Annotated in this window: 52 protein-coding genes and 1 other RNA gene (1 of these 53 running past the window's edge); 31 read left to right on the forward strand and 22 right to left on the reverse strand. The window is 63.0% G+C overall.

The genetic code is table 11. From position 1 onward, the window contains the following. Positions 1-5170 (forward strand): YadA-like family protein (locus HV796_RS29110; protein WP_425497101.1); only part of this gene is annotated, 5170 nt, incomplete at its 5' end. A 200-nt stretch (positions 5171-5370) separates the two neighbouring features. On the opposite strand, the gene HV796_RS29115 is transcribed toward HV796_RS29110, so the two are convergent. After that, positions 5371-6216 (reverse strand): MurR/RpiR family transcriptional regulator, encoded by an 846-nt coding sequence (locus tag HV796_RS29115; protein WP_175230420.1) that lies wholly within the window; start codon positions 6214-6216, stop codon positions 5371-5373. Positions 6217-6510: 294 nt separating this feature from the next. Here HV796_RS29115 and edd point away from each other — a divergent pair, with 294 nt between their 5' ends. From edd to HV796_RS29140, 5 genes are all read left to right on the forward strand, one after another. Continuing rightward, entirely contained in the window at positions 6511-8457 is a 1947-nt protein-coding gene (gene edd / locus HV796_RS29120; protein WP_175230423.1) for a phosphogluconate dehydratase, read from the forward strand. A gap of 11 nt (positions 8458-8468) precedes the next feature. Continuing rightward, positions 8469-9104 (forward strand): bifunctional 4-hydroxy-2-oxoglutarate aldolase/2-dehydro-3-deoxy-phosphogluconate aldolase, encoded by a 636-nt coding sequence (gene eda / locus HV796_RS29125; protein WP_175230426.1) that lies wholly within the window; start codon positions 8469-8471, stop codon positions 9102-9104. 248 nt (positions 9105-9352) lie between these two features. Further along, entirely contained in the window at positions 9353-10714 is a 1362-nt protein-coding gene (locus HV796_RS29130; protein WP_175230429.1) for a GntP family permease, read from the forward strand. A 10-nt stretch (positions 10715-10724) separates the two neighbouring features. Continuing rightward, complete coding sequence (locus HV796_RS29135; protein ID WP_175230432.1) at positions 10725-11219, forward strand: gluconokinase; 495 nt, start codon at positions 10725-10727, stop codon at positions 11217-11219. 238 nt (positions 11220-11457) lie between these two features. Beyond that, positions 11458-12324 (forward strand): hypothetical protein, encoded by an 867-nt coding sequence (locus tag HV796_RS29140; protein WP_175230434.1) that lies wholly within the window; start codon positions 11458-11460, stop codon positions 12322-12324. Positions 12325-12465: 141 nt separating this feature from the next. Here HV796_RS29140 and purB read toward each other — a convergent pair whose 3' ends face one another. Next, entirely contained in the window at positions 12466-13854 is a 1389-nt protein-coding gene (gene purB / locus HV796_RS29145; protein WP_175230437.1) for an adenylosuccinate lyase, read from the reverse strand. Positions 13855-14122: 268 nt separating this feature from the next. Between purB and HV796_RS29150 the strand changes: the two genes are divergently transcribed. From HV796_RS29150 to HV796_RS29175, 6 genes are all read left to right on the forward strand, one after another. Beyond that, positions 14123-15082 carry a LysR family transcriptional regulator gene (locus tag HV796_RS29150; RefSeq protein ID WP_175230439.1) on the forward strand — a complete coding sequence of 320 codons (960 nt, stop codon included), beginning with the start codon at positions 14123-14125 and terminating at the stop codon, positions 15080-15082. Between the two features lie 154 nt (positions 15083-15236). Next, complete coding sequence (locus HV796_RS29155; RefSeq protein WP_175230442.1) at positions 15237-16541, forward strand: Glu/Leu/Phe/Val family dehydrogenase; 1305 nt, start codon at positions 15237-15239, stop codon at positions 16539-16541. Positions 16542-16781: 240 nt separating this feature from the next. Next, positions 16782-17687, forward strand: a complete 906-nt coding sequence (locus tag HV796_RS29160; protein WP_175230445.1) for a glutamate/aspartate ABC transporter substrate-binding protein — start codon at positions 16782-16784, stop codon at positions 17685-17687. An 88-nt stretch (positions 17688-17775) separates the two neighbouring features. Continuing rightward, on the forward strand, positions 17776-18516 hold the full coding sequence (locus HV796_RS29165; protein ID WP_175230448.1) for an amino acid ABC transporter permease: 741 nt from the start codon (positions 17776-17778) through the stop codon (positions 18514-18516). Then, entirely contained in the window at positions 18516-19193 is a 678-nt protein-coding gene (gene gltK / locus HV796_RS29170) for a glutamate/aspartate ABC transporter permease GltK (RefSeq protein ID WP_175230451.1), read from the forward strand. Before HV796_RS29165 ends, gltK begins: the two co-directional genes overlap by 1 nt. After that, positions 19190-19915, forward strand: a complete 726-nt coding sequence (locus HV796_RS29175) for an amino acid ABC transporter ATP-binding protein (RefSeq protein ID WP_175230454.1) — start codon at positions 19190-19192, stop codon at positions 19913-19915. Before gltK ends, HV796_RS29175 begins: the two co-directional genes overlap by 4 nt. Positions 19916-20006: 91 nt before the next feature. Here HV796_RS29175 and HV796_RS29180 read toward each other — a convergent pair whose 3' ends face one another. Beyond that, positions 20007-20918, reverse strand: coding sequence for a LysR family transcriptional regulator (locus HV796_RS29180; protein WP_175230457.1), 912 nt, complete (start codon positions 20916-20918; stop codon positions 20007-20009). Positions 20919-21238: 320 nt separating this feature from the next. Here HV796_RS29180 and HV796_RS29185 point away from each other — a divergent pair, with 320 nt between their 5' ends. The 5 genes from HV796_RS29185 (at position 21239) to HV796_RS29205 (ending at position 25988) form a co-directional block, all read left to right on the forward strand. Next, complete coding sequence (locus HV796_RS29185) at positions 21239-22498, forward strand: 3-isopropylmalate dehydratase large subunit (protein ID WP_246356104.1); 1260 nt, start codon at positions 21239-21241, stop codon at positions 22496-22498. A gap of 14 nt (positions 22499-22512) precedes the next feature. Further along, positions 22513-23013 carry a LeuD/DmdB family oxidoreductase small subunit gene (locus HV796_RS29190; protein ID WP_175230463.1) on the forward strand — a complete coding sequence of 167 codons (501 nt, stop codon included), beginning with the start codon at positions 22513-22515 and terminating at the stop codon, positions 23011-23013. Between the two features lie 28 nt (positions 23014-23041). Beyond that, positions 23042-23722 (forward strand): RraA family protein, encoded by a 681-nt coding sequence (locus tag HV796_RS29195; protein WP_175230466.1) that lies wholly within the window; start codon positions 23042-23044, stop codon positions 23720-23722. Between the two features lie 57 nt (positions 23723-23779). Then, entirely contained in the window at positions 23780-24985 is a 1206-nt protein-coding gene (locus tag HV796_RS29200; RefSeq protein ID WP_175230469.1) for a pyridoxal phosphate-dependent aminotransferase, read from the forward strand. A 109-nt stretch (positions 24986-25094) separates the two neighbouring features. Beyond that, on the forward strand, positions 25095-25988 hold the full coding sequence (locus tag HV796_RS29205; protein ID WP_175230583.1) for a transporter substrate-binding domain-containing protein: 894 nt from the start codon (positions 25095-25097) through the stop codon (positions 25986-25988). 39 nt (positions 25989-26027) lie between these two features. Here HV796_RS29205 and HV796_RS29210 read toward each other — a convergent pair whose 3' ends face one another. Further along, positions 26028-26942 (reverse strand): class II glutamine amidotransferase, encoded by a 915-nt coding sequence (locus tag HV796_RS29210; protein ID WP_175230472.1) that lies wholly within the window; start codon positions 26940-26942, stop codon positions 26028-26030. Between the two features lie 270 nt (positions 26943-27212). Between HV796_RS29210 and pyrC the strand changes: the two genes are divergently transcribed. The 3 genes from pyrC to rnpB all read left to right on the forward strand — a co-directional run bounded on the left by pyrC (position 27213) and on the right by rnpB (position 29747). Then, on the forward strand, positions 27213-28307 hold the full coding sequence (gene pyrC, locus HV796_RS29215) for a dihydroorotase (protein WP_175230475.1): 1095 nt from the start codon (positions 27213-27215) through the stop codon (positions 28305-28307). A gap of 43 nt (positions 28308-28350) precedes the next feature. After that, positions 28351-29307, forward strand: a complete 957-nt coding sequence (locus HV796_RS29220; RefSeq protein WP_175230478.1) for a DUF3025 domain-containing protein — start codon at positions 28351-28353, stop codon at positions 29305-29307. A gap of 27 nt (positions 29308-29334) precedes the next feature. Continuing rightward, positions 29335-29747, forward strand: an RNA gene (gene rnpB / locus HV796_RS29225) — RNase P RNA component class A. Positions 29748-29841: 94 nt separating this feature from the next. Here rnpB and HV796_RS29230 read toward each other — a convergent pair. Next, the gene (locus tag HV796_RS29230) at positions 29842-30264 is read right to left on the reverse strand and encodes an OsmC family protein (RefSeq protein WP_175230480.1); all 423 of its coding nucleotides are present in this window, start codon (positions 30262-30264) and stop codon (positions 29842-29844) included. Positions 30265-30937: 673 nt separating this feature from the next. Here HV796_RS29230 and rplM point away from each other — a divergent pair. The 3 genes from rplM to erpA all read left to right on the forward strand — a co-directional run bounded on the left by rplM (position 30938) and on the right by erpA (position 32447). After that, positions 30938-31366, forward strand: a complete 429-nt coding sequence (gene rplM / locus HV796_RS29235) for a 50S ribosomal protein L13 (protein WP_175230482.1) — start codon at positions 30938-30940, stop codon at positions 31364-31366. Positions 31367-31377: 11 nt separating this feature from the next. Beyond that, complete coding sequence (gene rpsI, locus HV796_RS29240; RefSeq protein ID WP_175230485.1) at positions 31378-31770, forward strand: 30S ribosomal protein S9; 393 nt, start codon at positions 31378-31380, stop codon at positions 31768-31770. A 311-nt stretch (positions 31771-32081) separates the two neighbouring features. Further along, on the forward strand, positions 32082-32447 hold the full coding sequence (gene erpA / locus HV796_RS29245; protein WP_175230488.1) for an iron-sulfur cluster insertion protein ErpA: 366 nt from the start codon (positions 32082-32084) through the stop codon (positions 32445-32447). Between the two features lie 116 nt (positions 32448-32563). Here erpA and HV796_RS29250 read toward each other — a convergent pair whose 3' ends face one another. Further along, on the reverse strand, positions 32564-33700 hold the full coding sequence (locus tag HV796_RS29250) for an anhydro-N-acetylmuramic acid kinase (protein WP_175230492.1): 1137 nt from the start codon (positions 33698-33700) through the stop codon (positions 32564-32566). A 282-nt stretch (positions 33701-33982) separates the two neighbouring features. On the opposite strand from HV796_RS29250, the gene tyrS reads away from it, so the two are divergent. From tyrS to HV796_RS29265, 3 genes are read left to right on the forward strand one after another with little or no spacing between them, the layout of a single operon-like run. Further along, positions 33983-35224 (forward strand): tyrosine--tRNA ligase, encoded by a 1242-nt coding sequence (gene tyrS / locus HV796_RS29255; protein WP_175230496.1) that lies wholly within the window; start codon positions 33983-33985, stop codon positions 35222-35224. Between the two features lie 58 nt (positions 35225-35282). Then, positions 35283-35741 carry a D-aminoacyl-tRNA deacylase gene (dtd, locus tag HV796_RS29260; protein ID WP_175230499.1) on the forward strand — a complete coding sequence of 153 codons (459 nt, stop codon included), beginning with the start codon at positions 35283-35285 and terminating at the stop codon, positions 35739-35741. 29 nt (positions 35742-35770) lie between these two features. Next, complete coding sequence (locus tag HV796_RS29265; protein ID WP_175230502.1) at positions 35771-36442, forward strand: histidine phosphatase family protein; 672 nt, start codon at positions 35771-35773, stop codon at positions 36440-36442. A 6-nt stretch (positions 36443-36448) separates the two neighbouring features. Here HV796_RS29265 and ruvB read toward each other — a convergent pair whose 3' ends face one another. Together ruvB and ruvA are read right to left on the reverse strand one after the other, a co-directional pair. Next, the gene (gene ruvB / locus HV796_RS29270) at positions 36449-37513 is read right to left on the reverse strand and encodes a Holliday junction branch migration DNA helicase RuvB (protein ID WP_175230505.1); all 1065 of its coding nucleotides are present in this window, start codon (positions 37511-37513) and stop codon (positions 36449-36451) included. A gap of 147 nt (positions 37514-37660) precedes the next feature. Then, positions 37661-38242, reverse strand: a complete 582-nt coding sequence (gene ruvA / locus HV796_RS29275) for a Holliday junction branch migration protein RuvA (RefSeq protein ID WP_175230507.1) — start codon at positions 38240-38242, stop codon at positions 37661-37663. Here ruvA and HV796_RS29280 point away from each other — a divergent pair. Then, positions 38241-38393, forward strand: a complete 153-nt coding sequence (locus HV796_RS29280; protein ID WP_175230510.1) for a hypothetical protein — start codon at positions 38241-38243, stop codon at positions 38391-38393. The genes ruvA and HV796_RS29280 overlap by 2 nt on opposite strands. On the opposite strand, the gene ruvC is transcribed toward HV796_RS29280, so the two are convergent. The 6 genes from ruvC to HV796_RS29310 all read right to left on the reverse strand — a co-directional run bounded on the left by ruvC (position 38390) and on the right by HV796_RS29310 (position 45028). After that, positions 38390-38932 carry a crossover junction endodeoxyribonuclease RuvC gene (gene ruvC / locus HV796_RS29285; protein ID WP_175230513.1) on the reverse strand — a complete coding sequence of 181 codons (543 nt, stop codon included), beginning with the start codon at positions 38930-38932 and terminating at the stop codon, positions 38390-38392. The two genes, HV796_RS29280 and ruvC, sit on opposite strands and share 4 nt — an antisense overlap. Before the next feature lie 139 nt (positions 38933-39071). Then, on the reverse strand, positions 39072-40637 hold the full coding sequence (gene purH / locus HV796_RS29290) for a bifunctional phosphoribosylaminoimidazolecarboxamide formyltransferase/IMP cyclohydrolase (RefSeq protein ID WP_175230517.1): 1566 nt from the start codon (positions 40635-40637) through the stop codon (positions 39072-39074). Between the two features lie 45 nt (positions 40638-40682). Then, positions 40683-40916, reverse strand: a complete 234-nt coding sequence (locus HV796_RS29295; protein WP_075158126.1) for a Fis family transcriptional regulator — start codon at positions 40914-40916, stop codon at positions 40683-40685. Next, on the reverse strand, positions 40913-41977 hold the full coding sequence (gene dusB / locus HV796_RS29300; RefSeq protein ID WP_175230586.1) for a tRNA dihydrouridine synthase DusB: 1065 nt from the start codon (positions 41975-41977) through the stop codon (positions 40913-40915). The genes HV796_RS29295 and dusB overlap by 4 nt, the downstream gene beginning before the upstream one ends. 280 nt (positions 41978-42257) lie before the next feature. Beyond that, positions 42258-43499: a UbiH/UbiF/VisC/COQ6 family ubiquinone biosynthesis hydroxylase gene (locus HV796_RS29305; RefSeq protein WP_377693316.1), complete on the reverse strand. Its 1242-nt coding sequence runs from the start codon at positions 43497-43499 to the stop codon at positions 42258-42260. Positions 43500-43582: 83 nt separating this feature from the next. Further along, entirely contained in the window at positions 43583-45028 is a 1446-nt protein-coding gene (locus tag HV796_RS29310) for an aminopeptidase P N-terminal domain-containing protein (RefSeq protein WP_175230521.1), read from the reverse strand. A 181-nt stretch (positions 45029-45209) separates the two neighbouring features. Between HV796_RS29310 and HV796_RS29315 the strand changes: the two genes are divergently transcribed. Further along, positions 45210-45821, forward strand: a complete 612-nt coding sequence (locus HV796_RS29315) for a glutathione S-transferase C-terminal domain-containing protein (RefSeq protein WP_175230524.1) — start codon at positions 45210-45212, stop codon at positions 45819-45821. Positions 45822-45916: 95 nt separating this feature from the next. On the opposite strand, the gene HV796_RS29320 is transcribed toward HV796_RS29315, so the two are convergent. The 3 genes from HV796_RS29320 to HV796_RS29330 all read right to left on the reverse strand — a co-directional run bounded on the left by HV796_RS29320 (position 45917) and on the right by HV796_RS29330 (position 49322). Next, positions 45917-47527 carry an FMN-binding glutamate synthase family protein gene (locus HV796_RS29320; RefSeq protein ID WP_175230526.1) on the reverse strand — a complete coding sequence of 537 codons (1611 nt, stop codon included), beginning with the start codon at positions 47525-47527 and terminating at the stop codon, positions 45917-45919. Positions 47528-47680: 153 nt separating this feature from the next. Next, positions 47681-48823 carry a tRNA 2-thiouridine(34) synthase MnmA gene (gene mnmA, locus HV796_RS29325; protein ID WP_175230529.1) on the reverse strand — a complete coding sequence of 381 codons (1143 nt, stop codon included), beginning with the start codon at positions 48821-48823 and terminating at the stop codon, positions 47681-47683. A 22-nt stretch (positions 48824-48845) separates the two neighbouring features. Continuing rightward, positions 48846-49322 (reverse strand): NUDIX hydrolase, encoded by a 477-nt coding sequence (locus HV796_RS29330; protein ID WP_175230532.1) that lies wholly within the window; start codon positions 49320-49322, stop codon positions 48846-48848. A 239-nt stretch (positions 49323-49561) separates the two neighbouring features. On the opposite strand from HV796_RS29330, the gene HV796_RS29335 reads away from it, so the two are divergent. The 3 genes from HV796_RS29335 to HV796_RS29345 are packed head-to-tail and all read left to right on the forward strand — an operon-like array spanning position 49562 to position 52522. Further along, complete coding sequence (locus tag HV796_RS29335; protein ID WP_175230535.1) at positions 49562-50704, forward strand: Re/Si-specific NAD(P)(+) transhydrogenase subunit alpha; 1143 nt, start codon at positions 49562-49564, stop codon at positions 50702-50704. A gap of 40 nt (positions 50705-50744) precedes the next feature. After that, positions 50745-51071, forward strand: a complete 327-nt coding sequence (locus tag HV796_RS29340) for an NAD(P) transhydrogenase subunit alpha part 2 (protein WP_175230538.1) — start codon at positions 50745-50747, stop codon at positions 51069-51071. Next, the gene (locus HV796_RS29345) at positions 51068-52522 is read left to right on the forward strand and encodes an NAD(P)(+) transhydrogenase (Re/Si-specific) subunit beta (RefSeq protein ID WP_175230541.1); all 1455 of its coding nucleotides are present in this window, start codon (positions 51068-51070) and stop codon (positions 52520-52522) included. Before HV796_RS29340 ends, HV796_RS29345 begins: the two co-directional genes overlap by 4 nt. A 45-nt stretch (positions 52523-52567) precedes the next feature. On the opposite strand, the gene HV796_RS29350 is transcribed toward HV796_RS29345, so the two are convergent. From HV796_RS29350 to HV796_RS29370, 5 genes are all read right to left on the reverse strand, one after another. Further along, complete coding sequence (locus HV796_RS29350; RefSeq protein ID WP_175230544.1) at positions 52568-53839, reverse strand: THUMP domain-containing class I SAM-dependent RNA methyltransferase; 1272 nt, start codon at positions 53837-53839, stop codon at positions 52568-52570. Between the two features lie 200 nt (positions 53840-54039). Beyond that, a complete protein-coding gene (locus HV796_RS29355; protein WP_175230547.1) occupies positions 54040-54771 on the reverse strand; it encodes a PqiC family protein in 732 nt (243 codons plus the stop codon). Further along, on the reverse strand, positions 54768-56408 hold the full coding sequence (locus tag HV796_RS29360) for a PqiB family protein (RefSeq protein WP_175230550.1): 1641 nt from the start codon (positions 56406-56408) through the stop codon (positions 54768-54770). Before HV796_RS29360 ends, HV796_RS29355 begins: the two co-directional genes overlap by 4 nt. Continuing rightward, entirely contained in the window at positions 56401-57105 is a 705-nt protein-coding gene (locus tag HV796_RS29365) for a paraquat-inducible protein A (protein ID WP_175230553.1), read from the reverse strand. Before HV796_RS29365 ends, HV796_RS29360 begins: the two co-directional genes overlap by 8 nt. 7 nt (positions 57106-57112) lie before the next feature. Further along, positions 57113-57671, reverse strand: the 3' portion of a protein-coding gene (locus tag HV796_RS29370; RefSeq protein WP_175230556.1) for a paraquat-inducible protein A. Its footprint extends 128 nt past the window's final position; the window shows 559 of its 687 coding nt (coding positions 129-687); its start codon lies beyond the right edge, outside the window — the gene reads right to left on this strand; the stop codon is at positions 57113-57115.

The following is a 57671-nucleotide window of genomic DNA, read 5'->3' on the forward strand; positions in this document are numbered from 1 at the left end:
GACGAACCAGAACGTGAGCTCGCTGAACACGCAGATCACGAACATCAACGGCGAACTGGCCGACACGGTGAAGTATGACGCGTCCTCACATGACAAGGTGACGCTGGCGGGTGGCACGAACGGCACGACGATCACGAACGTGAAGGCGGGCTCGGCCGACATGGACGCCGTGAACACGGCACAGCTGAAAGCAGCGGGCCTGAACGTGGACACATCGGGTAACGTAACAAACTCGTTCGTCGCGTATGACGATTCGACCCAGGGCAAAGTCACACTGGCAGGTGGCACATCGGGCACGACGATCACCAACGTGAAGGCTGGTGCGATCGGAGCGACCAGCATGGACGCGATCAATGGCTCCCAGCTGTACAACACGGCCAGCAGCACGGCGGCAGCGCTCGGCGGCGGCTCGTCGGTCGACGCGGACGGTAAGGTCAAAAAGCCGAGTTACGACGTCGCAGGCAGTACCTACACGGACGTTGGCTCGGCGTTGGCCGCGGTTGACGCGAAGGCCGCAGCAGGCTCGGTTGACGGTGTGAAATACGACACGTCGGCGCATGACAAGGTGACGTTTGGCGGTGACGAAGGTACGACGCTGTCGAACGTGAAGGCCGGTGTGGCAGACACGGATGCCGTGAATCTGGCGCAGCTGAAAGATGCCGGCCTGAATGTCGACACGTCGGGCAACGTGACCAACTCGTTCGTCGCGTACGACGATTTGACCAAGGGCAAGGTCACCCTGGCAGGCGGCACGGCCGGCACGACGATCACCAACGTGAAGGCGGGGGCAGTCGGCGCAGCCAGCACGGACGCCATCAACGGCGCGCAGCTGTACGGTGAAGCGAGCAGCGTCGCAACGGCGCTCGGTGGTGGTGCGGCAGTGAACACGGACGGCACCATCAAGGCGCCGACGTATACGGTCCAGGGTCAGACGACGAGCGATGTAGGCTCGGCGCTGGCCGCGATCGATACGGCGACGACGGGTAACACGACGTCGATCACGAACCTGACGAACAACATCAACAACGGCAAGATCGGGTTGGTCCAGCAGGACGCGTCGACAAAGACGATCACGGTGGCGAAGGCGACCGACGGCACGACGGTCGACTTCACCGGCACGGCGGGCGCGCGTCAGCTGAAGGGCGTATCGGCAGGCAAGGCGGATACCGATGCTGTGAACATGGCGCAGCTGAAAGCGGCGGGCCTGAATGTGGACACGTCGGGCAACGTGACCAACTCGTTCGTCGCGTACGACGATGCGACGAAGGGCAACGTGACGCTGGCAGGCGGCACGGCCGGCACGACCATTACGAACGTGAAGGCAGGCGCGGTCAACGCATCCAGCACGGACGCGATCAACGGTTCACAGCTGTACACCCTCGCGTCCAGCGAAACGAAGGCGTTGGGCGGCGGTTCGACGGTCAACACGGACGGCAGCATTTCGATGCCGGAGTACACCGTGGGCGGCAAGACGGTCGACGGCGTCGACGGCGCGGTTACCGCGCTCGACACACGCATTACCGACATGTCGTCGGCGATGGTCGAAATCGCACCGAAGCTGAAGTACATCAAGTTTGGCGACACGAATGCACTCGATGCGACGGCGGCGGGCGCCGACGCAGTTGCGATCGGCGGTTTCGCCCAGGCGATGGGCGACGGCGCGCTCGCGATCGGCGCGAATGCCCGCGCAATGGCGGCAAACTCGGTTGCGATCGGCTACGGTTCGTCGACGTCGCAAGCAAATACGTTCGCGGTCGGTTCGACGACCAGCAAGCGCCGTATCGTGAACGTGGCTGACGGTGTAAGCATTAGCGATGCGGTGACGGTCGGCCAGATGAACACGGCCATCGGTGCAGCGATCACCAACGCAGGTGTGAAGAGTAGTGGCAATCTCGTCACTTCGATGATGCTGCTTGGCGCGACGTCCAGCAAGACGCCGGACCAGCTGATCGTAGCGGGGCCGACCACGCTGTCGACGCCGACCGACGCGCTCGGCAAGAACGGCATCGCGATGGGTCTGAACGCGCACGCCAACGCGGACAACGCGGTAGCCGCCGGGCAGAACGTCAGCGTGCTGGGCTCGAATGGCGTGGCCGTAGGCCAGAACATCGCCATCGGCGCCGACTCGGCGGTCGGCATCGGTTCGACGGTTTCGGCGTCATCGATTAATTCCGTGGCGATCGGCAGCAATGGCACCGAAGTGAACACGGATTCGGACAACGCGGTGGCGATCGGCAGCAACGTGTCGGTGGGCGGGAAGAACACCGTCGCGATCGGCAGCAATATCATCGCCGGCACGGAAGGCAGCGTGGTGCTGGGTGCAAACAGCTCGGACGACAATCGTGCGAACACAGTGTCGGTCGGCTCGTCGGCGGTGCCGGGTATGGGCACGAGCGTCGTGCGTCGCCAGATCATCAATGTGGCGGCCGGTTCGCAAGACTACGATGCAGTCAATGTGTCGCAACTGAAGGGTGTGACCTCGGCGCTCGGCGGCAATGCGGGCGTGAACAGCGATGGCACGATCAGTAAGCCAACCTACAACGTCGCGGGCAGCACGTATAACGACGTCGGCTCGGCCCTCGCGGCGGTCGACGCAAAAGCGGCCACCGGCTCGGCCGACGGTGTGAAGTACGACACGTCCGCGCACGACAAGGTGACGCTTAGCGGTACGGGCGGCACGCTGCTGTCGAACGTGAACGCCGGCGTGGCCGATATGGACGCGGTGAACGTTGCGCAACTGAAGGCGGCGGGTCTGAACATCGATACGTCGGGTGCGGTGACGAACTCGTTCGTCGCGTACGACGACGCGACGAAGGGCAAGGTCACGTTGGCTGGCGGTACGGCGGGCACGACGATCACGAACCTGAAGGCGGGCGGCATCAGCGCGACCAGCACGGACGCGGTCAACGGCTCGCAGCTGTACAACTCGGCCAGCAGCGCGGCTGCGGCGCTGGGTGGCGGTTCGTCTGTGGATGCGAACGGCAAGGTCACGAAACCGAGCTACAACGTCGCGGGCAGCACGTATGGCGACGTCGGCTCGGCACTCGCGGCGGTCGACGCGCAGGCGGCAACCGGTTCGGTCGATGGCATCAAGTACGACACGTCGGCGCACGATCAGGTGACGTTTAGCGGCACAAGCGGCACGAAACTGTCGAACGTGATGGCCGGTACGGCTGACACCGACGCGGTGAACCTCGCTCAGCTGAAGGCAGCGGGCCTGAATGTCGATACGTCGGGCACGGTGACGAACTCGTTCGTCGCGTACGACGACGCGACGAAGGGCAAGGTCACGTTGGCTGGCGGTACGGCGGGCACGACGATCACGAACGTGAAAGCGGCCACGCTGAGCGCCACCAGCACGGACGCGGTGAACGGTTCGCAGCTGTATGCGACGAATCAGGATGTCGCGAAGAACACCGGCGACATCACGACGCTGAACACGCAGATCACGACGATCAACGGTCAATTGTCGGACGCGGTGAAGTACGACACGTCGGCGCACGACAAGGTGACGCTGGCTGGCGGTGCGGCCGGCACGACGATCACGAACCTGAAGGCGGGCGGCATCAGCGCGACCAGCACGGACGCGGTCAATGGCGCGCAGTTGTACAACACAGCCGGCAGCACGGCTGCGGCGCTGGGTGGCGGTTCGTCTGTGGATGCGAACGGCAAGGTCACGAAGCCGAGCTACAACATCGCGGGCAGCACGTATAGCGACGTCGGCTCGGCACTCGCGGCGGTCGACGCGCAGGCGGCAACCGGTTCGGTCGATGGCATCAAGTACGACACGTCGACGCACGACAAGGTGACGTTCAACGGCGCGAACGGCACGATCCTGTCGAACGTAAACGCCGGTGTGGCCGACAAGGACGCGGTGAACGTCGCGCAGTTGAAGGCGGCGGGTCTGAACATCGATACGTCAGGTACTGTCACCAACGCGTTCGTGTCGTACGACGATGCGGCGAAGAGCAAGGTTACGCTCGGCGGCGCAAACGGTACGACCATCGCGAACGTGAAGGCCGGTGCGGTGAACGCAACCAGCAAGGACGCGATCAACGGCTCGCAGTTGTACAACGTGGCTAACAGCACGGCGACCGCGCTCGGCGGTGGTTCGACGGTGAACACGGACGGCTCGATTTCCGCTCCGACGTACTCGCTGAACGAAGGCTCGACGACCGTTCATACGGTGGGCGATGCCATCACCAACCTGGACGGACGTGTCACGCAGAATACCGGTGACATTACCAACATCAGGAACACGCTGATCGACGGCGGTGTGATCGACGGCACGACCGGCAAGTCGCTCGCCGTGGTATACGACAGCGCGGCGAAGGACTCGGTGACGTTCGGCGAGAAAGGCGCGACTGCGCCAGTGGCGCTGCATAACGTGGCGGAGGGCAAGTTGTCGGTAGACAGCACCGATGCGGTTAACGGTTCGCAGTTGTATGCGACTAACAAACGCATCGATGACATCAACTACAACGTCGACCATATTGGCGATGCAGTGATGTACGACACGTCGGCGCATGACCGGATCACGCTGGGCGGCATTGCCGGCGGCACCGGCGCCCCGGTGGTCCTGACCAACGTCGCGGACGGCGCGAGCAAGTACGATGCGGTGAACTTCGGTCAGTTGTCGGCGCTGCAAGGTCAGGTGACGAACCTCGACAACCGGGTGACGGTCGTCGAAGGCCAGGTCACCAATATCAGCGGTGGCGGCGGCAGCTGGAACAACGACGCGGGGGGCAAGAAGATCACCAACGTCGCCGCAGGCACCGACACGACCGATGCGGTCAACGTCGGTCAGTTGAACGACGCGGTCGCCAGCGCGAACAGCTACACCGATTCGCGCGTCGGCGATCTGCCGGGAGGTATGTCGGCGAAGGACTACACCGATCAACGCATCAACTCGATGCAGTCGCAGGTGAACAGCGTCGCGAAGAATGCGTACGGTGGTATCGCCGCGGCAACCGCGCTGACGATGATTCCGGACGTCGATCAAGGCAAGACGATCGCGGTCGGTGTCGGCACGGGCAACTACAAAGGCTATCAGGCTGTCGCGCTCGGCGCTTCGGCTCGCATCACGCAGAACCTGAAGGTGAAGCTCGGTGCGGGTATGGCGCCTGGCAACGGCACGACGGTGGGTGCGGGTGCTTCGTACCAGTGGTAAGCCATAAGCGGAAGAGCGGCGCGGTCGTCGCCGCTCGACCGCGGGTTGCACGATCGATGTAGCCGTCGATGTAGATGTTTTTTCGGGCAGCAGGCAAAACGGGCTCCTTCGGGAGCCTGTTTTTTTATCGAGCCGTCGGCTGTGCCATACACGATGTGACCGCGGATCTTCGAACGACGGATGCGGCAAACCCGTTTGCTTTACTCGTCCGGGCCGATCCGCCTGCGCGCAATCAGCCCCTTTGCGCCGGCCAGCTTCTCCGCCAGTGCAGGCCCGCGCTGTAGCGCGACGCCTACCGCCAGAATGTCGCCAATCGCGAGATGCGATGTGCGCGACGTCATGGGCGAAAAAATATCGGTATCTTCATCGACGTTCGCAAAGAGCCCAATCGACGCAGTCCGCGCGAGCGGCGAATTGCCGTGTGTGACTGCGATCACCTTCGCGCCGGCCGCGAGCGCCGATTTCGCCGCATCGACGATGTCGCGCGTGCGTCCGGTATTTGAAATGGCCACCACCACGTCGCCTTTGCCGAGTAGCGCCGCCGACATCAGAAAGGTATGCGGGTCCGAATACGCGACGCTTGGCATCCCGAGCCGAAAAAACTTGTGCTGCATATCCAGCGCCGCGACCCCCGAACCGCCCGCGCCGTAGAACTCGATCCGCCGCGCATGCGCGAGCATGTCGATGGCTGCCGCGACGCTGTCGGTCGACAGATTGTTGCGCACCTGGATCAGTGCGCCAATGGTCCGGTCCAGTACCTTCGCGGCCACGCCCGGCGCTGGTTCATCTGGCCGCACGTCCCGATAGACGGCAGGCACGTCTCCTGCAATCCCCTGCGCAAGGCGAATCTTGAATTCGCGAAACCCCGAAAATCCGAGCGCATGACAGAACCGCGCAATGGTCGGCTGGCTTACGCCGGCACGCTCCGCGAACTCGGTCATCGACAGGTCCAGTACCTCGCGTGGCGCCTCGATCACGTAGTCGGCGAGCTTGCGTTCGGACGGGCGAAGCTGGTCACGCATCGCTTCCACTTGGGACAACATCATCGGAGAACTCGCACTATGCTGAAGAAACGAGTGGACTATAGCTGATCAACAGGATGTGTACAAAAACTACATATCGACGTATAGGTGATTACCCTGATTTCACCGTGTTTTACTGAAACCCTGTAAATATACAGCTCATGAGGCGATTCACTGAATCTCGAATTCAGCGTTGGCCACATTGATTCAATGTAGTTTTTCTACTAAACTCCGTTTGCACGGCGTGAAAGCCGTCCCCGCGATACCGCATCCGGCGCTGCGCTCAAGCAGCCGCCAGCCAGCGACGAAGGAGCATCAATGGTTTCCCCGCATTCGCAACTGATGAAGGTCACGCGCCGCGTGATCGAGCGCAGCAAACCGACTCGCGACGCCTACCTGGCGCGCATCGAGCAGGCGCAGGGCCATTTCCCGGCGCGCGGCGCGCTGTCATGCGCGAACCTCGCGCACGGCTTTGCCGGACTCGAAGGTAACGACAAGTTCGCGATTAAAACGATCGGCCAGCCGAACATCGGCATCGTGTCGTCGTACAACGAGATGCTGTCCGCGCATGCGCCGTACAAGACATTCCCCGACATCATCAAAGCCGCCGCGCGCGAAAACGGCGGCGTCGCGCAATTCGCGGGCGGCGTGCCCGCGATGTGCGATGGCATCACGCAGGGCAACGCGGGGATGGAACTGTCACTGTTCTCGCGCGAAGTGATCGCGATGAGCACGGCTGTCGCGCTGACACACAATATGTTCGATGCGGCGCTGTGCCTTGGCGTGTGCGACAAGATCGTACCGGGCCTGATGATAGGCGCGCTGCAATTTGGTCATCTGCCGACCATCTTCGTGCCGGCCGGCCCGATGACGAGCGGCCTGTCGAACGACGATAAAGCCAGGATTCGCCAGCAATTCGCGACCGGCGGGTGCGATCGCGGTGCGCTGCTCGAAGCGGAGGCCGCCGCGTATCACAGCCATGGCACCTGCACGTTCTACGGCACGGCGAACAGTAATCAGATGCTGATGGAAGTGATGGGCATGCATCTGCCGGGCTCGGCGTTCGTGCATCCGCACACGCAGTTGCGCGATGCGCTCACTGCGCAGGCCGCGCGCCGCGTGCTCGATCTGACGGCCGACCGCGGCAACTATATGCCGATTGGTCATGTGATCGACGAGAAGGCTGTCGTGAACGGGATTGTCGCGCTGCTCGCCACGGGCGGCTCGACGAACCACACGCTGCACCTCGTCGCGATGGCGCGCGCGGCCGGCGTGATCATCGACTGGGACGATTTCGATGCGTTGTCGCAAGCAGTGCCGCTGCTCGCCAAGATCTACCCGAACGGAAAGGCCGACGTGAATCACTTCCACGCAGCGGGCGGCGTCGCTTTGCTGGTTCGCAATCTGCTCGAAGGCGGTTTGCTGCATGACGACGTGAACACGGTCGCCGGCAAGGGCCTCGCGCATTACACGCAGGAGCCGAAGCTGATCGACGGCAAGCTGACGTGGGTCCCGGGGGCGACTGAAAGCCACGACACAAAGGTGTTGCGGGCCACCAAGGAGCCGTTCCAGCCCGATGGCGGGTTGCGCCTGATGCAGGGCAAGCTGGGCCGCGGCGTGATCAAGATCTCCGCGGTTGCGCCCGAGCATCGTGCGGTGAAGGCGCCGGCCATCGTGTTCGATTCGCAGGAAGCGGTACAGGAAGCGTTCGACAGAGGCGAGCTGAAGCGTGATTTCGTCGCGGTGGTGCGCTTCCAGGGCGCTCGCGCAAACGGCATGCCTGAACTGCATCGTTTGACGCCGCTTCTGGGTGTATTGCAGGATCATGGTTTCCATGTCGCGCTGGTCACGGATGGGCGGATGTCCGGTGCATCGGGTAAGGTGCCCGCCGTGATTCACATATCGCCCGAAGCGCTGCTGCAAGGTCCGCTCGGCAAGGTGTGCACCGGCGACATGATCGTGATCGACGCGGAAGCGGGCGTGCTCGACATCGAGATCGACGACGCGCAATGGGCGGCACGGCCACTGGCCGAATGCCATCATCAGGCGGACAACGAAGTGGGTTTTGGTCGCGAGCTGTTCGGGGTGTTCCGTGCGTCGGCGGCGCCGGCTGAGTTGGGTGCGTCCGTATTCGGGCCGCTCGTCGGCGAGGCGGCCCATGACGGTGCCCGCGGGCACGTGCTCGCGCAGGCTGCGGCCCATCCATCGAAGCACGCCACGGCAGAAGCCGCACACGCGCAACCCGCCCACGCGATGCACAAGTAAGGAGTGTGACCATGACGGCAAAGAAAGTAAGCGACATCGTGCGGCTCGGTCCGGTTATTCCGGTGCTCGCGTTCGATTCGGTCGAGCAAGGCGAGCACGTGTCGCGTGCATTGCATGCCGGCGGCGTGAAAGTGCTCGAAATCACGCTGCGCACCGAGGCGGGTCTGAAAGCGATCGAGCGCGCGAGCCAACTGGCCGAAGACATCGTGGTTGGCGTCGGCACGATTACGAAGCCCGAGCAATGTGCGCTCGCCAGGAAGGCCGGCGCGCAGTTCGGCGTGTCGCCCGGCCTGACAAAAGACATGCATAAGGCCGCGCAGGACGCGGGATTGCCGCTGTTGCCGGGTGTGATGACGCCATCGGACATCATCGTCGCGCTCGAACTCGGCTATGAGATCGTGAAATTCTTCCCCGCGCAGCAAGCGGGTGGCATACCGATGCTGCAAGCGTTTCAAGGGCCGTTCCCGTCGCTCAAGTTCTGTCCGACCGGCGGCATTACCGCGGAATCCGCGCCGAATTTTCTCGCGCTGCCGAACGTCGTATGCGTCGGCGGTTCGTGGCTCACGCCGAAGGCCGCGCTCGCTGCGCAGAACTGGGACGAAGTCACGCGTCTTGCGCGCGCAGCCAGCGCGCTCGCCCCGCACTGAACCCGATGCGCTTTCACTGCTGATTCATCCAGCGCCCAGGTTCAGCATGACGGAGCCTCGCCATTCCAGCCGCATGGCTGCGAACGCGAGGCTCTTTTGCTTTGGATGTTCGAGCAGTCGCGCGCCGCTCGAACACGGCTCCCGCACGGGTCGCGCGGTTCGAACACGCACGCAGTAAAATTCGCGTCCTGTACGCGACGCGCAGCCGCACTCTGCATTCAAAACCAATAACGCAAAGGAGGAGCTTCATGGAAGCTGTCCACGGCAGCATGCTACTGATCTATGCCGTGATCGCGATTGCGGTGCTGATCCTGATGATCACCCGCTTCAAGGTCTATCCGTTCCTCGTTCTGCTCATCGTTTCGCTGCTGCTGGGGCTTGCGGTCGGTATGCCGATCGGGTCGATCGTGAAGTCGTTCGAAACGGGCAACGGCAACACGCTTGGCCATATCGCGATCGTCGTCGGCCTGGGCACGATGCTCGGCAAGATGATGGCCGAATCGGGCGGCGCCGAGCGCATCGCGACCACGCTGATTCACTGGTTCGGCGAAAAGAACATTCACTGGGCGATGATGTTCGTCGCGATCATCGTCGGCTTGCCGGTGTTTTTCGAAGTGGGCTTCGTGCTGCTGATTCCGATCGCGTTCAACGTCGCGAAGCGCACCGGCAAATCGCTGCTGCTGGTCGGGTTGCCGATGGTCGCGGGTTTGTCCGTCGTGCACGGGCTGATTCCGCCGCACCCGGCCGCGTTGCTCGCGGTGCAGGCGTATCACGCGGATATCGGCAGGACGATTGTGTACGGGCTGATCGTCGGCGTGCCGACGGCCATTGTCGCGGGACCGTTATTCGCGCTGCTGATTCATCGTTATATCGCGCTGCCCGAGAATAATCCGCTGGCGGCGCAATTTGTCGCGTCCGATGAGCATAAGGAAGCGCGCGAACTGCCCAGCTTCAGCGTGACACTTTTCACCATCCTGTTGCCGGTCATCCTGATGCTGATCGGCAGCTGGGCCGATCTCGTATCCACACCAAAGACGCTCGCGAACGAGCTGTTGCATTTCATCGGCAACACCGACGTCGCACTGCTGATCGCGGTGCTCGTCAGCTTCTGGACGTTCGGTGCGCAGCGCGGTTTCAATCGCGAACAGATCCAGAAGTTTTGCGGCGAGTGCCTTGCGCCGATCGCGGGCATTACGCTGATTGTCGGTGCGGGTGGCGGCTTCGGACGCGTATTGATGGATAGTGGTATTTCGAAGCAGATCGTCGAGACGGCGACGTCCGCGCATCTTTCGCCGCTGCTGCTGGGCTGGAGCGTGGCCGCGCTGATTCGCCTCGCGACCGGCTCGGCCACGGTCGCGATGACGACCGCGTGCGGCATCGTCGCGCCGATCGCATCGGCGGGCGCGGCGGCGGTGAAGCCGGAATTGCTTGTGCTGGCGACCGGCTCGGGCTCGCTGATTTTCTCGCACGTGAATGACGGCGGCTTCTGGCTGATCAAGGAATACTTCGGCATGACGGTGGGTCAAACGTTCAAGACCTGGTCGCTGTGCGAGACCATCATTTCGTTGCTGGGTTTGGGACTGACCTTTGCACTGGCGGCGGTCCTGTAAGGAGTGTTCGATGATTCTGATTGCGATGGGCGTATCGGGCGCCGGTAAGACCCGTATCGGCGAGTTGCTGGCCGAGCGTTTGCACTGCACCTTCACGGATGGAGACGCATTTCACAGCGAGGCGAACAAGGAGAAGATGCACAAAGGCATACCGCTCACCGACGAAGACCGCTGGCCGTGGTTGAAGACGATTCGCGCGGCGATCGAAGAAAAGCAGCGGGCGCACGAGACAGCGGTGTTCACGTGCTCGTCGCTCAAGCGTTCATATCGCGACATATTGCGCGCCGGCGACACGGACGTGTGCTTCGTCTATCTGAAGGGGACGCGCGAGGTACTGGAGGAACGGCTCACGGCGCGCACCGGGCACTTCTTCGATCCGTCGCTGTTGCAGAGCCAGTTGGACACGCTCGAAGAGCCGGGACAGGACGAAGCGATTTCGGTCAGCATCGAACTGACGCCGGAGCGGATTGTCGACAACGTGCTCGATCAGTTAAAGCGCCGCTGATTGCATTTCTCGGAGTTTTCTACTTCAAACGACGGTCGAGATGGGTAACAATTGTCCGTTTCGACTTCGGGCACTGAACTTGGACCGGCAGGTACTCGAGGCGAAAAAGCGAGGCAAAAAAGCGAAAGCCGCCCGAAGGCGGCTTTCAATTCGTTACCAGTCGGGGACATTGGACTAGCCAGAAGCCAGCAAGTGGTCCGATTCCTCAGGCGCAACGCCAGTGTACCAGAGGTTTCAGATGCCACACAACATTCCTGCGTCAGTTGTCACGGATACGTTTTCTCTTGCGCGTATCAGCGCGTTCCACGCCTTCTTCAAAGCGGAGAACCAGGCGCAATGTCTTGGCGCGTTGGTCTGGCATCAATCGGTCGCGGCTGCGATGTGGCCGCTCATCTGTCTCGTCGAAATCTCCCTTCGGAATCGTCTGCATGTCGGCCTAAGTCGCATGTATGCCGCTGCGTGGTATGCCGGTGCGCGCAATTCAATGCCGCTTCAGACGAAGCTTCAAAGCAGAGCCGATGAGCTGCTGAGCGCGACGGACGCAGCCGGCAACGCACGCATCGGTTGTCCCGATGATTTTGTCGCCGCGATGTCATTTGGCTTCTGGGTCGAAGTGCTGCGCCAGGTTCACGTCAATCGCCGCTACCGTCTCGTAGAAGCAATATTTCCGAATTACGGCCCGCTAAAGGATAAAAAATTATGGGCTGACGCCGCGAAGACCTGGATACCGTTGCTTCGTCGGCTGGAAAGACACAAGCGCGTGCGAGACCAGATCGGACATCACACGCCACTGTGGAATATCAAATATACGGTGAGAGAAACCGAACCGCCTCGCGTGCCGAAGAGTCCGGGCGCCATGATGCTTGCGCTTCGGCAAGAAGTCTCAAGTCTTAGGCAGACCTTGCTGGATATGGACGTTTCGCTAGCCCGACTTTGGGATGGAACATTCTTCCAGCAGGCGTTCTTACAGTTGACTACGACGAATGGGCTGTACTACTACATGTACCATACTGCCGATTCGGGGAAGGTGTTGCGGCCGTTTCGGGAGACACGCTACTTGTCGATTGCCGAGCTGCAGGCGTCCGGGGTTCCGCGCCTGGTTTGACGTTGAGTTCGCCCGTCTGTCGCTCATTCGTTGCGAGGTGACCAGCCAAAACAAAAATGCCGCTCAGTAACGCGACTGAACGGCATCGTTAAGAGATTTCTTGCAGGCATCCCTCGGTTTGCAGACGCTGTATCCCTTCACTCAGGTAATCCGCTTCGCCAGCTCGACCGCCTTACCCACATATGAACCCGGCGTCATCGCCAGCAGTCGCTCTTTCGCGTCAGCCGGAATATTCAGCCCGCCGATAAACGTCTGCAGCGCATCCCGCGTAATGCCCTTGCCGCGCGTCAGTTCCTTCAACTGCTCATACGGGTTTTCGATGCCGTAGCGCCGCATCACCGTTTGCACCGGCTCGGCGAGCACTTCCCAGCAGTTGTCGAGATCTTCGTTCAGCCGTTGCGGATTCACCTCGAGTTTGTCCAGGCCGCGGATCAGCGCGTCGTACGCGAGCAGCGAGTAGCCGAACGCGACGCCGATATTGCGCAGCACGGTTGAATCGGTCAGATCGCGCTGCCAGCGCGACACCGGCAGCTTGTCCGCCAGGTGACGCAATGTCGCGTTCGCGAGGCCGAGATTACCTTCGGAGTTTTCGAAGTCGATCGGGTTGACCTTGTGCGGCATCGTCGACGAACCGATCTCGCCGGCCTTCGTCCTCTGCTTGAAGTAACCCAGCGAGATATAGCCCCACACGTCACGATCGAGATCGAGCAGGATCGTATTAGCGCGCGCGACTGCGTCGAACAGTTCCGCCATGTAGTCGTGCGGCTCGATCTGGATTGTGTACGGATTGAACGTGAGCTTCAGACGCGCTTCGACGACCTTGCGCGAGAACGCCTCCCAATCGAACTCCGGATACGCGGACAGATGCGCATTGAAATTGCCCACCGCGCCGTTCATCTTGCCCAGCAGTTCGACCTTCGCGATGCGCTCGATTGCGCGCGCGAGACGCGCGGCGACGTTCGCGATTTCCTTGCCGAGCGTCGTCGGGCTGGCCGGTTGGCCGTGCGTGCGAGACAGCATCGGCTGTCCGGCCTGCGCATGCGCAAGCGCGATCAGCCGTTGATGCACCGAACGCAGCGCGGGCAGGATCACATGCTCGCGTGCACCGGCAAGCATCAGACCGTGCGACGTATTGTTGATGTCCTCCGACGTGCACGCGAAGTGGATGAACTCGCTCGCACGCTCGAGCTCGGGCTGACCCTTCACCGACTCCTTCAGCCAGTACTCGACCGCCTTGACGTCGTGATTCGTCACACGCTCGATTTCCTTGATCCGTGCAGCGTCGTGCGCGGTGAAGCGCTCGACCAGTTGCAGCAGGAACTGCTCGGAAGCAGGCGAAAAGCGCGGCACTTCGGCGAAACCGGCTTGCGACAGCGCGATCAGCCAGTGAATTTCAACCATCACGCGATGGCGCAGGAATGCGGCTTCCGAGAGCCAGTCGCGCAGGGCTTCGGTTTTCGGCGCGTAGCGGCCGTCGAGCGGGGACAGCGCGGTCAGCGCGAACAGGGTATCGGGGCGAGTGTCGGACATGATCGGACGGGACGCGTGGCGTCAGGACGGAGTCGGGGAGAACCGCGAATTTTACCACCGCGGGCGTTTTGCTTTGCGCGTCCGAGCGCGGGCGGCAGTTCGGGCTCCCGGTTGGATTCGGCGCCGGCCTGTGTGTTTCATGCATGGTTGCCTGCAGACAAGCCCGAGCGAGCTCGAGGTTACGGCTTTACGTTGTGCGCTCGCGTTTATCTCCACGACCGCCGCTAGAATGCTGACTTCTCTTGCTCCACCGTTCGCAGGCTCTCGCATGGAACTGAAATGGCTCGAAGACTTCGTGTCGCTTGCGGAAACCCGCAGCTTCAGCCGCTCGGCCGAACTGCGGCACGTCACGCAACCGGCGTTTTCGCGTCGCATTCAGGCGCTCGAAGCTTGGCTCGGTACTGAGCTGATCGACCGCTCGGTGTATCCGACGCGTCTGACCAACGCCGGCCAGGTATTCTACGAACAGGCGCTGGCGATGCTGTCGCAGTTCCATGAAGCACGCACGTTGCTGCGCGGTCACACCGCGACGCCCGCCGCAACCATCGAATTCGCCGTGCCGCACACGCTGTCGCTGACCTATTTTCCGCGCTGGCTGCAGCGCATCGAAGCGCAGCTCGGTTCGATCCACACGCGCCTGCGTGCGCTGAACGTGCACGATGCGGTGTTGTCGCTTGTTGAAGGCGGCTGCGACCTCATCATGGGTTATCACCATCCGAGCCATCCAGTCGCGCTCGATCCCGCACGCTACGACATGCTCACGCTCGGCATCGAGCCGATCAGTCCGTTTTCAGCGCCAGGGCGCGCCGGCCGCGCGCGCCACACGCTGCCCGGCACGCCGGAGGCGCCCGCGCCTTACCTGTCCTACACGCCGAACGCATATCTGGGCCGGATGACGGAGGTGATCATCTCGAACGCGCAGCAACGGCTGTACCTCGATCGCGTGTACGAAACCGACATGGCGGAGGGCCTGAAAGCGATGGCGCTCGCCGGACACGGCATCGCGTTTTTGCCGCATAGCGCAGTCGAAGATGCGGTTGCGGACGGCCGCCTGATCCGGCTCGACCGTGCCTCCCGCGGCGGCGGACCGCAAGGCCAGTTCACCCTGACGATGGAGATCCGCCTGTATCGCGACAAGCTGGCCGCACAAGGTGACGACCCGCGTCACACGCTCGTACGCGCGCTGTGGGACGTCGTGTCCGCGGAGCTTGCGCAGCACGCGGGGTAATCGGCTCAACACTGGCCGCAGCGCGCCGTCCGCAACAGCTTTTTGCCGTTTCCGAAGGTTATGCAAATAAAACATAACGGGATGATCAAACGGCATTGGCCTTCATTCAGGCGATTTTCGACAATGACGACATTCGTTGACCGTCGGAGTCTTCATGTCATCCCAATCGAAGTTCGAAACATCGCCGGAAGCCTTGCCATCCTATCTGCATCAAGACGACCTGGGTCCGTGGGGTAACTACCTGCGTCAGGTCGATCGTGTCGCGCCGTATCTCGGTGCGCAGTCGCGCTGGATCGAGACGCTGAAGCGTCCGAAGCGCATTCTGATCGTCGATGTACCCATCGAACTCGATAACGGCACGGTTGCCCATTTCGAAGGCTACCGGGTACAGCACAACGTGTCGCGTGGGCCCGGCAAGGGCGGCGTGCGCTATCACCAGGACGTGACGCTGTCGGAAGTGATGGCGCTGTCCGCATGGATGTCGGTCAAGAATGCGGCGGTCAATGTGCCGTATGGCGGCGCGAAAGGCGGTATCCGCGTCGACCCGCGCAAGCTGTCGCGCGGCGAACTCGAGCGCGTGACACGCCGCTACACCAGCGAAATCGGCATCATCATCGGACCTAACACCGATATCCCCGCGCCGGACGTGAACACGAACGAGCAGATCATGGCGTGGATGATGGACACCTACTCGATGAACCAGGGCCAGACGGCCACCGGTGTCGTGACGGGCAAGCCGATCACGCTCGGCGGTTCGCTCGGCCGCCGTGAAGCAACCGGCCGCGGCGTGTTCGTGGTCGGCTGCGAAGCGGCGCGGCGCACCGGTTTGTCGATTGAAGGCGCACGCGTCGCGGTGCAAGGCTTCGGCAACGTCGGCGGCATTGCGGCACGGCTTTTCCAGGAAGCCGGCGCGAAAATCGTCGCGGTGCAGGACCACACCGGTACGCTGCACAAGTCGACCGGTATCGACGCGGGGGCGCTGCTCGAGCACGTCGCGAAGACGGGTGGCGTTGGCGGATTCCGCGAGGCGGACGCGATCGCCAATGACGACTTCTGGTCGATCGAATCTGACTTCCTGGTTCCTGCCGCGCTCGAAAACCAGATCACCGCGAACAACGCGCCGAACATCCGCACGAAGATCATCGTCGAAGGGGCGAACGGGCCGACCACGACCGCGGCTGACGACATCCTGCACGACAAGGGCATCCTGGTGATTCCGGACGTGGTCGCGAATGCGGGTGGCGTGACCGTGTCGTATTTCGAATGGGTGCAGGATTTCTCGAGCTTCTTCTGGACCGAGGATGAAATCAACGAGCGGCTCGAGCGGGTGATGCGTGAAGCATTCGCGGCGGTGTGGCAGGTCGCGGACGAACAGAAAGTGTCGGTGCGCACGGCGGCGTTTATCGTCGCGTGCAAGCGGATCCTGATGGCGCGCGAGATGCGCGGCCTTTATCCCTGATTTTTAATTTTCACAAACGGATGGCGCGCGATTCTGTATGATCGCGCACACCACAGGCGGGCGGCGTTGTAAGATGCCGTCCGCTTTTGCGTATGCGTTGCGGCGGGGCCGGGCGCTCAACGCAATACCGGACGCGGTGCTGGATTTACGCAACACGTGCGTCCGAACATGGTTAACGACCATTCTTTCAGAATATTTACTTTGATACACTGGCGCCGGTATTTGCCAAGGAGATCACAAATGAAGGTTAAAAAAGCTGCGCTGCTTCTCGCGACTGTCGGTCTGTTTTCGGGTTTGTTTACGGCGGGCGCACATGCGCAGGACGCTGGCACGCTGAAGAAAATCAAGGATACGGGGGTTATTTCGCTGGGTCACCGCGAGTCGTCAATTCCGTTTTCGTACTATGACGACAAACAGAATGTCGTCGGTTATTCGCAAGAAATGGCGCTGAAGGTCGTCGAGGCGGTCAAGCAGAAGCTGAACATGCCGAACCTGAAGGTGAAGCTGACGCCGGTTACGTCGCAAAACCGCATTCCGCTCGTGCAGAACGGCACGATCGACCTCGAATGCGGTTCGACCACGAACAATGCCGAGCGCCAGCAGCAGGTCGCGTTCACGAACACCATCTTCGTAATCGGCACACGCCTGATGACGAAGAAAGACTCGGGCATCAAGGACTTCCCGGATCTGAAGGGCAAGACGGTCGTGACGACCGCGGGTACGACGTCCGAGCGCCTGCTGCGCAAGATGAATCAGGACAAGAGCATGGGCATGAACATCATCAGCGCGAAGGACCACGGCGAGTCGTTCCTGACGCTGTCGACGGGCCGCGCCGCCGCGTTCATGATGGACGACGCGCTGCTCGCCGGCGAGCGCGCGAAGTCGAACAACCCGAACGATTTCATCATCGTTGGCACGCCGCAATCGCGTGAAGCTTACGGCTGCATGCTGCGCAAGAACGATCCGGAGTTCAAGAAGGTCGCCGACGATGCGATCGCGAAGGTCCAGACCTCGGGCGAAGCCGACCAGATCTACAAGAAGTGGTTCGAGTCGCCGATTCCGCCGAAGGGCCTGAACCTGAACTTCCCGCAAAGCGACGACATCAAGGCGCTGTTCAAGAACCCGAACGACAAGGCAATCGACTAACGTCGATCAACCGTTATCATCGCAACGAGTTGAACGGAACGGAAGGGGCCGGGCGCTTCTTCCGTTTCTTTTTGTGGGAGTCTTTGTCATGTCCTACCACTGGAACTGGGGCATTCTGCTAAGTCCGGTTTCCACCGGCGAGCCGACCACCTATCTCGGCTGGCTGATGTCCGGCTTCTGGGTGACGATCGTCGTGTCGCTGTCAGCGTGGGTGATCGCGCTGATCGTCGGATCGTTCTTTGGCGTGCTGCGCACCTTGCCGAACAGGACGCTTGCCGCGATCGGCACCGTCTACGTCGCGATCTTTCGCAACATCCCGTTGATCGTCCAGTTTTTCACCTGGTATCTGGTGATACCGGAATTGCTGCCGGTGTCGCTCGGCAACTGGTTCAAGCAGTTGCCGCCAACCGCGCAGTTCTTCTCGTCGTCGATCCTCTGTCTCGGCCTGTTCACCGCGGCGCGAGTGTGCGAGCAGGTGCGCTCGGGCATCAACGCGCTACCGAAAGGCCAGCGGGCCGCCGGTCTCGCGCTCGGCCTCACGCAATGGCAGACATACCGTTATGTGTTGCTGCCGGTCGCCTACCGGATCATCGTGCCGCCGATCACGTCCGAGTTTCTGAATATTTTCAAGAACTCCGCGGTCGCGTCGACGATCGGTTTGCTCGAACTGTCCGCGCAAGCGCGGCAACTGGTCGACTACACCGCGCAGGCCTATGAGTCGTTTATCGCGGTGACCGTCGCGTACATGGTAATCAACCTCGTCGTGATGCAACTGATGCGCATGCTCGAACACAGGACCCGTCTGCCGGGCTATATCGGAGGCAAGTGATGCATCACTTCGACTGGAGTGGTATTCCCGGCGCGCTGCCTACGTTGTGGAGCGGCGCGATCATCACGTTCCAGATCACGGTCGTCGCGATTGTCTGCGGCATCGTCATCGGAACCGTGCTCGCGTTGCTGCGGCTGTCCAGCATCACGCCGCTCGCGTGGTTTGCGCGCATGTATGTCACGCTGTTCCGCTCGATCCCGCTTGTGATGGTGCTGCTGTGGTTCTTCCTGATCGTGCCTCAGGTGCTGCAGAACCTGCTCGGGCTGTCACCAGACATCGATATCCGGCTCGCGTCGGCCATGGTCGCGTTCTCGCTGTTCGAAGCCGCGTACTACTCGGAGATTATCCGCGCCGGCATTCAGGCGGTGTCGCGCGGGCAGGTCAATGCGGCGTTCGCGCTCGGTATGACGTACGCGCAGGCGATGCAGCTGATCGTGCTGCCGCAGGCCTTTCGCGCGATGATTCCGCTGCTGCTCACGCAGGCCATTGTGCTGTTCCAGGATACGTCGCTCGTGTACGTGATCGGCCTCGCCGACTTCTTCCGTACCGCGGCGAATATCGGCGACCGTGACGGTACGTCAGTCGAGATGGTACTGTTTGCGGGCGCCTGCTACTTCGTGATCTGTGTGGTTGCGTCGAGCCTCGTCAAAAGTCTTCAGAAAAAGGTCGCAAGATGATCTCACTCAAGAATGTTTCGAAGTGGTACGGTCAGTTCCAGGTGCTGACTGACTGCACAACCGAAGTCAAAAAAGGCGAGGTGGTCGTCGTGTGCGGCCCGTCGGGCTCCGGTAAATCGACGCTGATCAAGACCGTGAACGGTCTCGAGCCGTTCCAGAAAGGCGACATCGTGATCAACGGTCAATCGCTGACCGACAAGAAAACGAATCTGTCGAAGTTGCGTGCAAAGGTCGGCATGGTCTTCCAGCACTTCGAACTGTTTCCGCATCTGTCGATTACCGAGAATCTGACGCTTGCACAGGTGAAAGTGCTCGGCCGCTCAAAGGACGAGGCGGCGGCGAAGGGCCTGAAATTGCTCGACCGCGTCGGTTTGCGCGCGCATGCGGACAAGTTTCCGGGACAGTTGTCGGGCGGCCAGCAGCAACGTGTCGCGATCGCCCGTGCGCTGTCGATGGATCCGATCGCGATGCTGTTCGACGAACCGACGTCCGCGCTCGACCCGGAGATGATCAACGAGGTGCTCGACGTGATGGTCGAACTGGCGCAGGAAGGCATGACGATGATGTGCGTGACGCACGAAATGGGCTTTGCGAAGAAGGTCGCGCATCGCGTGATCTTCATGGACAAGGGCCTCATTGTCGAAGACGATCGCAAGGAAGATTTCTTCGCGAATCCGAAATCCGACCGCGCGAAGGATTTCCTCGCAAAGATTCTGCACTGAGACGCTTGACCGGGTGATCACGCAAATGGGCGGCCACATAGCAGGTCGCCCATTTTGCTTTCTGGCGATGTCGTCGATAGCGCCACCACCGTCAGCGCGCTACCGACGCCAGATCGGGCTTCGAAAAATCGCACAACTGCCGCGCCTGATCGGCGACCGCCGAATACAGCGCGGACGGCCCGTCGTTGCGATAGATCGCGTAGTAGCGCACATCCGGAAGCCGCTGCGTCGAATTCAGCACGTTGAGTAGCCGTTGCTCGACGAGGTCGGCGAAATAGAGCGCCGGCAGATAACTGATCCCGAATCCCGCGACCGTCAGCGAACTCAGCGAAATCAGACTGTTGCCGGCGAACATGCGGCGAATCGCGAGCTTTTTCGATTCGAACCAGCGATCGTAGATCGCGTCGACCCCCGACGTACCGATTTGCATCAGGATCGGATAGTTCGCGATTTCCTCCAGCGTTAGCACACGCGATGCATCGACAAGCGATGGACTCGCCATCCATTTGAGCTGAAGCTTCCTGAGCGGGACTGACGTGAAGCGCGGGTCCTTCAGCACGGTCGGCGCGATGATGAAGTCGATATCGCCGCGCAACAGTCTTGCGCTCAGATTCGTGCTGACGTCGATCTCCGGTTCGAGCGACACGGTCGGATACGCGACGCGGATGTTCTGCACAAGCAGCGGCAGGAACGTGAGCGCGATCAGTTCGGTGATGCCAAGCCGGAAGTGCCGCACGACTTCCACTTCCTTGCCCATCCGCTCAAGCAGACGGTCGCGCAACTGCAGCATTTCCTCGGCAGTTTCAAGCAGTTCGCGGCCTTTCGGCGTGAGTTGCACCGTGCGGCGGCTGCGATCGAACAGCGGCACCAGAAAGAACTCCTCGAGTTCGCTGACGCGCTTCGAAATGGCCGACTGCGTCGTGTACAGGCGGTCCGCGGCCGCGCCGAAGGTGCCCAGTCGCGCGACCCAGTAGATGGCTTCCAGCTGTTTGAGCGTTAGCATGATTTCAGTTGGATGAAGTGACGCAGTTCACGAAAGCCGGCGCGTCGCGGCGTGCATCCTGCGTCAAGACGGATCCGTCGCGGTGAAGTATCTGCGCGCGGCCCCCGATTGGCAAGGCAATGCGGGCGAATCGACGGTTCGCGCGATATCCGACCTATGAATTTTATTCATCGGTCGGGATGCCTTTTACTCCCGGTATCCGACCTTCTGGTTTGGGATACTGCGCAAGCCGGTTGCGCGAGGAGATATCAGCACGACGACCGGCCGCCCGGGAAAACCGTCCAGAACCCGCACCAGCGAGGCATAACGATATGCGAGGCATGACCCTGTCCGAAAAGCTGCTGTCCGCCGCAGCGGGACGCAGTGTGCGCGCAGGCGACATCGCGATCTGCGACGTCGACTGCGCGATGGGCACCGACGGTTCGATTCCGATGGCGATGGACTATTTCGCTTCAATGGGCGGCGTGCGCGTGCATGCGCCGGAGAAGCTGCTGTTCGCGCTCGATCACTACGCGCCGCCGGCGAGCCCGAAAGCCGCGATGTTGCAGGCAAAGATCCGCCGCTTCGCGCGCGAGCAGGGCATTCCGCTGTTCGATATCGGCGCGGGCATTGGACACCAGATCGTCGTCGAGCAGGGGCTCGCGGCGCCGGGACGATTGCTGGTCGGGGCCGACAGCCACGCGGTCACCTACGGCGCCGCGAACTGTTTTGCGACGGGCGTCGGGTCATCGGATCTCGCGGGCGTCATGCTGACCGGCAAGACCTGGCTGCGCGTGCCCGAATCGATCCGCATCACGCTGCATCGGCAGTTGCCGCGCGGTGTCTACCCGAAAGATCTCGCGCTGTATCTCGCGCAACTGTTCGGCGCGGATGGTGCGACCTATCAGACGCTGGAGTTTCATGGCGAAGGCATCGCGTCGCTCGATTTTGAGGACCGCCTGGTGGTCGCGAACCTGTCCGTCGAAATGGGCGCGAAAAACGCCGTGTTTCCGCTCGACGGCGCTGCCCAGCGCTATCTCGCGCGCCGCATCGCGGGTCCATTCGAAGCCGTGTCGGCGGATCCGGACGCGCAGTACGCACGCACGCTCGATGTCGATCTGTCGACGCTGCAACCGTATGTCGCGCGGCCTCACAACGTCGACAACGTGACGAGCCTCGCGGAACTCGGCGACGTGCCGGTGCAGATGGCGTATCTCGGTACCTGCACGGGCGGCCGCGCAAAGGACTTTCGCCAGGCGCTCGCGGTGTTCCGCGAGTTCGGCAAGCCCGCGAAGGGTGTTCAACTGGTGGTGACGCCTGCGTCGCGCGAAGTGATGCACGAGTTGGCCGAAGGCGGAGAACTGGCTGAGTTTGTCGCGCTCGGCGCGGTGATCGTCACGCCCGGCTGCGGTTCGTGCTGCGGCACCGCGGGTGCGATTCCTGAAGACGGCGCGAATGTCGTGTCGACCGCGAATCGCAATTTCAAGGGACGCATGGGCAATGCGAGCGCGAACGTGTTTCTCGCCTCGCCGGAGGTCTGTGCCGCCAGCGCGGTCGCGGGCCGGATCGTCAGCCTTCAAACGTTCGCCGCTGGCCGATAACGATTTCAACGATCATGCAATTTTCCGTGACAGGTCTCGCCCGCCGCTTCGGCGACGACATCAATACCGACTACATCATCTCGTCGCAGCGCAAGCGGGAGTCGCTCGATCCCGCGGTGCTGAAGAATTTCCTGTTCGAAACCATTGCGCCGGAGTTCGCGCAGAGCGTGCGCATCGGCGACATCCTCGTGGCAGGCAAGAACTTCGGCTGCGGCTCGGCGATGGAAGTCGCGGTGACCGCGGTGGTCGGCGCCGGCGTCCGCATCGTGCTCGCGCAGAGCTTTGCGCGCACGTACTTTCGGAACGCGATCAACAACGGGCTCTACCCGATCGAATGCGACACCAGCACGATTCGCGAAGGCGATCGGCTGCAGATCGACGTCGGCGCGCGTACGCAGGTTCGTTGCGTGAGCAACAACCTGACGATCGATGCGGCGCCGATTGCGCACGACATTCTCAAGATTCTCGACGCGGGCGGCCTCGTGCCGTATCTGCGGCGGCATTCGTCATTCTGACCGACGCTTTCAGCTACACGGACCCAATATGAGCCAGCCTTCCATCCTTGGTTTTCGCATCCTGCCGATGCCCGCGCCCATCAGCAAGGACATCATCGAGCGCTTTCAGACGGTCGTCACACCGCACATCAGCGACAACATGCAGCGTCTGTGCGGCGTGATCGGCCTCAAGCCTTATCACCATCGCAAGAAGCTCGTCGGTCGCGCGATCACGGTCAAGGTTAGGCCGGGCGACAACCTGATGATCCACAAGGCAATCGACATCGCCGAGCCAGGCGATGTGATCGTCGTCGACGGCGGCGGCGAGGTGACGCAGGCGCTGGTCGGCGAGTTGATGCAGATGCATGCGCAGGTGCGCGGCGTCGCCGGCTTCGTGATCGATGGCGCGGTGCGCGATGTCGCCGCCTTCTATGCGGCGGACTTTCCATGCTATGCGCGCGGCAATACACATCGTGGTCCGTTCAAGGAGGGCCCGGGCGAGATCAATGTGCCCGTCGCGATCGGTGGTCTGGTGATCGAAGCGGGCGATCTGATCGTTGGGGACGAGGACGGGCTCGTCGCGGTGCCGGCGCAGCAGCTCGAGAAGCTGCTCGCCGCGGCCGCCGCGCAGGCACAGCGTGAGCAGCAGCGTAAGGAAGCGATCCTGAAGGGCGAGGACAAGCGCGGCTGGATCGATGTCTACCTGAAGGAAAAGGGCGTGATTGCCTGACGAGTTCGGCGAACACCGCTACTCACCCGCTGCTTACCACTAACGAGGGGACCCGGAATGAAGTTGATTGCTGCACGGATGGATCGTATCAAGCCGTCGCCGAGCTCGATGGCGACCGCGCGCGTCAAGGAACTGCGCGCCGCGGGCCGCGATATCGTCGGACTGACGTCGGGCGAGCCGGACTTCGATACCCCGCCGCATATCGTCGAAGCGGCGTATGCGGCGATGAAGGCGGGCAAGACGCGCTATACGGTGGTCGACGGGACGCCGGAGTTAAAGCGTGCGGTACGCGACAAGTTCGCGCGCGAGAACGGCCTGTCATTCGAACAGGACGAAGTCACCGTCGGCAACGGCGGCAAGCAGATCGTCTTCAACGCGCTGACGTGTACCGTTGATGAGGGCGACGAGGTCGTGATTCCCGCGCCGTACTGGGTCTCGTACCCGGACATGGTGCTGCTCAATGGCGGGCGGCCGGTGATCGTCGAATGCGGCGCACAAAGCGGCTACAAGATGACGCCCGCGCAACTCGAAGCGGCGCTCACGCCGCGCACGAAGTGGGTCGTGCTCAATTCGCCGTGCAATCCGTCCGGCGCGACGTACACCGCGAGCGAACTGGTTGCGCTCGGCGAAGTGCTGAGCCGTCACCCGGATGTGTGGGTGATGACCGACGACGTCTATGAGCATCTGATTTACGACGGTCAGCAGTTCGCGACGTTTGCGCATTGCAACCCGCAACTGCGCGAACGCACGCTTACCATCAACGGCGTATCGAAAGCGTATGCGATGACGGGCTGGCGCATCGGCTTTGCCGGCGGTCCCAGGTCGCTGATCAAAACGATGGCGAAGCTGCAGTCGCAAAGCACGAGCAATCCGTCGTCGGTGAGCCAGGCGGCGGCGCTGGCCGCGCTCACTGGCCCGAACGACTTTCTCGCCGGCTGGCGTAGCGAATATCAACGACGGCGTGATCTGGTCGTCGGCCGTTTGAATGCGATCGACGGGTTGTATTGTCCGCGGCCCGCCGGCGCGTTTTACGTCTATCCGTCGTGCGCGGGCTTTATCGGACGGCGCGGCGCGCATGGCGTCGTGATCGGCAATGACACCGACTTCGTGATGCATCTGCTCGAAAGCCGCGAAGTGGCCGTGATTCAAGGCGCGGCGTTCGGCTTGTCGCCGGCGTTTCGCATTTCGTTCGCGACGTCGTACGAACAGCTCGAAGAAGCATGCAACCGGATCGAGGCAGCCTGCGCAATGCTTGACTCGTGACGGACGACGCGTCACTCGTCACTCGACGCGGCCGCAGGCGTGCCGCACGTTATCCATTATCGGGAAGGGGACAACAATGAAAACGTTGCAGAGTAAGTCGCGTCACGGGATGCCGGTTGCGTCGCTGGCGTTGCTGCTGTGCGCATGCTTCGCGTTGCCATCGCAAGCGCAGGACCTGACCGGCCGGCTTGCGTCAATCAAGGCCCGCAATACGATCGTGCTCGGCTACCGTGAATCGTCGGTGCCTTACTCGTATTACGACAACAACGAGCAGGTGATCGGCTATTCGCACGACATCGCGCAGGAGATCGTCAAGGAACTGAAGTCGGCGCTCAATGCGCCCAACCTGCAGGTCAAGATGATTGCGGTGAACGCGCAAAACCGGATTCCGCTAATCCAGAACGGGACCATCGATCTCGAATGCGGTGGGACCACGAACAACAAGGAGCGCGCGCAGCAGGTCGATTTCTCCAACACGATTTCCGTCACCGAGACGCGGCTGCTGACCAAAGCGAACTCCGACATTCATTCGTTCAAAGACCTGAACGGCAAGACGGTTGCGGTCACGGCGGGAACGACATCGGAGCGCTATCTGCGCAGCTATGTGCAGCAGAAAAACGCGAATATCACGATCATCGCGTCGCGTGACCATAGCGCGTCGTTCCTGACGCTCGAAACCGGCCGCGCCGCCGCGTTCTTCATGGACGCCGACGTGCTCGCGAGCGAACGTGCGACGTCGCGCAATCCGCAGGACTACGTGGTGACCGGCGAGCCGCAGACGCACGAGGCGATCGCGTGCATGCTGCCCAAGGGCGAACCCGGGTTCAAGGCGATCGTGGATCGCACGATCGCGCGGGTCGAGACGAGCGGCCAGGGCGAAACGCTTTATAAGACGTGGTTTATGTCGCCGATCGCGCCGAAGGGGATCAACCTGAATTTGCCGATGAGTGACGCGCTGAAGGCGGTGTTCCAGCATCCGAACGACCAGCCCATGGACGATTGATCGGGCGGCGCTGGGCGCCGACCGCGCTCACGCCGCCGCTTACGATTCGAACGCGGCCGCGTCGTCGGATTCGAGATCGAGTGTCGCGGCGTCGGGCAGCATCGTTGCGGTGGTTGTCGCGGCGCCGTCGCACGGCGGCTTCGCGGCTTTTTCGAGCACGTCCGGGGGGACCGGCACGTTCGTTTGCGCGACCACGTCGCCGTGCTGGAACATCAGCAGGTCGCCGGGCGCGAAGCGCGTCCAGACTTCATTGTCGGTGAGCGGTTGCGTGGCGATGACCGCGACGCGATCTTCCGGCGTCGTGTACTTCGCGAAATCGATCGATACGTCCGCATCGACGAGGTGCGCGGTCGAGAACGGCCAGCTGCGCACGAGGTAGTACAGGTGGGTCGAGCAATGCGCGAAGAGCGCCTGCCCGTTCGACATCAGAAAGTTGAATACGCCGAACTGCGTAATTTCGCGTGTGAGCGCTGCAAGCGCGGCGAACAGTTCGTCGAGCGGAGGTTGCTGCTGACCTGGAAAGGCCTGACGCAAGCCTTGCAGCAACGCGCAGTAGGCAAGCTCGCTGTCCGTGGTGCCGACCGGCTGATACACACCCGACAGCGCCGGCCGATAGTTCTGCAAATCGCCGTTATGCGCGAAGATCCAATGACGGCCCCACAGTTCACGCAGGAACGGGTGGCAGTTTTCCAGCACGATGTGCCCTTGCGTCGCCTTGCGGATGTGCGCGATCGTATTCTTCGATTTGATCGGGTAGCGCTTGACCATCTCGGCGATCGGCGACGTGGCCGACGATTGATGATCGATAAAGAGGCGGCATGCCTTGTCTTCGAAGAACGCGATTCCCCAGCCATCGGCGTGGTGATCGGTGACGCCGCCGCGTGCCGCAAAACCGGTGAATGAGAACACGACATCCGTCGGCGCGGCGCAGTTCATTCCAAGAAGTTGGCACATGATGCGCAAGGGTCAAGCGTCTGAAACATGCAAAGGCGAGCTGAACGCAAACCCGATGCGGTCTTGGCCCGAGCTAGCCGTTACAATGATATTTTTACAAGCATATCACCTCGACTAACGCGGCAATCATTAAAATTGACGGGTGTTCAGCCCTCTTTGTGACGGATTGTCGCGGGTTCGTGAAAGTTCGCGCGGGTTGACTGCGGACCGTCGCCGGTTGCCTTTCGCTCGGGGTTTGCTAGGTTTGCTCGGGGTTTCCTACTCTTTGTCATGATCTCCTCATTGTCTGCTTCCTCATCTACCTCGTCGTCCGCCAAGTCGTCCGTCGATTCCATTTCCCTCGCGCGGCCCGATGATTGGCATTTGCACGTGCGGGACGGCGCTATGCTCGCGGCCGTGTTGCCGCACACCGCGCGCCAGTTCGGCCGCGCGATCATCATGCCGAACCTGAAGCCGCCGGTGACCACCACCGAGCAGGCGCGCGCGTACCGCGAGCGGATCCTCGCCGCGATCCCCGCGGGCGTGAAGTTTGAACCGCTGATGACGCTGTATCTCACTGATAACACCGCGCCCGAAGAGATTCGCCGTGCGCGTTCGAGTGGCTTCGTGCACGGGGTGAAGCTGTATCCGGCCGGTGCGACGACCAATTCGGACGCGGGTGTCACGAACCTCGCGAAGTGTTCGAAGACGCTTGAAGCGATGCAGGAGACCGGCATGCCGCTGCTGGTGCACGGTGAGGTCACTGATCCATCGATTGACCTGTTCGACCGCGAGAAGGCGTTTATCGATCAGGTGATGACGCCGTTGCGCCGCGATTTCCCGGCGCTGAAAGTTGTGTTCGAGCACATTACGACGAAGGACGCGGCCGAATACGTGCGCGATGCGGACGCGGCACCCGGGCTGCTCGGCGCGACCATCACCGCGCACCACCTGCTGTATAACCGCAACGCGATTTTCCAGGGCGGGATTCGTCCGCACTACTACTGCTTGCCGGTGTTGAAGCGCGAGACGCATCGCGTTGCGCTCGTCGCAGCAGCGACGTCGGGCAATCCGCGCTTTTTTCTCGGCACGGATAGCGCGCCGCATCCGAAGGGGCTCAAGGAGCATGCGTGCGGCTGTGCGGGTTGCTATACGGCGCTGCATGCGCTCGAGCTTTACACGGAGGCATTCGATAAGGCCGGCGCGCTGGAGCGCCTCGAAGGGTTCGCGAGCTTCCATGGCGCGGATTTCTATCGGCTGCCGCGCAGCACCGAGCGCGTGACGCTGCGTCGCGAGCAGTGGACGCTGCCCGCCGAAGTGACGGCGGGCGATACGCCGGTCGTGCCGCTGCGCGCAGGCGAGGAGATTGGCTGGCGGCTCGTGTGATCTTGAGGCTTTGGCGTTCGCTGGCGAATACGATGGCGCGATCATGAGGACAAGCTTGACGGCCGTGCCGGCTAGCGGCACGGATGATAAGCCGCTAGATGCCGTTTTCGACTCAGATCTCGATGCTTCCGGCGCCGGCTGCAACCGCGCGGCTGGGCGCGGTTCGCCGGCGCGCGGGCTGGCGCGCACGGCTGGCTTTGCCGATATCGACTGGTCAACGCCATGGTTTTCCCAGTTCGCGGCACGGGGCGCACGCTGGCAACAGGCGGCGCGGCCAGGCCCCACTGCGCTGCTCGCACAGATGAACGCCGATGCGCAGCAGTGCGGCCACACGACGGGTCGCGGCGCGCGCCTGTCATTCATTGCCCAGCACGAACTCCCGTCCGGCGAGACTTACGAGGCGCACATTGCGGCGACCGGCTGCGTGCCTACCCGGCACAACCTTCACGATTTCTTCAACGCCTTATCGTGGTTCCAGTTTCCGCGGATCAAGGCGGCGCTTAGCGCGCGCGGGACGGCGGCGCTCGACGCGCGCGGCGTCGGTCCAACCCGCGGTAGCACGCGCGACGCGTTGACGGTGTTCGATGAAAACGCGGTCCTGTTCGCGTGCTCCGACCGCGCTCTCGCGGCAGCATTGCGTGCGTTCGACTGGCCGCTTCTATTCGTCGCGCGCCGCAACGCATGGAGCGCGCAGTGCGATGTCCGGTGCTTCGGCCATGCGCTGCTTGAAAAACTGGTCACGCCGTACAAGGCGTGCACGGCGCATGCATGGATCGTCGACGTGCCAGCCGCCTATTTTTCGTGGCACGTCGCGACGCGCGACGCATGGCTCGACGACGCAGTGAGCGCCGCATTGCTCGCTGCGGGCGAATTGACAGGCCGCGTGTTCGCACCGTTGCCGGTGCTCGGCATCCCGGGCTGGTGGCCGGCGAACGAGACGCTGTCCTTCTACGACGATCGCTCGGTATTTCGCGCAGGCCGCCGCACGGAGCGTCCCTGAAGCCGCGATGGTAGAATCGCGGCCAGCAAAGCAGGCCAGGCAGTCGCGGCTTTGCCGGCTATGGCTGGCGAAGGCGAGGAAAGTCCGGACTCCATAGGGCAGGGTGATGGCTAACGGCCATCCGTGGCGACACGCGGAACAGGGCAACAGAAAGCAAACCGCCGATGGCCTGGCGAAAGCCAGGATCAGGTAAGGGTGAAACGGTGCGGTAAGAGCGCACCGCGGCTGCGGCGACGTAGCCGGCACGGCAACCTCCACCCGGAGCAATTCCAAGTAGGCAGGCGCGCATCTTCGCGATGCAGGACGGGGCCCCCGTTCCGTCTGCGGGTAGGAAGCTTGAGCGCGTCAGCAATGGCGCGCCTAGAGGAATGGCTGCCACGCGCGAGGTGTCTTCGGGCGCGCCGCGTGCACAGAATCCGGCTTATCGGCAGGCTTTGCCGCTGAATGAAAAACACCGGCGTCGCTGCGGACGCCGGTGTTTCTTTTTTATCTGATCGTCCACGACGCGCGCTGGCGGCGCGGGGCACGACCGGGTCAGGCGTCGACGATGTCGAACGAGTGGGTCAGTTCGGCGGTTTTCGCGAGCATGATCGACGCGGAGCAGTACTTGTCGTGCGATAGATTGATCGCGCGTTCGACCGTAGCCGGGTTCAGATTTTTACCGGTCACCGTAAAGTGAAAGTGGATCTTCGTGAACACTTTGGGGTCTTCGCTTGCGCGTTCAGCCTTCAGCGTCGCCGAACAGCCGGCGATTTCCTGACGGCTTTTCTTCAGGATCATCACGACGTCGTACGCGGTGCAACCGCCCGTGCCGAGCAGCACCATTTCCATCGGGCGCGGCGCGAGATTGCGGCCACCGCCTTCCGGCGCGCCGTCCATCGCGACCAGATGGCCGCTGCCGGTTTCCGCGGCGAACGCCATACCGTCTGTCCCCATCCAGCTGACTTTGCATTCCATGTGTGCTCCCACTGATTCGGCGCAAATTCGAGAACGCATTGTAGCCCGCGAGTTCGAGGTTCGTCCGAGGCTACCTGATTTCGCATAGGGCTTGACTACGCGATGAATGTTGCGGTGCACCACAGCGTACCAGGTGGGGGATTTCCCTAGGCTTTATAAGGTTTCTCGGTCGCTTTTGTGTTGTCCGTGACCGCAACAAATGGGCCTTAACCTTTGATTTAAAATAAATTTTGTCAGTCTTTTAGAGTATGGCCAACATTTCACAATGTGACATTGTATTTCGCAATGCAAATGTTCTTGCGCCGCACAAGGTGCGCTCATATAATCTGCTTATTGGTTGGCTCACTGAAGTTTCACGGTGCGCAACCTCAGCATGTCTCCTCCACCCTCCTCCTAAGGTGGATTAAGCCCGAACCATTGGTTCGGGCTTTTTTTCGTCCCGCATGCGGTGCAGCCACGCGTCATACGCGGCAACGCCGTCGATGCTTTGACTCCGGCGGACAATTTCCTTTATAATTCAGAGCTTTTCCGCATTCATGCCCGCGGGAGAAGAACAGGGAGAGCCTGCATAGCGTTACGGAAGCATCTAGAACTTCCCGGCAAACGTGATCAATGGACGCAGTTCAAATCCAGGCAGGACAACACTGGGCATAGCAATTTTTTTGGATCGATCATGAAGACTTTTTCCGCAAAACCCAGTGAGGTGACGCGTGAATGGTACGTGATTGACGCGACGGATAAGATTCTCGGCCGTGTCGCCAGCGAAGTGGCACGCCGTCTTCGCGGCAAACACAAACCCGAGTTCACTCCGCACGTCGACACGGGCGATTTCATCATTGTCATCAACGCCGGCAAGCTGAAGGTCACGGGTAATAAGACCACGGACAAGAAGTACTACCGTCACTCGGGCTACCCGGGCGGTATCTATGAAACGACGTTCGGCAAGATGCAGGAACGCTTCCCGGGCCGCGCGCTCGAGAAGGCGGTCAAGGGCATGCTGCCGAAGGGCCCGCTCGGCTACGCGATGATCAAGAAGCTGAAGGTCTACGCCGAAGCAACGCATCCGCATTCGGCGCAGCAGCCGAAGGCGCTCGAGATCTAAGGGGAGCCCACATGATCGGTAACTGGAATTACGGTACGGGCCGCCGCAAGAGCGCAGTCGCTCGTGTCTTCATCAAGGCGGGCAAGGGCGACATCATCGTCAACGGTAAGCCCATCGCTGACTACTTCGCGCGCGAAACGTCGCTGATGATCGTGCGTCAGCCGCTGGAACTCACGAACCACGCAAGCACGTTCGATATCAAGGTGAACGTGACGGGCGGCGGCGAGACGGGTCAAGCGGGCGCGGTTCGCCACGGCATCACCCGCGCGCTGATGGACTACGACGCTACGCTGAAGCCGGCGCTGTCGCATGCTGGTTTCGTCACGCGTGACGCGCGTGAGGTCGAGCGTAAGAAGGTCGGCTTCCACAAGGCACGCCGCAGGAAGCAGTTCTCGAAGCGTTAATCGCTTTGCGCCAGCTCCGCCGCGCAGTTTGGCGCGATGGAGTCAGCCTCGAGAAGCCGCTGTCGCACAATTTGCGTCGGCGGCTTTTTGTTTGTTTAGCCTTTGTTTTCTTTAACGATTGTTGCTTCGACAAATCGCGTTCGCCGGTTCGTACCCGCGGCCATAAAAACCGCCTGCGCGCGCTCGCGCACCGGCTGCCCGATTCGGTCTGTCGCGGCGCTATTCGTAAGAACCTATTGTTTTCATGGAGTTCGGCACGATATCAGGATCGGCCCTACAATAGCGTTTAGTAGCTTATTTGGAGAGTTCGCATGAACGCAGTGACCGACACCCCTGTAGCCGAAATGCCGGCTCCGTTCGTTTTTACCGACGCGGCGGCTGAGAAGGTCAAGCAACTGATCGACGAAGAAGGCAATCCGGAGCTGAAGCTGCGTGTATTCGTGCAGGGCGGCGGCTGCTCGGGCTTTCAGTATGGTTTCACGTTCGACGAGGCGGTCAACGAAGACGATACCGTGATGAACAAAAGCGGCGTCCAGTTGCTGATCGATTCGATGAGCTATCAGTACCTGGTCGGCGCGGAGATCGACTATAAGGACGACATCAACGGTGCGCAGTTCGTCATCAAGAACCCGAACGCGACCACGACGTGTGGCTGTGGTTCGTCGTTCTCCGTGTGATGACCTTTCGTCACGCTGTCGTATGAAAAGCGGGGCCTGCGGGCCCCGCTTTTGATTTGTGGCGCGGCCAACTGGACGGATGTAAAGCCAGAGCCGCATTCACTTCAAAGTTCCGGTTAGCGCGGGTAAAGCGCGCCTAGCACGCGCTCGCCGGCTGCCCCCGTCACCGCTGGCAAATTTCCCGGCTCACGGGCGATATGGCGCATCGCCAGCCACGCAAAGGCCAGTGGCTCGACCTGATGCGGCGGCACGCCGAGCGCTTCGGTCGTGAGCACCGGCGCGCCGCTCACGCCGCTTTCCTCCATCGCGCGCTGCAACGCTTTGAGCACTTCCGTGTTGCGCGCGCCGCCGCCGCACACGTAGAGCGCCGCGCAGTCCGGAGCATGGCGTTCGATCTCGCGAGCCACGGTCGTCGCGGTCAGCGCCGTCAGCGTTGCTTGCACATCGGCGGGCGGCAGCGAATTGAATGCCTGCAGCTTCGCGTCGAGCCAATCGGGGTTGAAGAGGTCGCGGCCCGTGCTCTTGGGCGGTTGAAGTTCGAAGAACGGTTCGTCGAGCAACGCGTGCAATAAAGGGCGATGAACCTGACCACCGGCGGCGAAATGGCCGTTCTCATCGAAGGGCTTGCCCAGCTGTCGCTGCGCCCATTCGTCGAGCAGCGCGTTCGCCGGCCCGCAGTCGAAACCCCGCACCGCGCCGTTCGCCGACAGAATCGTGATATTGCTGATGCCGCCGAGATTGCACACGACGCGTGTCTCGCCTTTCGCACCGAACAGTGTTGCATGAAATGCCGGCACGAGCGGCGCACCCTGGCCGCCCGCCGCGACGTCGCGCGAACGGAAGTCCGCGACCACGTCGATATGGGTCATCTCCGCGAGTAACGCCGGGTTGTTGATCTGGCGCGTATAGCCCTTCTCCGGCCGGTGCCGGACGGTTTGTCCGTGTACGCCAATGGCGCGGACATGTTCCGCGGACAGGTTGCCGCTTCTGAGCAGTTCGTGACAGCACACGGTATAGCGCGCGGCGAGCGCGTTGGCGGCGAGGGCTTCGCGCTCGATTTCATTGTCGCCGGGCTGTTGCAGGCCGAACAGCGCATCGCGCAGTGTGTCTGAAAAGCTCACGAACGCCTCCGACCGTACGACCGGCGCTTTGCCCGGCGCAAACTCGACCGCGATGCCGTCCACGCCGTCCATGCTCGTGCCCGACATCAGGCCGAAATACACGCCGCCTGTTTTTGCCGCCTCTTTTGCCACGTTGGAGCTCCCTTTGGACCGTTGTTTGCGAACGAGCTGCTCAATACTGACCGCTCAGTGCAACCCGCTCAGTGCGAAGCGCTCGGCCCGATTGTCGCGCAATGCCGCGCGGCAGGACAGGCTATGCAGCCGTCTCCGATTCGCACCACGCATGCATCATGCCTCATCCCGACGGCGTCGAAACTCTGGCCATTCGGCTAACGCGCAGGACTAACGGTGCACGACGGCTGCGCTGCGCGCCAACTATGGGACAATCTGTGTTTTTGCGATCCCTGTTCCAGCATGAGCACCGAGTCCACGTCCCAATCCGCCTTTCCCGTCAATGACGAAGTCCGTCATGCGCTCGCCGTCACGAAACGCGGTGTCGATGAACTGCTGATCGAAGAGGAGTTCGAGCAAAAGCTCGCGAAAAGCGCAGCGACCGGAACGCCGCTTCGCATCAAGCTCGGTCTCGATCCGACCGCGCCGGACATCCACATCGGCCACACCGTCGTGCTGAACAAGCTGCGTCAGCTGCAGGACCTCGGGCACACGGTGATTTTCCTGATCGGCGACTTCACATCGCTGATCGGCGATCCTTCGGGCCGCAATGCGACGCGTCCGCCGCTGACACGCGAGCAGATTGAAACGAACGCAAAGACTTACTTCGACCAGGCGTCGCTTGTGCTCGATCGCGACAAAACGGAGATCCGCTACAACAGCGAATGGTCGATGCCGCTCGGCGCGGACGGCATGATCAAGCTCGCGTCGCGCTACACGGTCGCGCGCATCCTCGAGCGCGAAGACTTCACGAAGCGCTTTCAGGGCGGTGTGCCGATTTCGATCCACGAGTTCCTGTATCCGCTGATGCAAGGTTATGACTCAGTGGCGCTGAACGCCGACCTCGAACTGGGCGGCACGGATCAGAAGTTCAATCTGCTGGTCGGACGCGAACTGCAGAAACAATACGGCCAGGAACCGCAATGCATCCTGACGATGCCGCTGCTCGAGGGGCTCGATGGCGTCGAGAAGATGTCGAAGTCGAAGAACAACTACGTCGGCATCAGCGAAAAGCCGGCCGATATGTTCGGCAAGTTGATGAGCATCTCCGACGACATGATGTGGCGGTATTTCGAACTGCTGTCGTTCCGTCCGATGGACGAGATCGCGGGCTTCCGGCGTGAAACCGAAACGGGCCGCAATCCGCGCGACTTCAAGGTGATGCTCGCGCAGGAAATCGTTGCGCGTTTCCATTCGCAGGCTGATGCGGACCGGGCGCTCGAAGACTTCAACCATCGTGCGAAGGGGGGGGTGCCGGACGACATTCCGTCCGTGATGCTCAGCGGTGCACCGCTTGCGATTGGCCAGTTGCTGAAGCAGGCCGGGCTTGTGCCATCGACGAGCGAAGCGCTGCGCAATATCGAGCAGGGCGGTGTGAAGATCGATGGCGCCACTATTTCGGATAAGGCGCTCAAGGTCGAAGCGGGCGAATTCGTCGTGCAGGTCGGCAAGCGGCGCTTCGCACGCATCACGCTGTCCGTGTGATGCGCCATACGATCGAACGCGCTGCGAAGGGCGTCCGCAAGTCGATTGGGGGCGCCGCATGATCGCGCTGATCCAGCGAGTCAGAAACGCGGAAGTGCGCGTCGGCGATCGAGTGACCGGTGCAATCGGCGCGGGGCTCCTTGCACTGGTCTGCGCGGAACGCGGCGACACCGACGCGATTGCCGACCGGCTGCTCGCGAAAGTGCTCGGGTATCGTGTATTCGGCGATGCAGCGGGCAAGATGAACCTGAACGTGCAAAACATCGACGGCGCGGGCCGCACGGGCGGCCTGCTGCTGGTCTCGCAGTTCACGCTGGCGGCGGACACGAATAGCGGCCTGCGGCCGAGCTTCACGCCGGCCGCGCCGCCCGACGAAGGCAAGCGCCTGTTCGATTATTTTGTTGCAGCGGCGCGCGCGAAACACCCGATTGTCGAAACGGGCGAGTTCGGTGCGGAAATGCAGGTTTCGCTGGTGAACGACGGGCCGGTTACATTCTGGCTGCAAGCGCGCGCGTAAAGCGTTGCGCAATCCGGTAGTTCAATCTCATGACCACTCAAATTCTCTTTATCCGGCACGGCGAAACGGACTGGAACCGCATCAAACGCATACAAGGGCATATCGACATTCCGCTTGCGGCGTCGGGCATCGCACAGGCGCAGCGGCTTGCCGCGCGTTTTGCACGCGAGACCGACGAGGGCGCGCACCTCGACGCGATTTATTCGAGCGACCTGCAGCGGGCGCAGCAGACCGCTCAACCGTTTGCCGATGTGCTCGGCATGTCGCTGGTCCTGAGCGAAGGCTTGCGTGAGCGTTCATTCGGCGCGTTTCAAGGACACGACAGTGAAGAAATCGCCCAGCGATTTCCGGACGAATACGCGCAATGGCAAACCCGCGATCCGGGCTTTGCCCCGCCCGACGGCGAGTCGCAACGCGTCTTCTATCACCGCGTGCTGCACGCGCTGGAGCCGATCGTCGCCGCGCACCCGAACGGACGCATTGCGTGTGTCGCACACGGCGGCGTGCTCGACTGCGTGTACCGCTTTGCGCATGGCATTGCGCTCGACGCGCCACGCGATTACCCCTTGCTTAACACGAGCGTCAATGTTGTCGATTTCAGCGACGGCAGGGCGACGGTTGTGTCATGGGCTGACGTCGCGCACCTCGATGGGCACAGCGACGACGATGGCTTCCACAAATCGCCGCAAGCGCGGCGTTGAGCGGTGCTACGTGGGATCCGAATCCCACAGGCCGCGAGCCTGACTGGATGAATCTGGCGCGGCAAGACCGAAATGCCGGTACGTGAGCAGCGTCGCGACACGGCCGCGCGGCGTGCGTTGCAGATACCCTTGCTGGATCAGGTAGGGCTCGAGCACGTCTTCGATCGTGTCGCGCTCTTCGCCGATTGCCGCGGCAAGGTTGTCGACGCCGACCGGGCCGCCATCGAACTTGTGCAGGATCGCCTCGAGCAGCTTGCGGTCCATCAGGTCGAAGCCGACCGGATCGACGTCGAGCATCGCGAGCGCGGCGTCGGCCACCTTCACGGTAATGTTGCCGTCTGCCTTTACCTCCGCGAAATCGCGCACGCGGCGCAGCAGCCGGTTCGCAATGCGTGGCGTGCCGCGCGAACGTTTAGCGATTTCGAGCGCACCCTCCGGCACGATGTGAGCGTTCAACAGTGACGCGGAGCGCGTGACGATGCGCGCGAGCTCGCTGGCGTTATAGAACTCGAGCCGCGCGACGATGCCAAACCGGTCGCGCAACGGGTTGGTCAGCATGCCGGCGCGGGTGGTCGCGCCCACCAGCGTGAACGGCTGCAGGTCGAGCTTGACGCTGCGCGCCGCCGGCCCTTCGCCGATCATGATGTCGATCTGGTAGTCCTCCAGCGCCGGGTACAGGATTTCCTCGACGACCGGGGACAAGCGGTGAATCTCGTCGATGAACAGCACATCGTTCGCTTCGAGGTTCGTGAGCAGCGCGGCGAGGTCGCCCGCGCGCTCGAGTACCGGCCCGGACGTTTGCCGAAGGTTCACGCCCATTTCTCGCGCGATGATGTGCGCAAGCGTGGTTTTCCCAAGCCCGGGCGGCCCGAACAGCAGCACGTGGTCGAGCGATTCCGAACGGCGTTTCGCGGCTTCGATAAAGATTTCGAGCTGGCCACGCACCTTTTCCTGACCGACATATTCGTCGAGCTGGCGCGGGCGCAGCGCACGCTCGAATGCCTCTTCGTTCGGCGACACAGGCGTGGCGGCGATGATGCGTTCGGCGGCGAGTTTGTCGGTTTCGATCATGACGGGCATTGTACCGCGCGCGGCCTGTTCACAAACCTGGCCGAATGGCCAGGGTGCGCGCGCGACAGCGGCATGAGATGCTTCGCTGCGTCGCTTCACTTGGCCGCTTCACTTCGTCATTACACGCAGTTGGCCGCGGTTAAGCCATCAAGTCTTCGATAGCGCTTTGAGCGAAAGCTTGATGCCTTCCGAGACACCGGTGCCCGCGGGCACATTTTTGATGGCAGCCAACGCTTCTTTTTCGGAGTACCCCAATGCAAGCAGCGCATTCAGGATATCGGACGCATGTCCGGAAGCGGATACCGCGCCCGCGGCTGCGCCCAGGTCGGCGCCAAGCTTGCCTTTGAGTTCAAGAAGCAGCCGCTCCGCGGTTTTCTTGCCAATGCCCGGTACGCGTGTGAGGCGCGCGGCGTCCTGCAGCGTGACGGTTTGCGATAGCTCCTGCACGCTCATGCCGGACAGCACGGCGAGCGCCATGCGCGCGCCGATACCACTGATCTTTAACAATTCGCGAAACGTTGAGCGCTCCTGCGCGGTGCCGAAGCCGAACAGCAGATGCGCGTCCTCGCGCACGATCAGCTGCGTGAGCAGCACCACCTTTTCACCTGTCGAAGGCAGGTTGTAGAAGGTGCTCATCGGTACGTCGACTTCGTAGCCGACGCCGTTGCAGTCGACGAGCAGGTGCGGCGGATTTTTTTCCAGCAGAACGCCGGCAATGCGACCGATCATGATCGATTCAATCGTGGGGGAAAGCGCGAGTGTAGCGCAGCGTGCAGGCGAACGGCGCGGGCTGAAAGGTTTGAAGCGGTATGGCCGCCGCGATGTGGCCGAATCGGACTGCGGCGCCGGTTCGCGCAATGTGACGGAAATCGGCGGTTAGCCGACGAGCCGCCCGCGGCGCACGCGCAGGCCCTTTTTGGCCAGAGCCGGTGCAATGCCGCCAAGCGTGCTTAGCGTGCTCCCGCCATGCGCGTGGCAAATCGCCATGCCGAGCGCGTCCGCGGCATCGGTACCGGGCACGCCGGAGAGCGTCAGCAGGCGCACGACCATCTGCTGCATTTGTTCTTTGGTTGCACGTCCGTACCCGACCACCGCCTGTTTCAACTGCAGCGCGGTGTATTCGGCCACCGGCACGCCGCCAGCCACCAGTCCGCAGATCGCCGCGCCGCGGGCCTGGCCGAGCAGTAGCGTCGATTGCGGATTGACGTTGACGAACACCTTTTCGATGGCCGCCTGATCCGGAGCGTGCTGGCGAATCAGCGTGGAAATGCCTTCGAAAATCGCGCCGAGGCGCGACGGCAGGTCGCCATCGGGCGTTTTGATGACGCCGCTGGCGACGTAGCTCAACTGGTGACCGGACTGATCGATCACGCCGAAGCCCGTCACGCGCAGGCCGGGGTCGATGCCGAGAATTCTCATAGCGGAAGGGCGGACGCGGTGCCTGCGATACTACAACGAATCGGATGAGAAACGGCCCGCCAGTGCGAAACTGCCGGGCCGTTCTCCGCGCGGGCCTGATGTAGCACGGCCGGACATCGGCCGCCTGCGGCGAGGGAACTCAGTGACGGAAGTGACGTACGCCGGTCACGACCATCGCGATGTTGTGCTCATCCGCTGCGGCGATCACCTCATTGTCGCGCACCGAGCCGCCCGGCTGGATCACGCAGGTCGCGCCGGCCGCGACCACCACATCGAGCCCGTCGCGGAACGGGAAGAACGCGTCGGATGCAACCGCGGAACCGGCGAGCGACAGCCCCGCGTTTTGCGCCTTGATGCTGGCAATGCGCGCGGAATCCACGCGGCTCATTTGTCCGGCTCCGACACCGAGCGTCATGCCGTTGCCGCAAAACACGATCGCATTGGACTTCACGAACTTCGCGACGCGCCACGCGAACAGCAGATCGTCCATCTCCTTCGGCGTCGGGTAGCGCTTCGTCACGACGCGCAGGTCGCGCGCCTGAACGTTCTTCGCATCAAGCGACTGCACGAGCAGCCCGCCGCCGACGCGCTTCAGGTCGAACGCGTTGTGACCTTCGCCGAGCGCGATCTCAAGCAGTCGTACGTTCTGCTTCGCGGCAAACACCTGCCGCGCTCCGGCACTGAACGCGGGCGCAATCAGCACCTCGACAAACTGCTTCGCGACGGCTTGCGCGGTCGCTTCATCCAGTTCGCGATTGAACGCGATGATGCCGCCGAACGCCGATGTCGGATCAGTCTGGAACGCCTTTGCATACGCTTCGTTCGTATCGGCGCCCACCGCGACGCCGCACGGGTTCGCGTGCTTGATAATCACGCAGGCCGGTACGTCGAATGTTTTTACGCATTCCCAGGCAGCGTCGGAGTCGGCGATGTTGTTGTACGACAGCTCTTTGCCCTGCAATTGCCGGTAATTCGCGAGCGCACCCGCCGCTACGGACAGGTCTCGATAGAACGCCGCGCTCTGGTGCGGATTCTCGCCGTAGCGCAGGTCCTGAACCTTGTCGAACGCGAGATTGAGCGTGGCCGGATAGGTGTTGCGCTGACGGTGCTGCAACTCTTCGGTGAGGCTGGTCAGGTAGTTCGTGATCGCGCCGTCGTATTGCGCGGTGTGCGCGAACACCTTGGTCGCGAGACGGAAGTTTGTCTTGTAGCTGACCGTGTTGCGATTCGCGCGCATTTCGTCGAGCACCGCCGCATAGTCGGCCGGATCGACCACCACGGTCACGTCGCGGTGATTCTTCGCGGCGGAGCGCAGCATCGTCGGGCCGCCGATGTCGATGTTCTCGATCGCGTCTTCGAGCGAGCAGTCTTCCTTCGACACGGTCTGCACGAACGGATACAGATTCACGACCAGCAGGTCGATTGTCGGAATACCGTGCTGCTCAAGCGCGGCCATGTGTTCGGGCAAATCGCGGCGCGCGAGAATGCCGCCGTGCACCTTCGGATGCAGCGTTTTCACGCGCCCGTCGAGCATTTCCGGAAAGCCCGTGTAGTCGGCCACCTCGGTGACCGCGAGGCCCGCATCCGCGAGCAGTTTCGCGGTGCCGCCGGTCGACAGGATCTTGACGCCGAGCGCCGACAGCGATTTCGCGAAATCGACGATGCCAGACTTGTCGGAAACGGAGATGAGCGCTTGCTTGATCATGATGAAAACGGTAAAGCCCGAAGAAGGCGTGGCAGGGCGCGTGCGCTACAGCAGACCGTGCTGTTGCAGCTTCTTGCGCAGCGTATTGCGGTTGATGCCGAGATACTCGGCGGCCAGCGACTGATTGCCGCCGGCCTGCTCGAGCACCACCTCGAGCAGCGGTTTTTCGACGCACGAAATGACCATGTCATAGACATCGTGCGGGTTGGAGCCGTCGAGGTCCTGAAAGTACATATCCAGGCTGTCGCGGACACATTGTTCGATATTGTGCTTGCTCATGCTGCTAATAAGTCGGATTGGTCCCGTTCGCCGTTGTTATTGATCTCGTCTTCGACGTACACGAGGCGATCGGAAATCGCCTTTTGCGCATCGAAAAATTCATTGACCGCGAGCAGCTGTTCGCGCGTCGAATCCAGCGTATTCATCCGATGGCGGAACACGTTGGCGCCGGAAAGGCCGCGAGTGTACCAGCCGATATGCTTGCGCGCAGTGCGCACGCCTGTGAATTCCCCGTAAAACGCGTAGTGATCCTCGAGATGCTCGTTCATCACCTGCTGGATTTCGTCGATGCGCGGTGGCGGCAGCAGGCAGCCGGTTTGCAGAAAATGCTCGATCTCGCGGAACAGCCACGGGCGCCCCTGCGCCGCGCGGCCAATCATGATCGCGTCGGCCCCGGTGGCGGCCAATACGTCGCGCGCCTTGTGCGGCGACGTGATGTCGCCGTTCGCGACCACCGGGATGTTCACCACCGCTTTCACCGCGGCGATTGTTTCGTATTCGGCTTCGCCGTGATACAGGTCCGCGCGGGTGCGGCCGTGCACGGTCAGCATCGAGATGCCGGCGGACTCGGCGAGGCGCGCGACGGTGAGCGCGTTCCGGTTCTCGCGATTCCAGCCGGTACGGATCTTGAGCGTGACGGGCACCGCATCGGGCCCGACGCCCACCGCGTTCACGACAGCCTCGACGATGCGCTGCACAAGTGGCTCGTTCTGCAGCAGCGCCGAGCCGGCCGCCACGTTGCACACTTTCTTCGCCGGGCAGCCCATGTTGATGTCGATGATTTGCGCGCCGTTCGCGACGTTATAGCGTGCGGCTTCGGCCATCATCTGCGGGTCCGCGCCAGCGATCTGCACCGCGATCGGCTCGACTTCGCCCGCGTGGTTCGCGCGACGCATGGTCTTTTCGCTCTTCCACAGCTGCGCGTTCGACGCAACCATTTCCGACACCGCGTAGCCTGCGCCGAGGCGCTTGCAGAGCTGCCGGAACGGCCGGTCCGTGACGCCCGCCATGGGGGCGACGAACAGGTTGTTGCGCAAATTGTGCGTGCCAATGACGGGCATGACCGGTAGAACTGGCCGCGGCAAACGACGTATCCGACAGCGCTGAAGACGACGCTGGGACACGCACGGGAACCGCGGACCGCGAGGGGAAAGTTTCTATTTTAACGTTAACGGCTCACTACCCGTCAGAGTTGAATCCCTGATAAGCCGTTAAATCTTCTATGAAACTGCGCCCGGTCATAGAGCGGCGCCGGCATCGCATGCGCTGCTCGGGCGGGCGCAGGCAGGTATCCCCCAACACGGATGCTACAGCCCCTGCGGTTGGCCCTTGTGACCGAGGCTAGCGCCGTTGCCCGAACATCATTTGCCGCGCCAGCGCGGTTTTTACCGGCGGCACGAATTCGAGCGCGGTGAGCGCGAGGCCGCGCAGCGCTCCTAACGCGGGGAAATCGACCGTAAACAGGCGCGCCAGCGTGTCGGTCGCGCCGATCGTAAGCCGCCGGTCGAGCGCGCGGCTACGCGCGAACGCAGCGAGCGCGAGCGGCGACGCGCCGTGTTGCGACAGCGCGTCGGCCAGCGCGTGCGCATCACGCAGACCGAGGTTCAGGCCTTGTCCCGCGACCGGGTGCAGCGTCTGCGCGGCGTTGCCGATCGCGACGACGCGGCCGTTCACGAGCACGTTCACCGTATTCAGACCGAGCGGAAATGCCGCCCGTCCGTTGATCTGCGTAAAGCGTCCCATCCGATCGCCGAAGGCGATGCCAAGCTCGCGCAGAAACGCGTCGTCGGGGAGTTGCGCGCGGCGTGCTGCTTCTTCAGGCGCGCAGCACCAGACAAGCGCATAGTCCGCGCCGCGCACGCCGCCGGTCGGTAGAAGCGCGATCGGCCCTTGCGATGTGAAGCGCTCCCACGCGACGTGCGGTCGTGGCGCCGATACGCTGACCGTGCCGACCAGTGCGGTTTGCCGATAGTCGCGCGTACCGCCGCCGCGGGCCTGCTGCTCGTGAAACAGCCCGCCTTCCGCGCTGACGAGCAGACGGGTGCGCAACGGGCGCGTGACGCCGGCGCTGTCAATGCGCAACGTCACGCCGTCGTTCTCCTGCACAGGCGTTTGCGCGGTGGTCGACTTGAACCAGTGCACGGACGTCGCGTGCACCACCTGGGCGAGCGATTGCACGATCGAACCGTAGCGCAGCACGTAGCCGAGCGCCGGCAGGCCGTGCTCCGCGTGATCGATCAGCGTGCGGCCGAAATGTCCGCGTTGCGACACGTGAATTCGATGAATCGCGGTTGCATCGGTTGGCCAGCGCAGCGGTTCCAGAATTATCCGGCTGCCTTGCGACACCGCGATCGACCGCGGATCGGATGCGGCATCGTCGGGTTCGCGCGCATCGATCAGTGCAACCGACAGCGCCCGCGTCGCGCTGCGGCGCGCGAGCCAGCCGGCGAGCGCCAGCCCGACCGGGCCCGCGCCGACGATCGTCACGTCGAAGTCGAACGGCTCACCTTGCCGCGGCTCGGGCAGGCTGTTCGAGTCGGGCCGCGCGCCGGTCTGAGAGGCAAGCGCCGGCGTGTCGGCCAATTCGTCCTGTTGCGCGGACTGGGACAACGACCCTCCCGCTGCGGCGCCGTTCATCTGCCCCGCCTGATCCAAAGTCGATCCGCTCATGCTGCTCCACCCGCGGCGAGCGCAGTGTCCTGCGTCCGGGCGTCCCGCATCAGTGCCTCGATTTCATCGGCGGCGACCGGCACGTCGCGCGTCAGCAACTCGCAGCCGTTCGCGGTGACGACCGCGTCGTCTTCGATACGGATGCCGATGTTCCAGTATTGCTGCGGCACGTCTTCGGCGGCGCGAACATAGAGGCCGGGCTCGATCGTCAGCGTCATGGACGGCGCAAGCGTGCGCGACAGCGGCGTCTGTTGCGCATCCGCCGGCACGCTCGATTCACGATGTCTTTCGAGATAGTCGCCGCAATCGTGCACATCCATGCCGAGCCAGTGTCCAGTGCGATGCATGTAGAAGCGCGTGTAGGCCCGTTGCTCGATCACGTCGTCGACGCTCGCAAAGCGCTCGCGGCCGATGATGCCGGTATCGAGCAGTCCCTGCGCGAGCACCCGCACTGCGGCTTCGTGCGGTGCATTGAAAGGGACGCCGGCGCGCGTCACGTCGATCGCGGCCTGCTGCGCGGCGAGCACGATGTCGTACAACTCGCGTTGCGCGGCGCTAAAGCGGCCGTTGGCGGGGAAGGTGCGTGTAATGTCGGATGCGTAGCCGTTCAGTTCGCATGCGGCGTCGATCAGGATCAGATCGCCGTCGCGCGCGACCGCGTTGCCGGCCGGGTAATGCAGCACGCACGCATTCGCGCCTGCCGCGACGATCGATCCATAGGCCGGCGCTTGTGCGCCATATTTGCGAAACGTATACAGCAGCTCCGCTTCCAGCTCGTACTCGCGGCTGCCCGGCCGGCACACGGCCATCGCGCGGCGATGCGCGAGCGCGGAAATCTGAGCGGCGCGGCGCATCACGGCCAGCTCGTGGCTGTCCTTGAAGAGGCGCATTTCGTCGAGCACCGGCAGCAGGTCGTGCACCGCGCTCGGCGCGAGCACGCCGCTACGGGCGCGTGAGCGCACCGCGTCGAGCCACTGGCGCATGTGTGCGTCAAGCTCCGCCGAGACGCCCAGTGCATAGTGCAGAGCCGGCTTGTCCGCGATGATGCGCGGCAGTTGGGTATCGAGTTCGTCGAACGCAAAGGCGGCGTCAAAACCGAACGCGTCGCGTGCGCCTTCCGGACCGTAACGGAAGCCCTCCCATGTTTCCCGCTCGACGTTCTTCGCGCGGCAAAACAGAATCGACGCGGGCGCATCGGGGGCCGCGCTCGCGTCGAGCACGAGCAGTGCTTCCGGTTCAGTGAAGCCGGTCAGGTAGTAAAAGTAGCTGTCGTGCCGGTACGGATAGTCGGCGTCGCGGTTGCGCAGCACTTCAGGTGCGGTCGGCACGATCGCGACGCCGCCACCGGCCGCGCGCAGCGCGGCAAGCACACGCTCGCGCCGCTGATGGTAGACGGCGACGGCCGCTGTCGGATCGAGGGAAGATTCGGTCGGCAGGTTCATCGTGCGATTGTAGCGCCCAATATCAAACCCCATGCCCAAGCGGTCACGGCCGCGCGCAGCCGCATTGTTGCAATCCGCCCACACGCCGCACCGGCGCCGCTGGCGGGATGCTGCGGCACTGCTTGAAAGATCGCCATTCCACGTATACTTTCGCCCAGTCCAAGAAAAGGCAGAAGAAGTGATGAAACTCATCGGTTCGCTGTCGAGCCCGTTCGTCCGCAAGGCGCGGATCGTGCTCGCGGAAAAAAAGATCGACTACAAGCTGGTGCTCGACAACGTCTGGTCCGACGAGACGACCATTCATACGTTCAACCCGATCGGCAAGGTGCCGTGCCTCGTGATGGAAGATGGCGAGGCCGTGTTTGATTCGCGAGTGATCTGCGAATACGTCGATACGCTGTCGCCGGTCGGCAAGCTGATCCCGCAACCGGGGCGCGAGCGTATCGAAGTGCGCTGCTGGGAGGCGCTCGCGGATGGGATGATGGACGCCGCCGTGCTGGTGCGCCTCGAAGGCGTGCTGCGCGAGCCGGAACAGCGCAGCGAAAAATGGCTTGCGCGCCAGCGCCGCAAGGTCGATGAAGGCCTCGTCGCGATGTCGCAAGGGCTGGGCAGCAACGCGTGGTGCGCCGGCAACCGCTACTCGCTGGCGGATATCTCGGTGGGTTGCGCGCTCAGCTATCTCGACTTCAGAACGCCGGAGCTGAACTGGCGCGAGCAGCATCCGAATCTGGACAAGCACTACCAGAAGCTCTCGCAGCGGCAGTCGTTCATCGATACGGTGCTGACAGGCTGAGCCCACAGGCTCGCACGCCGCAAGCGCGACAGCGCGCTTGCGGCACTCATCGCGGCACGGCCGCCGCGGCATGCACCCGGCATGCCGCCTATCCTTCAAGCCTCGACGCTTCTCACTTCCGGCGTGAACGAATCGCTGCGCGCGACCGGCCACCATTTCTCATAGAGCGTATAGCGGTAATTGCCGTTGAGCAGATCGTCCGGCTCGAGGTACTTCAGCAGATCGCACATCAGCCGCACTTCATACGACGACACACGCCGCACGATATGATGCGGCCGCAAATCCGAAGGATGCCGCAGCCCCGCCGCCTGCACGATCTCCTGCAGCGCATGCAGCGTGTTGTGGTGATAGTTGAATACGCGATCGGACTTGTCGGGCACGATCAGCGCGCGCTGACGCACCGGGTCTTGCGTCGCGACGCCGGTCGGACAACGGCCGGTATGGCAGGTTTGCGCCTGGATGCAGCCGACCGCGAACATGAAGCCGCGCGCCGCATTGACCCAGTCCGCGCCGATCGCGAGCGTCTTCGCGATATCGAATGCGGTGATCATCTTGCCGCTTGCGCCGATCCGGATGCGATGACGCAGCCCGATGCCGACGAGCGTGTTGCGCACGAGCAGCAGCCCTTCCTGCAGCGGTACGCCGACATGATCGGTGAATTCGAGCGGCGCCGCGCCGGTGCCGCCCTCCGCGCCGTCGACCACGATGAAGTCCGGCAGGATGCCGGTCTCCAGCATTGCTTTCGCAATGCCGAAGAATTCCCACGGATGCCCGATGCACAGCTTGAATCCGGTCGGCTTGCCGCCCGACAGATTGCGCAGCCGCTCGACGAACTCGAGCAGGCCGCGCGGCGTCGAGAATTCGGAGTGCGACGCGGGCGAAACGCAATCGCGGCCCATCGGCACGCCGCGCGTCTCAGCGATTTCCGGCGTGATCTTCGCGGCAGGCAGCACACCGCCGTGACCCGGCTTCGCGCCCTGCGACAGCTTGATTTCGATCATCTTCACCTGCGGCTCGCGCGCCTGTCTGGCGAATTTTTCCGGGTTGAAGCTGCCGTCGTCGTTGCGGCAGCCGAAGTAGCCGGACGCGATTTCCCAGATGATGTCGCCGCCATGCTCGCGGTGATACTTCGACATCGAGCCTTCACCGGTGTCGTGCGCGAAGCCGCCTTTTTTCGCGCCGAGATTGAGCGCGCGGATCGCATTGGCCGACAGCGAGCCGAAGCTCATCGCCGAGACGTTGAAGATCGACATCGAATAGGGTTGCTCGCGCTCCTCGCCGACCACGATGCGGAAGTCGTGATGGTCCAGCTTGGTCGGCGCGAGCGAGTGGCTGATCCATTCGTGGCCGACCGCCTTCACGTCGATTTCGGTCCCATAGGGACGGCTGTCCGTTTCGTTTTTCGCGCGCTGGTAGACGATGCTGCGTTGCGCGCGCGAGAACGGTTTTTCTTCAGTATCGTCTTCGACGAAGTACTGGCGGATTTCCGGCCGGATGAACTCGAACATGAACCGGAAGTGGCCCCACAGCGGATAGTTGCGCAGAATCGCGTGCCGATGTTGTGTCAGGTCCCACGCGCCCAGCACGACGAACAGCACGGGCACGATCAGCCAGAACCACGCCAGGTGCGCCGTGACGGCGAGCGTCGCGCAGGTCAAGGCGAGCAGCACCGCGCACCACATCGCCAGGTAACGTCGAGAAAACATAGGGACTCCGTTGCAGTCAATTCGCCGCGGCGGGATCGTTCGTCGTATTGCGAACGGAATCCGCCACGGGGTTAGGGCGTGGTGCGCTGCGCGCGCGGCCTCGGGATGAAAGGTTATCGCATGGCTTTCGCGCGCCGCCTCGACCGCCGTCTGTCAGCGCGCGGCGAGCGCCGTATTGTGAGACGCCTGCGCCGCGGGCTGCGCGGTCGCGGCGTGCTCGATGATCCCGCCGCCAAGGCAAATATCGCCATCGTAGAGCACGGCGGATTGCCCGGGGGTGACGGCCCACTGCGCGTCGTCGAAATGCAGCGAGAAGTGCCCCTGCGGGGTGTCGGCGCGCGTAAACGTACATGCCGCATCGGCCTGACGGTAGCGTGTCTTCGCGCCGCATGCGAAGCCATCAGCCGGCGGCTCGCCGGCGACCCAGCTGGTGTTGCCGGCAATCAGCGTTTCGCTGAGCAGCCAGGGGTGGTCATGACCCTGCGCGACGTACAGCGTGTTGGTCGCAATGTCCTTGCCGGCCACGAACCACGGTTCGCCGCTGCCGTCCTTGCTGCCGCCGAGGCCGATCCCCTTGCGTTGGCCGAACGTGTAGAACGCGAGGCCGATATGTTCGCCGACCCGCTTGCCGTCGGCGGTCTTCATCGGACCGGGTTTCGTCGGCAGGTAGCGGTTCAGGAACTCGCGGAACGGCCGCTCGCCGATAAAACAGATGCCCGTTGAATCCTTTTTCTTCGCATTCGGCAGGTCGATTTTTTCGGCGATCTCGCGCACTTTCGTTTTCGGGATTTCGCCGAGCGGGAACATCGTGTTCGACAGTTGCGCCTGGTTCAGCCGATGCAGAAAGTACGACTGATCTTTTGTATGGTCACGTGCCTTCAGCAGTTCGAAACGCCCGTCGACTTCGCGCACGCGCGCATAGTGGCCGGTCGCGATGATTTCCGCGCCGAGCGACATCGCGTGATCGAGGAATGCCTTGAACTTGATTTCCGCATTGCACAGCACGTCCGGATTCGGTGTGCGGCCCGCCGAGTATTCGCGCAGGAATTCGGCGAAAACACGGTCTTTATATTCGGCGGCGAAGTTCACCGCTTCGACGTCGATGCCGATCAGATCGGCGACGGACACGACATCGATCCAGTCCTGCCGGGTCGAACAGTATTCGCTGTCGTCGTCGTCTTCCCAGTTCTTCATGAAAAGGCCGACCACGTCATAGCCCTGTTCCTTCAGCAGCCACGCGGTCACCGACGAATCGACGCCGCCCGACATGCCTACTACGACTTTCTGCTTGCTCATCTGTTTGTGCCTGCTGCCTTCTTTATCGGGGAGGCCCGACCGAATGCGTGTGCACGAAGTCGAGCGGGAAACGCCGGCCCGCGAGGTAATCGTCGATGCAGCGCATCACGAGCGGCGTGCGATGCCGTTCGGGGCACGCGCGCAATTCGTCGGCGCTCATCCACCACGTGCGGACGATGTCCGGATCGAGTGCGCGGTTCTCGGGCGCGCTGACCGTACCGCAGAACGTGAAGCGCAGGTACGTCGTGCCGTCGCTGTCCGCGCGCGCGAAATGCGTCATGTAGACGCCGACCAGCGCGCTGGGCGTGAACGGATGCGCGGTTTCCTCGAGCGTTTCGCGAACCACCGCCTCGACGAGCGTTTCGCCCGCTTCGAGGTGCCCGGCCGGCTGGTTAAGCCGAAGCCCGGCGGGGGTCTGTTCCTCGACGACGAGAAAACGCCCGTCGCGTTCGATGATCGCGGCGACCGTCACATGCGGAGCCCAGGTTTCCGGTTTCATGGGCCGCTATTTTACCGTTTATGAGGGTGCGCCGCCCGCGCCCACCCGCCATCCGGCGGCCACGGTGCTTCGCGGCGAGTCGGCAGCCCGCATCAAACCTCACCGCGGCCCGATCACGGACAAATTTGGATCGCGCGCCGGGGTTTCGGTTAAAGTGACACAGTAGCCGTTGCATTAAGCAAGCCGGCGAGCCCTCGTCGGCAAGTTCGTCAAACAAGAAGGTCGAGGAGGAGTTCACGATGCACATCGGAGTGCCAGCCGAGACGCGCGCCTACGAAACCCGCGTCGCCGCGACGCCCGAGACGGTCAAAAAGTATGTGTCGCAGGGCCACCGGGTGACGGTGCAAAGCGGCGCCGGGACGCCCGCGAGCTTTCCCGACGACGCGTTTGTGGCCGTCGGCGCGGAAATGACCGACACGGCGGGCGCGTTCGCCGCCGATCTCATTCTCAAAGTCCAATCGCCGACCGAAGCCGAATTGCCGTTGATCAAGCGCGGCGCGACGCTCGTCGGCATGCTCGATCCCTTCAATGCAGACAACGCCGCGCGGCTTGCGGCGGCCGGCCTGACCGCGTTCGCACTCGAAGCCGCGCCGCGCACGACACGCGCGCAGAGCCTCGACGTGCTGTCGTCGCAGGCGAACATCGCCGGCTACAAGGCCGTGCTGCTCGCCGCCGACCTGTATCCGCGCTTCATGCCGATGCTGATGACCGCCGCCGGCACCGTGAAGGCCGCGCGTGTGCTGATCCTGGGCGCGGGCGTTGCCGGCCTGCAGGCGATCGCGACCGCGAAGCGCCTCGGTGCGGTGATCGAGGCGTCCGACGTGCGTCCTGCGGTGAAAGAGCAGATCGAGTCGCTCGGCGCGAAGTTTCTCGACGTGCCGTACGAAACCGACGACGAGCGCGAGGCGGCCGAAGGCGTCGGCGGCTACGCGCGACCGATGCCGCCTTCCTGGCTCGCGCGCCAGTCGGCGCTCGTGCACGAGCGCGCGAGGCAGGCCGACGTCGTGATAACGACTGCGCTGATTCCGGGGCGCCCCGCGCCGACCTTGATCTCGGCGGAAACCGTGCAGGCGATGAAGCCCGGCTCGGTGCTGATCGACCTCGCGGCGGGCCGCGGCGCGGAGGTGGACGGCCGGCGCGGCGGCAACTGTCCGCTGACCGAACCGGACAAGATCGTCACGAAGCACGGCGTGACGCTCGCCGGCTACACGAATCTCGCGGCGATGGTGCCGGCCGACGCCTCGTCGTTGTACGCGCGCAATCTGCTCGACTTCATGAAGCTGATCGTCACGAAGGAAGGCACGCTCAACATCGATCTGGCCGACGACATCGTCGCGGCGACGCTGCTCGTGCGCGACGGCGCAGTCGTGCGCGCTGCCTGATCACGATCATCCGGTAAGCACCCCATAAGGAGAAACGGCGATGGAAGTCATCAACCACACGGTGATCAACCTGATCATTTTCGTGCTGGCGATCTACGTCGGCTATCACGTGGTCTGGAATGTCACGCCCGCGCTGCATACGCCGCTGATGGCGGTGACCAACGCGATCTCGGCCATTGTGATTGTCGGCGCGATGCTCGCGGCGGGGCTGACGGTCGGCGCGGGCAAGTTCTTCGGCACGCTTGCGGTCGCGCTTGCGGCGGTCAACGTGTTCGGCGGCTTTCTCGTGACACGGCGCATGCTCGAGATGTTCAAGAAGAAAGAGCCGAAGAAACTCGCCGCGCCGGCTAAGGAGGGCGCGCGATGAGCATGAACGTCGTTACGCTGCTGTACCTGGTCGCGTCGGTGTGCTTCATCCAGGCGCTGAAGGGGCTGTCGAACCCGAAAAGCGCACGCGCGGGCAATGTGTTCGGCATGGTCGGGATGGCGCTCGCGATCCTCACCACCATCGCGCTGATCGTCAAGCAGGCCGCGCTGCTCGGCTCGAATCTCGGGCTCGGCCTCGGCCTTCTGTTCGCGGCGCTGGTGGTCGGCGGCGCGATCGGCGCATTGATCGCCGCGCGCGTCGAGATGACGAAGATGCCGGAACTGGTCGCGGCGATGCACTCGCTGATCGGTCTCGCCGCGGTGTGCATCGCGTATGCGGTGGTGTCGGAGCCGTCCGCGTTCGGTCTTGTCGCCGAAGATGCGCCCTATCCGGACTTCCTGCCGTACGGCAACCGGATTGAGCTCTTTATCGGCACGTTCGTCGGCGCGATTACGTTCTCCGGTTCGGTGATCGCGTTCGGCAAGCTGTCGGGAAAATACAAGTTCCGGCTCTTCCAGGGCGCGCCGGTGGTCTATGCGGGCCAGCACACGATCAACCTGCTGCTCGCGCTCGGGATGATCGGTTTCGGCATCCTGTTTTTCCTGACCCAGTCGTGGCTGCCGTTCATCATCATGACGCTGATCGCGTTCGTGCTCGGCGTGCTGATCATCATCCCGATCGGCGGCGCGGATATGCCGGTGGTGGTGTCGATGCTGAACTCGTATTCGGGCTGGGCGGCGGCGGGCATCGGCTTCTCGCTGAATAACGCGATGCTGATCATCGCCGGCTCGCTGGTCGGTTCGTCCGGTGCGATTCTGTCGTACATCATGTGCCGCGCGATGAACCGGTCGTTCTTCAACGTGCTGCTCGGTGGTTTCGGCGCGGAGCCCGGCGCGGCGGCCGCGGGCGGCGCGCAGGAGCAGCGTCCGGTGAAGTCGGGCTCGGCCGAAGACGCGTCGTTCATGCTCGGCAATGCGGAGTCGGTCGTGATCGTGCCGGGCTACGGGCTCGCGGTCGCGCGTGCGCAGCATGCGTTGAAGGAGCTCACCGACAAGCTCGTCGAGAAGGGCATCGACGTGCGTTATGCGATTCACCCGGTCGCCGGCCGCATGCCGGGGCACATGAACGTGCTGCTCGCGGAAGCGGAAGTGCCGTACGACCTCGTCTACGAGATGGACGACATCAACAACGAGTTCGGCCAGACCGATGTCGTGCTGGTGCTCGGCGCGAACGACGTCGTGAATCCGGCCGCAAAGAACGATCCGAAGTCGCCGATCGCGGGCATGCCGATTATCGAGGCGTACAAGGCGCGCACGGTGATCGTCAACAAGCGTTCGATGGCCGCGGGTTACGCCGGACTCGACAACGATCTCTTCTACATGGACAAGACGATGATGGTCTTTGGCGATGCGAAGAAAGTGATCGAGGATATGGTGAAGTCGGTCGAATAGGCGATGCCCGCGCTCAGGCGCGGGCGTTCGCGTCGACGCATCGTGTCAGGACGCCGGCTTCTGTTTCACGCTGCCGGCGACCAGATCGAAGCGGAACAGCCGGCATTCGAGTGCGCCGTTGTAGAGCGGTGTCTTCGCCGATTCCCGCAGACGCAACTGGCCCGGTAGCTTGCGGTCGGACGTCAGAATAAACGCATGCCAGCCGGTGAAGCGCTGCTTTAGCGCGTCGCCAAGGGACTGGAAGAATTCGCTGTCGGGTGTGTCGGCATGCGTGCGTCGAAAGCCTTCGTCGCGCTCGTCGCGGCCGGTCGCGCGAAGCTCGCCGCGTGGGCCGCGGCCGCGCACTTCGATCCGTTCGCCGTACGGCGGATTGGCGACGAGAATGCCCGGCGTGTCGCTGGGCGGCGTCATGCCGCGCGCGTCGACCTGTTTGAGCGGCAGTCCGGAAAATCCGGCGCGTTCGAAGTTCGCGCGCGCCTTGTCGAGCATATCGCCGGAAATGTCGCTGCCGAAGATCTGCAGGTCGGCGTTGCGACTGGCGCGGGCGGCCCGCTTCGCGTCCTGCGCCGCGACCTTCAACGCCTGCCACGCGGTGACGTCATATTGCTTCAGCTTCTCGAAACCGAAGCGCCGCTCGACGCCCGGCGCAACGTTGAGCGCGACCTGTGCCGCTTCGGCGAGAAAGGTGCCGCTGCCGCACATCGGGTCGTACAGCGGCGTGCCGGGCGTCCAGCCGGTGAGCCGCAGAATGCCGGCGGCGAGATTCTCGCGCAGCGGCGCCGCCCCTTTGTCGAGCCGCCAGCCGCGCTTGAACAGCGGTTCGCCGGACGTGTCGAGATACAGCGTGCAGTCGGTCGCGGTCAGGAACGCGAACACGCGCACGTCGGGAGCGCCGGTGTCGATGCTCGGGCGCGCGCCGCTCACTTCCCGCAGACGATCGCAGATCGCGTCTTTCACGCGCAGCGTGGCGAACTCGAGGCTGCGCAGCGGCGATTTGATCGCGGTGACATCGACACGCAGCGTTTCATTGGCCGAAAACCACTGCTCCCAGCGCTGCTCGAGCGCCAGTGCATAGACATCCTGTTCGGTGCGGTACGGCCGCTGCGCGATTTTCAGCAGCACGCGGCTTGCGACGCGCGAATGCAGGTTGGCTGCCATGCCAGCTGCCCAGCCGCCGCGAAAGTGCACGCCACCGGGGACCTGCTCGCCCGCCGTAAATGGCGCACTGTCGAGGTGCCGTGCGGCAATTTCAGTGAGTTCGGCGGCAAGCGCGGCTTCGAGACCGCGGGGGCAGGGGACGAAAAAGTCGAAAGACATGGGGCGGGGCCGCAGGGCATGGGACGCGTTTAGCGACGCGCGTCGGGCTTTAAATAAGCCGCCATTGTACGCGGTCGCGCGTGCGACTCCCGGCGCTCCAGCCGTTCCACACCAACCGCGATGGATGGCGCTGCGCGGCAGCGTGCGTCGGCAACACCTCGACCGCCTTACGCTTGCCGCGCCGCATCAGCGCTATCGCGTCAACTCCCGGCGCTTGCCGTCGGCGCAGCGGGTGTCACGGGCATCGCCTGCGCGGAAGCCGCCGGACAGGTGAGTGCCGTGCCATGCGCGGGGCTTGCGGCAAGCGTGCGCACCGCTTCGGAGATCTCGCTCGAAATCTGCTGGACCGCACGCTGGTGGCCGGCGGCCAGCGCATCGTAGCCGTCGGAAACCGGCACGCTCGCGACGCTGCGGCAGGTCAGCAGCGCCTGCGTGCGCACCGAGCGCACGCTCCATACTGCGTCGATCAGCGCATGCGAACCGGGCCACGATTCGAAACGCTGCACATTGACCTTGACGCGGTAGACCGGTACGCGATCCGGATAGGGCGTGCCGAACACGTCGATCGTGCCGAGTTGGCGTGTGAGCGAGTTCGACAGCGCGCGGCGGATTTCATCACCCGGCAGCGATGCCCAGCGTTCCTGCTCGAGTACCTGCACCTGCGTGTCGCCGGTTTGCACGACAAACTGGTTTTTCGCGACTTGCGGCGGCACGTCGACTGGCGAGACTTCGATCAGAAACGCCGGATTGGCGACGGCGGCGGCGCCTGCCGCGGAGGTCTCGCCGGTGCTCAGCGTATAGAACCGGCTGGGCGGCGACGAGCACGCGGCCAGCGCGAGCGCGCACAGCACGCCAGCCGCCGCCGTTTTACCGGATGCCGTCACTGCGCCGCGCGGCGCACACAACGAACGGGTGAGCCACGCGAACCTCATGGTTTATCTCCTGATTTTCCGCGCACAAGCGATTCGGGATGGCGCTCAAGATAGTCCGCCAGCGCGTTCAGCGACTGCAGCGTGCGGGTCAGTTCCTGCAGCGCCTGATGGATATCGGACTGCATCGGCGAATCCTGCTGCAGCGTCGCCTGCGCCGAGCCGAAGGTCTGCTTGGCGGCCGCAAGCGTGTCGCGCGCCTGTGGCAGCAGCTCGGTATCGAGCTTCGAGAACAGCTTGTCGGCGTTCGTCAGCGCGGTGTTCAGATTCGTGCCGATCTGGTCGAACGGCACCTTGTCGAGCTTCTTCGCGATATCCGCGATCTGCAACTGCAGCTCGTCGAGCGAGTTCGGCATGGTCGGCAGCTCGAGCGGCTCGTGCGCCACGTCGACGCTCGCCTTGCCCGCGTTCGGGAACATGTCGAGCGCGATGTACAACTGGCCGGTGATCAGGTTGCCGGTGCGCAACTGGCCGCGCAGGCCGTGCTGGACGAGCGCCTGCAGGAGCTCGTTGCTCGACTTGGAGCCGGGCGCCGGCAATGCCTCGCGCGTGCGCCTGCGCAGCCGGTCCGGATACAGGTTCATCGTCACCGGCATCGTGAAGTTGCGCGCCTTCGGATCGTATTCGACGCCGATGCTCGTCACCTGGCCGAGCACGATGCCGCGGAAGTCGACCTGTGCGCCGACCGACAGCCCGCGCAGCGACTGGTTGAAGTTCATCACGACGCGCACTGGCTCGCCGTCCGGCTCGTGCATCGCGTCGCTCTCGTCGTCGGCAAGGCGGAACGTCATATTGTTCGGCGCCTGCACGCCGACCGCCTGGCCGGGCGGCGACTGGAACGCGAGACCGCCGACGATCACCGTCGCCAGCGACTGCGTATTGAGCTTGAAGCCGCTCGAATCGAGCCGCAAGTCGACGCCGCTTGCATGCCACCAGCGCGAGTTGGTGCCGACGTACTGATCGAACGGTGCACTGACGAACACCTGCACCGTCACGCCGGTGCCGTCCTTGTCGAGCGAAAAGCCGGTCACCTGGCCGACCTGCACGCGCCGGTAAAACACCGGCGAGCCGATGTCGATCGAGCCGAGCGATTCGCCGCGCAGCGTGAATTGCCGCCCCTTCAGGTCCGACGTGACCGCCGGTGGCGTTTCGAGACCGACGAATTCCGTTTGCGTTTCGGTCGAACGGCCGCCGTCGACGCCGATATACGAGCCCGACAGCAGCGTACTCAAGCCGGTCACGCCGCTCGCGCCGATGCGCGGCCGCACGACCCAGAAACGGCTGTCCTTCACCGCGAAGTCTTCGGCTTCCTTGGAGAGCTGCACGTACACCAGCACGCGCGAATGATTATTCGCGAGCTTGATGGTCTTCACGAAGCCGATGTCGACATCCTTGTACTTCACCTTCGTCTTGCCCGGCTCGAGCCCCTCCGCGGTGCTGAAGCTGATCGTGATGGTCGGGCCGCGTTCGTAGATCGACTGAACCACGAGCGCGACGCCGATCAGCGCGGCGATCAGCGGAATGACCCATACCAGCGACGGCAACCAGCGGCGGCGCGCGTCGATTTCGGGCTCGGGTACGTCCGGTCCGGGCGGATCGTGGCGCGGCGCGTCGGGCGTCGGGTCTTGTGGACTATTCATGGTGCGGGTCCTGGGGAGAGGAGGTGGTGCTGTCCGTGTTGAGCGCGGGTTCGCGCCGGCGTGGTGGCGGACCGGTTTCGATGTTGTCCCAGATCAGTCGCGGATCGAATTGCATTGACGCGAGCATCGTCAGAATGACGACCGAGCCGAACGCGATCGCGCCGGGGCCCGCGGTGATCTCCGCGAGCGACTTGAAGCGCACCAGTGCGACGGTCATCGTGACGACGAAAATATCGAGCATGGACCAGCGGCCGATCCGCTCGACGATCCGGTATAGCGTCGTGCGCTCGTGCGGCCGCCAGCGCGAGCGGCGCTGCGCGGTGATCGTCAGCAGCGCGAGCACCGTGAGCTTCATCATCGGCACGAGAATGCTCGCGACGAACACGATGATCGCAAGCGGCCAGTCGCCGGATGTCCAGAAGTACACGACGCCGCTCATGATCGTGTCGTTCTCCGAGCCGACCAGCGACGTGGTATGCAGCACGGGCAGCAGGTTCGCCGGAATGTACAGGACCGCGGCGGCGATCAGCAGCGCCCACGTGCGCATCAGGCTGTCCGGATTGCGCCGGTGCAGCGCGGCGCCGCAACGTTCGCAGCGTTGCGGCGCGCCGTGCGGGTGGACGCGCACGCGTCGCTGCACGCGCCCGCATGCATGGCACGCGATCAGACCGGCGCGCGAGGCCGTCAGGTATTTCATCGGGCGCTCATCCCTGACGCGGCGCGGTGCCGCTCGCCCGCTGCTGCGCGACGCGTTGCGTGCGGCGCCGCGCCTGGCGTGTCTTGTGCTTTGTCAGGGTGTCGGCGACGTCCCACAGCGTGCGCGGCTCGAACGTGACGACCACCGCGAACATCAGTGTCAGCGCGCCGAAAGCAAACAGCGCGGCTTCCGGGATAACGCGCGCTAGACTGGTCATTTTGACAATGGTGACCAGCACGCCGAGCATGAACACTTCGATCATGCCCCACGGCCGCACGAATTGAATCGCGCGCATCACCTGATGAAACGCGGGCGGCACGAAGCCTGCCCGCACCGACAGCAGCACGTAGAGCAGCGCGACCAGTTCGATCAGAGGAAAGAGCATCGTCGAGCAGAACACCATCACGGCGACGACCTGCATGTCTTCGGACCACAGCACCTGGAGTGCGCCGAACAGGCTGGTCTGCGATGTGATGCCGTTGGTGTTCAGTTCGAGAATCGGAAAGCCTTGCGCGATCAGGAAAGTGATCAGCGCGGCAATCGTCATCGCGCAGATCGGGTCGAGC

Origin of the sequence: Paraburkholderia humisilvae, assembly GCF_902859855.1 — a bacterium.
Taxonomy (GTDB): domain Bacteria; phylum Pseudomonadota; class Gammaproteobacteria; order Burkholderiales; family Burkholderiaceae; genus Paraburkholderia; species Paraburkholderia humisilvae.

Bases quoted from the DNA above. Each gene is read 5' to 3' on its own strand.
- HV796_RS29115 (WP_175230420.1), bottom strand. From the start codon at position 6,216: ATGATGTTGTCCCAAGTGGAAGCGATGCGTGACCAGCTTCGCCCGTCC.
- edd (WP_175230423.1), top strand. From the start codon at position 6,511: ATGGTTTCCCCGCATTCGCAACTGATGAAGGTCACGCGCCGCGTGATC.
- eda (WP_175230426.1), top strand. From the start codon at position 8,469: ATGACGGCAAAGAAAGTAAGCGACATCGTGCGGCTCGGTCCGGTTATT.
- HV796_RS29130 (WP_175230429.1), top strand. From the start codon at position 9,353: ATGGAAGCTGTCCACGGCAGCATGCTACTGATCTATGCCGTGATCGCG.
- HV796_RS29135 (WP_175230432.1), top strand. From the start codon at position 10,725: ATGATTCTGATTGCGATGGGCGTATCGGGCGCCGGTAAGACCCGTATC.
- HV796_RS29140 (WP_175230434.1), top strand. From the start codon at position 11,458: ATGCCACACAACATTCCTGCGTCAGTTGTCACGGATACGTTTTCTCTT.
- purB (WP_175230437.1), bottom strand. From the start codon at position 13,854: ATGTCCGACACTCGCCCCGATACCCTGTTCGCGCTGACCGCGCTGTCC.
- HV796_RS29150 (WP_175230439.1), top strand. From the start codon at position 14,123: ATGGAACTGAAATGGCTCGAAGACTTCGTGTCGCTTGCGGAAACCCGC.
- HV796_RS29155 (WP_175230442.1), top strand. From the start codon at position 15,237: ATGTCATCCCAATCGAAGTTCGAAACATCGCCGGAAGCCTTGCCATCC.
- HV796_RS29160 (WP_175230445.1), top strand. From the start codon at position 16,782: ATGAAGGTTAAAAAAGCTGCGCTGCTTCTCGCGACTGTCGGTCTGTTT.
- HV796_RS29165 (WP_175230448.1), top strand. From the start codon at position 17,776: ATGTCCTACCACTGGAACTGGGGCATTCTGCTAAGTCCGGTTTCCACC.
- gltK (WP_175230451.1), top strand. From the start codon at position 18,516: ATGCATCACTTCGACTGGAGTGGTATTCCCGGCGCGCTGCCTACGTTG.
- HV796_RS29175 (WP_175230454.1), top strand. From the start codon at position 19,190: ATGATCTCACTCAAGAATGTTTCGAAGTGGTACGGTCAGTTCCAGGTG.
- HV796_RS29180 (WP_175230457.1), bottom strand. From the start codon at position 20,918: ATGCTAACGCTCAAACAGCTGGAAGCCATCTACTGGGTCGCGCGACTG.
- HV796_RS29185 (WP_246356104.1), top strand. From the start codon at position 21,239: ATGACCCTGTCCGAAAAGCTGCTGTCCGCCGCAGCGGGACGCAGTGTG.
- HV796_RS29190 (WP_175230463.1), top strand. From the start codon at position 22,513: ATGCAATTTTCCGTGACAGGTCTCGCCCGCCGCTTCGGCGACGACATC.
- HV796_RS29195 (WP_175230466.1), top strand. From the start codon at position 23,042: ATGAGCCAGCCTTCCATCCTTGGTTTTCGCATCCTGCCGATGCCCGCG.
- HV796_RS29200 (WP_175230469.1), top strand. From the start codon at position 23,780: ATGAAGTTGATTGCTGCACGGATGGATCGTATCAAGCCGTCGCCGAGC.
- HV796_RS29205 (WP_175230583.1), top strand. From the start codon at position 25,095: ATGCCGGTTGCGTCGCTGGCGTTGCTGCTGTGCGCATGCTTCGCGTTG.
- HV796_RS29210 (WP_175230472.1), bottom strand. From the start codon at position 26,942: ATGTGCCAACTTCTTGGAATGAACTGCGCCGCGCCGACGGATGTCGTG.
- pyrC (WP_175230475.1), top strand. From the start codon at position 27,213: ATGATCTCCTCATTGTCTGCTTCCTCATCTACCTCGTCGTCCGCCAAG.
- HV796_RS29220 (WP_175230478.1), top strand. From the start codon at position 28,351: ATGAGGACAAGCTTGACGGCCGTGCCGGCTAGCGGCACGGATGATAAG.
- HV796_RS29230 (WP_175230480.1), bottom strand. From the start codon at position 30,264: ATGGAATGCAAAGTCAGCTGGATGGGGACAGACGGTATGGCGTTCGCC.
- rplM (WP_175230482.1), top strand. From the start codon at position 30,938: ATGAAGACTTTTTCCGCAAAACCCAGTGAGGTGACGCGTGAATGGTAC.
- rpsI (WP_175230485.1), top strand. From the start codon at position 31,378: ATGATCGGTAACTGGAATTACGGTACGGGCCGCCGCAAGAGCGCAGTC.
- erpA (WP_175230488.1), top strand. From the start codon at position 32,082: ATGAACGCAGTGACCGACACCCCTGTAGCCGAAATGCCGGCTCCGTTC.
- tyrS (WP_175230496.1), top strand. From the start codon at position 33,983: ATGAGCACCGAGTCCACGTCCCAATCCGCCTTTCCCGTCAATGACGAA.
- dtd (WP_175230499.1), top strand. From the start codon at position 35,283: ATGATCGCGCTGATCCAGCGAGTCAGAAACGCGGAAGTGCGCGTCGGC.
- HV796_RS29265 (WP_175230502.1), top strand. From the start codon at position 35,771: ATGACCACTCAAATTCTCTTTATCCGGCACGGCGAAACGGACTGGAAC.
- ruvB (WP_175230505.1), bottom strand. From the start codon at position 37,513: ATGATCGAAACCGACAAACTCGCCGCCGAACGCATCATCGCCGCCACG.
- HV796_RS29280 (WP_175230510.1), top strand. From the start codon at position 38,241: ATGATCGATTCAATCGTGGGGGAAAGCGCGAGTGTAGCGCAGCGTGCA.
- ruvA (WP_175230507.1), bottom strand. From the start codon at position 38,242: ATGATCGGTCGCATTGCCGGCGTTCTGCTGGAAAAAAATCCGCCGCAC.
- ruvC (WP_175230513.1), bottom strand. From the start codon at position 38,932: ATGAGAATTCTCGGCATCGACCCCGGCCTGCGCGTGACGGGCTTCGGC.
- purH (WP_175230517.1), bottom strand. From the start codon at position 40,637: ATGATCAAGCAAGCGCTCATCTCCGTTTCCGACAAGTCTGGCATCGTC.
- HV796_RS29295 (WP_075158126.1), bottom strand. From the start codon at position 40,916: ATGAGCAAGCACAATATCGAACAATGTGTCCGCGACAGCCTGGATATG.
- dusB (WP_175230586.1), bottom strand. From the start codon at position 41,977: ATGCCCGTCATTGGCACGCACAATTTGCGCAACAACCTGTTCGTCGCC.
- HV796_RS29310 (WP_175230521.1), bottom strand. From the start codon at position 45,028: ATGAACCTGCCGACCGAATCTTCCCTCGATCCGACAGCGGCCGTCGCC.
- HV796_RS29315 (WP_175230524.1), top strand. From the start codon at position 45,210: ATGAAACTCATCGGTTCGCTGTCGAGCCCGTTCGTCCGCAAGGCGCGG.
- HV796_RS29320 (WP_175230526.1), bottom strand. From the start codon at position 47,527: ATGTTTTCTCGACGTTACCTGGCGATGTGGTGCGCGGTGCTGCTCGCC.
- mnmA (WP_175230529.1), bottom strand. From the start codon at position 48,823: ATGAGCAAGCAGAAAGTCGTAGTAGGCATGTCGGGCGGCGTCGATTCG.
- HV796_RS29330 (WP_175230532.1), bottom strand. From the start codon at position 49,322: ATGAAACCGGAAACCTGGGCTCCGCATGTGACGGTCGCCGCGATCATC.
- HV796_RS29335 (WP_175230535.1), top strand. From the start codon at position 49,562: ATGCACATCGGAGTGCCAGCCGAGACGCGCGCCTACGAAACCCGCGTC.
- HV796_RS29340 (WP_175230538.1), top strand. From the start codon at position 50,745: ATGGAAGTCATCAACCACACGGTGATCAACCTGATCATTTTCGTGCTG.
- HV796_RS29345 (WP_175230541.1), top strand. From the start codon at position 51,068: ATGAGCATGAACGTCGTTACGCTGCTGTACCTGGTCGCGTCGGTGTGC.
- HV796_RS29350 (WP_175230544.1), bottom strand. From the start codon at position 53,839: ATGTCTTTCGACTTTTTCGTCCCCTGCCCCCGCGGTCTCGAAGCCGCG.
- HV796_RS29355 (WP_175230547.1), bottom strand. From the start codon at position 54,771: ATGAGGTTCGCGTGGCTCACCCGTTCGTTGTGTGCGCCGCGCGGCGCA.
- HV796_RS29360 (WP_175230550.1), bottom strand. From the start codon at position 56,408: ATGAATAGTCCACAAGACCCGACGCCCGACGCGCCGCGCCACGATCCG.
- HV796_RS29365 (WP_175230553.1), bottom strand. From the start codon at position 57,105: ATGAAATACCTGACGGCCTCGCGCGCCGGTCTGATCGCGTGCCATGCA.